54 protein-coding genes and 4 tRNA genes are annotated in these 46,529 nt (G+C 60.2%); 54 read left to right on the top strand and 4 right to left on the bottom strand.

The genetic code is table 11. From position 1 onward, the window contains the following. Nucleotides 1-239: 239 nt before the first annotated feature. The 50 genes from birA to bfr all read left to right on the top strand — a co-directional run bounded on the left by birA (nt 240) and on the right by bfr (nt 37,307). Nucleotides 240-1,196 (top strand): bifunctional biotin--[acetyl-CoA-carboxylase] ligase/biotin operon repressor BirA, encoded by a 957-nt coding sequence (gene birA, locus DNK34_RS04185; protein WP_131175067.1) that lies wholly within the window; start codon nt 240-242, stop codon nt 1,194-1,196. Continuing rightward, nucleotides 1,186-1,953 carry a pantothenate kinase gene (locus tag DNK34_RS04180; RefSeq protein ID WP_131175059.1) on the top strand — a complete coding sequence of 256 codons (768 nt, stop codon included), beginning with the start codon at nt 1,186-1,188 and terminating at the stop codon, nt 1,951-1,953. The genes birA and DNK34_RS04180 overlap by 11 nt, the downstream gene beginning before the upstream one ends. Nucleotides 1,954-1,979: 26 nt before the next feature. Further along, nucleotides 1,980-2,654 (top strand): SPOR domain-containing protein, encoded by a 675-nt coding sequence (locus DNK34_RS04175; RefSeq protein WP_131175058.1) that lies wholly within the window; start codon nt 1,980-1,982, stop codon nt 2,652-2,654. 144 nt (nt 2,655-2,798) lie between these two features. Beyond that, a tRNA-Tyr gene (locus tag DNK34_RS04170) sits at nt 2,799-2,883 on the top strand. 24 nt (nt 2,884-2,907) lie between these two features. Then, nucleotides 2,908-2,981 (top strand) — tRNA-Gly (locus DNK34_RS04165). A 26-nt stretch (nt 2,982-3,007) separates the two neighbouring features. Next, a tRNA-Thr gene (locus DNK34_RS04160) sits at nt 3,008-3,083 on the top strand. A gap of 84 nt (nt 3,084-3,167) precedes the next feature. Beyond that, entirely contained in the window at nt 3,168-4,361 is a 1,194-nt protein-coding gene (tuf, locus tag DNK34_RS04155; protein WP_131175048.1) for an elongation factor Tu, read from the top strand. A 53-nt stretch (nt 4,362-4,414) separates the two neighbouring features. Beyond that, nucleotides 4,415-4,490, top strand: a tRNA-Trp gene (locus DNK34_RS04150). A 42-nt stretch (nt 4,491-4,532) separates the two neighbouring features. Continuing rightward, on the top strand, nt 4,533-4,901 hold the full coding sequence (secE, locus tag DNK34_RS04145; protein ID WP_131175057.1) for a preprotein translocase subunit SecE: 369 nt from the start codon (nt 4,533-4,535) through the stop codon (nt 4,899-4,901). Nucleotides 4,902-4,913: 12 nt separating this feature from the next. Beyond that, entirely contained in the window at nt 4,914-5,447 is a 534-nt protein-coding gene (gene nusG / locus DNK34_RS04140) for a transcription termination/antitermination protein NusG (protein WP_131175056.1), read from the top strand. A gap of 116 nt (nt 5,448-5,563) precedes the next feature. After that, a complete protein-coding gene (gene rplK, locus DNK34_RS04135) occupies nt 5,564-5,995 on the top strand; it encodes a 50S ribosomal protein L11 (protein ID WP_025167734.1) in 432 nt (143 codons plus the stop codon). After that, nucleotides 5,995-6,690, top strand: coding sequence for a 50S ribosomal protein L1 (gene rplA, locus DNK34_RS04130; RefSeq protein WP_131175055.1), 696 nt, complete (start codon nt 5,995-5,997; stop codon nt 6,688-6,690). The genes rplK and rplA overlap by 1 nt, the downstream gene beginning before the upstream one ends. A gap of 210 nt (nt 6,691-6,900) precedes the next feature. Then, nucleotides 6,901-7,401: a 50S ribosomal protein L10 gene (rplJ, locus tag DNK34_RS04125; RefSeq protein ID WP_131175054.1), complete on the top strand. Its 501-nt coding sequence runs from the start codon at nt 6,901-6,903 to the stop codon at nt 7,399-7,401. Nucleotides 7,402-7,479: 78 nt separating this feature from the next. Then, nucleotides 7,480-7,848: a 50S ribosomal protein L7/L12 gene (rplL, locus tag DNK34_RS04120; RefSeq protein ID WP_131175053.1), complete on the top strand. Its 369-nt coding sequence runs from the start codon at nt 7,480-7,482 to the stop codon at nt 7,846-7,848. Between the two features lie 216 nt (nt 7,849-8,064). Continuing rightward, complete coding sequence (gene rpoB / locus DNK34_RS04115; protein WP_131175052.1) at nt 8,065-12,138, top strand: DNA-directed RNA polymerase subunit beta; 4,074 nt, start codon at nt 8,065-8,067, stop codon at nt 12,136-12,138. 63 nt (nt 12,139-12,201) lie between these two features. Continuing rightward, nucleotides 12,202-16,401, top strand: coding sequence for a DNA-directed RNA polymerase subunit beta' (rpoC, locus tag DNK34_RS04110; protein WP_131175051.1), 4,200 nt, complete (start codon nt 12,202-12,204; stop codon nt 16,399-16,401). 158 nt (nt 16,402-16,559) lie between these two features. Further along, nucleotides 16,560-16,931, top strand: a complete 372-nt coding sequence (rpsL, locus tag DNK34_RS04105; protein WP_003186084.1) for a 30S ribosomal protein S12 — start codon at nt 16,560-16,562, stop codon at nt 16,929-16,931. A gap of 118 nt (nt 16,932-17,049) precedes the next feature. Further along, nucleotides 17,050-17,520, top strand: a complete 471-nt coding sequence (gene rpsG / locus DNK34_RS04100) for a 30S ribosomal protein S7 (protein ID WP_131175050.1) — start codon at nt 17,050-17,052, stop codon at nt 17,518-17,520. A 30-nt stretch (nt 17,521-17,550) separates the two neighbouring features. After that, nucleotides 17,551-19,680, top strand: a complete 2,130-nt coding sequence (gene fusA, locus DNK34_RS04095) for an elongation factor G (protein WP_131175049.1) — start codon at nt 17,551-17,553, stop codon at nt 19,678-19,680. 30 nt (nt 19,681-19,710) lie between these two features. Further along, entirely contained in the window at nt 19,711-20,904 is a 1,194-nt protein-coding gene (gene tuf, locus DNK34_RS04090; protein WP_131175048.1) for an elongation factor Tu, read from the top strand. 209 nt (nt 20,905-21,113) lie between these two features. Continuing rightward, a complete protein-coding gene (gene rpsJ / locus DNK34_RS04085) occupies nt 21,114-21,425 on the top strand; it encodes a 30S ribosomal protein S10 (protein WP_013789756.1) in 312 nt (103 codons plus the stop codon). 83 nt (nt 21,426-21,508) lie between these two features. Continuing rightward, nucleotides 21,509-22,144 (top strand): 50S ribosomal protein L3, encoded by a 636-nt coding sequence (gene rplC, locus DNK34_RS04080; RefSeq protein WP_013789757.1) that lies wholly within the window; start codon nt 21,509-21,511, stop codon nt 22,142-22,144. Between the two features lie 12 nt (nt 22,145-22,156). After that, a complete protein-coding gene (gene rplD, locus DNK34_RS04075; RefSeq protein WP_131175047.1) occupies nt 22,157-22,759 on the top strand; it encodes a 50S ribosomal protein L4 in 603 nt (200 codons plus the stop codon). Next, complete coding sequence (gene rplW, locus DNK34_RS04070; protein ID WP_131175046.1) at nt 22,756-23,055, top strand: 50S ribosomal protein L23; 300 nt, start codon at nt 22,756-22,758, stop codon at nt 23,053-23,055. Before rplD ends, rplW begins: the two co-directional genes overlap by 4 nt. A 14-nt stretch (nt 23,056-23,069) precedes the next feature. Further along, nucleotides 23,070-23,894, top strand: coding sequence for a 50S ribosomal protein L2 (gene rplB, locus DNK34_RS04065; protein ID WP_131175045.1), 825 nt, complete (start codon nt 23,070-23,072; stop codon nt 23,892-23,894). A 16-nt stretch (nt 23,895-23,910) separates the two neighbouring features. Continuing rightward, the gene (gene rpsS / locus DNK34_RS04060) at nt 23,911-24,186 is read left to right on the top strand and encodes a 30S ribosomal protein S19 (protein ID WP_010486981.1); all 276 of its coding nucleotides are present in this window, start codon (nt 23,911-23,913) and stop codon (nt 24,184-24,186) included. Between the two features lie 11 nt (nt 24,187-24,197). Continuing rightward, nucleotides 24,198-24,530, top strand: coding sequence for a 50S ribosomal protein L22 (gene rplV, locus DNK34_RS04055; RefSeq protein ID WP_003103908.1), 333 nt, complete (start codon nt 24,198-24,200; stop codon nt 24,528-24,530). Between the two features lie 13 nt (nt 24,531-24,543). Beyond that, the gene (gene rpsC / locus DNK34_RS04050; protein ID WP_131175044.1) at nt 24,544-25,230 is read left to right on the top strand and encodes a 30S ribosomal protein S3; all 687 of its coding nucleotides are present in this window, start codon (nt 24,544-24,546) and stop codon (nt 25,228-25,230) included. A 12-nt stretch (nt 25,231-25,242) separates the two neighbouring features. Next, complete coding sequence (gene rplP, locus DNK34_RS04045; protein WP_003243901.1) at nt 25,243-25,656, top strand: 50S ribosomal protein L16; 414 nt, start codon at nt 25,243-25,245, stop codon at nt 25,654-25,656. Beyond that, the gene (gene rpmC, locus DNK34_RS04040; RefSeq protein WP_002555481.1) at nt 25,656-25,847 is read left to right on the top strand and encodes a 50S ribosomal protein L29; all 192 of its coding nucleotides are present in this window, start codon (nt 25,656-25,658) and stop codon (nt 25,845-25,847) included. The genes rplP and rpmC overlap by 1 nt, the downstream gene beginning before the upstream one ends. Nucleotides 25,848-25,849: 2 nt before the next feature. Further along, nucleotides 25,850-26,116, top strand: coding sequence for a 30S ribosomal protein S17 (rpsQ, locus tag DNK34_RS04035; protein WP_131175043.1), 267 nt, complete (start codon nt 25,850-25,852; stop codon nt 26,114-26,116). 23 nt (nt 26,117-26,139) lie between these two features. After that, nucleotides 26,140-26,508: a 50S ribosomal protein L14 gene (rplN, locus tag DNK34_RS04030; protein WP_003243907.1), complete on the top strand. Its 369-nt coding sequence runs from the start codon at nt 26,140-26,142 to the stop codon at nt 26,506-26,508. 11 nt (nt 26,509-26,519) lie between these two features. Beyond that, the gene (gene rplX, locus DNK34_RS04025; protein ID WP_131175042.1) at nt 26,520-26,834 is read left to right on the top strand and encodes a 50S ribosomal protein L24; all 315 of its coding nucleotides are present in this window, start codon (nt 26,520-26,522) and stop codon (nt 26,832-26,834) included. 20 nt (nt 26,835-26,854) lie between these two features. Then, nucleotides 26,855-27,394 carry a 50S ribosomal protein L5 gene (rplE, locus tag DNK34_RS04020; RefSeq protein ID WP_131175041.1) on the top strand — a complete coding sequence of 180 codons (540 nt, stop codon included), beginning with the start codon at nt 26,855-26,857 and terminating at the stop codon, nt 27,392-27,394. A gap of 12 nt (nt 27,395-27,406) precedes the next feature. Beyond that, a complete protein-coding gene (rpsN, locus tag DNK34_RS04015) occupies nt 27,407-27,712 on the top strand; it encodes a 30S ribosomal protein S14 (protein WP_131175040.1) in 306 nt (101 codons plus the stop codon). A gap of 200 nt (nt 27,713-27,912) precedes the next feature. Beyond that, on the top strand, nt 27,913-28,305 hold the full coding sequence (gene rpsH, locus DNK34_RS04010; protein ID WP_013789766.1) for a 30S ribosomal protein S8: 393 nt from the start codon (nt 27,913-27,915) through the stop codon (nt 28,303-28,305). Nucleotides 28,306-28,318: 13 nt separating this feature from the next. Then, entirely contained in the window at nt 28,319-28,852 is a 534-nt protein-coding gene (rplF, locus tag DNK34_RS04005; RefSeq protein ID WP_013789767.1) for a 50S ribosomal protein L6, read from the top strand. Between the two features lie 11 nt (nt 28,853-28,863). After that, on the top strand, nt 28,864-29,214 hold the full coding sequence (gene rplR, locus DNK34_RS04000) for a 50S ribosomal protein L18 (protein ID WP_131175039.1): 351 nt from the start codon (nt 28,864-28,866) through the stop codon (nt 29,212-29,214). A 3-nt stretch (nt 29,215-29,217) separates the two neighbouring features. Further along, on the top strand, nt 29,218-29,718 hold the full coding sequence (gene rpsE / locus DNK34_RS03995) for a 30S ribosomal protein S5 (RefSeq protein WP_131175038.1): 501 nt from the start codon (nt 29,218-29,220) through the stop codon (nt 29,716-29,718). A 2-nt stretch (nt 29,719-29,720) separates the two neighbouring features. Next, nucleotides 29,721-29,900 carry a 50S ribosomal protein L30 gene (gene rpmD, locus DNK34_RS03990; protein ID WP_013789769.1) on the top strand — a complete coding sequence of 60 codons (180 nt, stop codon included), beginning with the start codon at nt 29,721-29,723 and terminating at the stop codon, nt 29,898-29,900. A gap of 3 nt (nt 29,901-29,903) precedes the next feature. Further along, entirely contained in the window at nt 29,904-30,338 is a 435-nt protein-coding gene (rplO, locus tag DNK34_RS03985; protein WP_013789770.1) for a 50S ribosomal protein L15, read from the top strand. Further along, nucleotides 30,339-31,667, top strand: coding sequence for a preprotein translocase subunit SecY (gene secY, locus DNK34_RS03980; protein ID WP_131175037.1), 1,329 nt, complete (start codon nt 30,339-30,341; stop codon nt 31,665-31,667). It begins immediately after the preceding gene. A 28-nt stretch (nt 31,668-31,695) separates the two neighbouring features. Then, complete coding sequence (gene rpmJ / locus DNK34_RS03975; RefSeq protein ID WP_002555468.1) at nt 31,696-31,812, top strand: 50S ribosomal protein L36; 117 nt, start codon at nt 31,696-31,698, stop codon at nt 31,810-31,812. A gap of 131 nt (nt 31,813-31,943) precedes the next feature. Further along, nucleotides 31,944-32,300 carry a 30S ribosomal protein S13 gene (gene rpsM, locus DNK34_RS03970; RefSeq protein ID WP_010487012.1) on the top strand — a complete coding sequence of 119 codons (357 nt, stop codon included), beginning with the start codon at nt 31,944-31,946 and terminating at the stop codon, nt 32,298-32,300. A 30-nt stretch (nt 32,301-32,330) separates the two neighbouring features. Beyond that, nucleotides 32,331-32,720: a 30S ribosomal protein S11 gene (rpsK, locus tag DNK34_RS03965; protein WP_013789773.1), complete on the top strand. Its 390-nt coding sequence runs from the start codon at nt 32,331-32,333 to the stop codon at nt 32,718-32,720. A 17-nt stretch (nt 32,721-32,737) separates the two neighbouring features. Further along, a complete protein-coding gene (rpsD, locus tag DNK34_RS03960; RefSeq protein ID WP_131175036.1) occupies nt 32,738-33,358 on the top strand; it encodes a 30S ribosomal protein S4 in 621 nt (206 codons plus the stop codon). A 22-nt stretch (nt 33,359-33,380) separates the two neighbouring features. Further along, nucleotides 33,381-34,382, top strand: a complete 1,002-nt coding sequence (locus DNK34_RS03955; RefSeq protein WP_131175035.1) for a DNA-directed RNA polymerase subunit alpha — start codon at nt 33,381-33,383, stop codon at nt 34,380-34,382. A 42-nt stretch (nt 34,383-34,424) separates the two neighbouring features. Next, the gene (rplQ, locus tag DNK34_RS03950) at nt 34,425-34,811 is read left to right on the top strand and encodes a 50S ribosomal protein L17 (RefSeq protein WP_042552930.1); all 387 of its coding nucleotides are present in this window, start codon (nt 34,425-34,427) and stop codon (nt 34,809-34,811) included. A 466-nt stretch (nt 34,812-35,277) separates the two neighbouring features. Beyond that, nucleotides 35,278-36,720, top strand: a complete 1,443-nt coding sequence (locus tag DNK34_RS03945) for a catalase (protein WP_131175034.1) — start codon at nt 35,278-35,280, stop codon at nt 36,718-36,720. 122 nt (nt 36,721-36,842) lie between these two features. Beyond that, a complete protein-coding gene (bfr, locus tag DNK34_RS03940) occupies nt 36,843-37,307 on the top strand; it encodes a bacterioferritin (protein WP_131175033.1) in 465 nt (154 codons plus the stop codon). Nucleotides 37,308-37,402: 95 nt separating this feature from the next. Here the strand turns inward: bfr and uvrA are convergent, their stop codons facing one another. Further along, a complete protein-coding gene (gene uvrA, locus DNK34_RS03935; protein WP_131175032.1) occupies nt 37,403-40,237 on the bottom strand; it encodes an excinuclease ABC subunit UvrA in 2,835 nt (944 codons plus the stop codon). 134 nt (nt 40,238-40,371) lie between these two features. Between uvrA and DNK34_RS03930 the strand changes: the two genes are divergently transcribed. Both DNK34_RS03930 and DNK34_RS03925 read left to right on the top strand, forming a co-directional pair. Next, entirely contained in the window at nt 40,372-41,760 is a 1,389-nt protein-coding gene (locus DNK34_RS03930; protein ID WP_131175031.1) for an MFS transporter, read from the top strand. 17 nt (nt 41,761-41,777) lie between these two features. Beyond that, entirely contained in the window at nt 41,778-42,266 is a 489-nt protein-coding gene (locus DNK34_RS03925) for a single-stranded DNA-binding protein (RefSeq protein ID WP_131175030.1), read from the top strand. Between the two features lie 66 nt (nt 42,267-42,332). On the opposite strand, the gene DNK34_RS03920 is transcribed toward DNK34_RS03925, so the two are convergent. Beyond that, nucleotides 42,333-42,680, bottom strand: a complete 348-nt coding sequence (locus tag DNK34_RS03920; RefSeq protein ID WP_131175029.1) for a VanZ family protein — start codon at nt 42,678-42,680, stop codon at nt 42,333-42,335. 322 nt (nt 42,681-43,002) lie between these two features. On the opposite strand from DNK34_RS03920, the gene DNK34_RS03915 reads away from it, so the two are divergent. Together DNK34_RS03915 and DNK34_RS03910 are read left to right on the top strand one after the other, a co-directional pair. Next, nucleotides 43,003-43,887, top strand: a complete 885-nt coding sequence (locus DNK34_RS03915; protein WP_131175028.1) for a sugar nucleotide-binding protein — start codon at nt 43,003-43,005, stop codon at nt 43,885-43,887. Continuing rightward, a complete protein-coding gene (locus tag DNK34_RS03910; protein WP_131175027.1) occupies nt 43,880-44,809 on the top strand; it encodes an NAD-dependent epimerase/dehydratase family protein in 930 nt (309 codons plus the stop codon). Before DNK34_RS03915 ends, DNK34_RS03910 begins: the two co-directional genes overlap by 8 nt. Before the next feature lie 57 nt (nt 44,810-44,866). On the opposite strand, the gene DNK34_RS03905 is transcribed toward DNK34_RS03910, so the two are convergent. Both DNK34_RS03905 and DNK34_RS03900 read right to left on the bottom strand, forming a co-directional pair. Next, on the bottom strand, nt 44,867-45,559 hold the full coding sequence (locus DNK34_RS03905; RefSeq protein ID WP_131175026.1) for an OmpW/AlkL family protein: 693 nt from the start codon (nt 45,557-45,559) through the stop codon (nt 44,867-44,869). Nucleotides 45,560-45,854: 295 nt separating this feature from the next. Next, nucleotides 45,855-46,376, bottom strand: a complete 522-nt coding sequence (locus tag DNK34_RS03900) for a DUF3299 domain-containing protein (RefSeq protein ID WP_131175025.1) — start codon at nt 46,374-46,376, stop codon at nt 45,855-45,857. Nucleotides 46,377-46,529 lie beyond the last annotated feature (153 nt).

The raw sequence follows: 46,529 nt of genomic DNA, 5'->3' as shown, positions 1-46,529 counted from the left end.
TGAAACGACGCATCGCCGATGGTAGTGTGGGGTTTCCCCATGTGAGAGTAGGTCATCGTCAAGCTTCTACCAGAAACCCCAGATCTCGACAGAGGTCTGGGGTTTCGTCTTTTGGGGGCGGGGAAATTCAAGCGATGGAGAGTGTCTCGCAGTGGTTACTGGTCGCGCGGAGCCGCGCTTGGTAGGCAGGGGCTGGAGGCATCGTTATCATGCGCTCCTTATTGAGCGGTAGGTTCGGCATGCAGCCTTTATTACGGCTTCTACAGGATGGGCAGTTTCACTCGGGTGAAGCGCTGGGCTCTGCCCTGGGCGTCAGCCGCGCGGCGATCTGGAAGCAGCTGCAGGGGCTCGAGGCGGAATTCGGCCTGAGTATTCACAAGGTGCGCGGCCGGGGCTATCGCCTGGAAACGCCGCTGTCCCTGTTGGATCATGCCGCTTTGGCCGCCGAGTGTGTCTGGCCGATCGTGCTGCTGGAGCGCGTGGACTCCACCAATGCCGAGGCCATGCGCCTTGTCGCCGCCAATCAGCCGCCACCCTTTATCGTTCTTGCCGAGCAACAGGTGGCTGGGCGTGGTCGTCGTGGCCGTAGCTGGGTCAGTCCTTTTGGCGAGAATCTCTATTACAGCCTGGTGCTGCGTATAGAAGGTGGAATGCGTCAGCTCGAGGGCTTGAGTCTGGTGATCGGCCTGGCCTTGTTGCGGGCGCTCCATGAGGCGGGCGTCTCCGAGGCGGGGCTCAAATGGCCGAATGATCTGTTGGTCGATGGTCGCAAGATCGCTGGAATCCTGCTCGAGCTCTCCGGTGATCCCGCCGATGTCTGCCATGTGGTGATCGGTATTGGCGTCAATATCAACATGCAGGCTGCTTCAGGCGCAGGTATCGATCAGCCCTGGACGTCGATCAGGCAGGTGCTGGGCCGGCAGATCGATCGTAATCGCTTCGTCTGCGATCTCAGCGCATGGATCGAGCACTACCTGGGCTTGCACCAGTTGCAGGGTTTCGCCGGACTTCGTGCGCAGTGGGAGGACAATCATTTGTGGCAGGGCCGCAGGGTGTCACTCGCCGCAGGTACGCAGTCGGTGGACGGCAGGGTTTTGGGTGTGGATGACGGTGGGGCCTTGCGTCTCGATGTGGCGGGCTGTGAGCGTGCTTTCAGTGGTGGTGAGCTCAGTTTGAGGTTGCGTGATGATTCTTGAGCTTGATTGCGGGAACAGCTTTATAAAGTGGCGGGTAGTGCATGACCGTGATGTCTCGCAGATCCTGGCGGGCGGCATCGCCGGCGATGACCGGGAATTGCTCCAGGCATTGCGTGAGCGGTTCGCTCAGGGCTTGTCGTTCTGCCGGCTGGTCAGTGTGCGCACTGATGAAGAGACCGCACTTCTGGTGGCTGCATTGCGTGATGGGTTCGCCATCGACTGCCTGATCGCCGCGCCTTCGCCGCAGTTGGCGGGGGTGAGCAATGGTTATGATGAGTACCAGCGTCTGGGGCTCGATCGCTGGCTGGCAGTGGTGGGGGCTTATAGTCTGGTTGGCAGGGCCTGTCTGATCCTGGATCTGGGCACGGCGATCACCTCCGATTTCGTCGAGCGCGCGGGGCGCCACCTGGGCGGTTTCATTTGTCCGGGCATGCCGTTGATGCGCAATCAGCTGCGCACCCATACGCGGCGTATCCGCTATGACGATGTCATGGCCGAGCGCGCCCAGCACAGCCTGGCGCCGGGACGCTCCACGGCCGAGGCGGTGGAGCGGGGCTGTCTGCTGATGTTGCGCGGCTTCGTGTCGACGCAGCTCGAGCTTGCCCGTGAGCAATGCGGCGAGGAGGTCGAGGTCTTTCTGACCGGGGGGGATGCGGCGTTGGTGGCCGAGTGGGTGCCCGCTGCCCGGGTGATGCCCGACCTGGTCTTCGTCGGTCTGGCCATCGCTTGTCCGTTGCCTTCGGCGCGGTCGTGCTGAAGGCAACAGGCCTTAGGGAGTGAGCTATGCGCTGGATTTTCATGTTGCTGGTGGTGTTGAACGTCTTCTATTACGTCTGGCATCAGCAGCAGGCCCCGATGCATGCCAAGGAGGTGGCGCCATTGTCCCTCTATCAGGACAGCCGGCGTGACATTCAACTGCTCAGCGAATCGGAGCCCCAGCAGCGGCGCAGCCCGGTAACGGATGAGCCGTCGGTCGAGGCGGTCTGCCTGTTCCTCGGGAGTTTCGAGAACGAGTCGGAGGCCGGCATCATCGAGCAGCGTCTGCTCAGTCTGGACATTCGTTCCCGTGTCCAGGTGGTCGAGGCGGCGGGCTCCGTCGATTACTGGGTGTATCTGCCGCCACTGGCTTCGCGCCAGGCCTCGCTGCGTCAGCTCAGGGAGCTGCAGGCACGCAAGATCGACAGCTACATCATCACCCAGGGGGATCTGGCCAATGGCATTTCCCTGGGGATTTTCCCGCGGCACGACTCGGCTGACAGTGTCATGTCGCGCTTGCGCAACGCGGGCTACGAGCCGTTGCTGAGAGAATTACCCAGGGCGAACCGCAGTTACTGGGTGCGTATAGCCCCCGAGAGCCGGCGCTTGGCCGACGATTCGCTGCTGCAGCGTTTAGCTTTGGACTTCAATGGCTTACAACATCAATTAATGCCGTGCGAAAGCATTGCAAGCCCGCGATAGATTGCATAGAATGGCGCCCGCTTCGCAGGGTGGGCGCCTCAGGGTGAATCTGCGAAGTTGCTGTCAGCGTAGCTAAGCTCAGGTTTTTTAATGAGAAAATGCTTGACAGTAGGGTGGCAGATATTGAGAATGCCGCCTCCTTATGGAGGGATTCCCGAGCGGCCAAAGGGATCAGACTGTAAATCTGACGTCATCGACTTCGAAGGTTCGAATCCTTCTCCCTCCACCAGATTTAGCGTGAGCTCCAGGCTCCGCGGGTATAGTTCAGTGGTAGAACCTCAGCCTTCCAAGCTGATGATGCGGGTTCGATTCCCGCTACCCGCTCCAGCTTTGTGGGACATGCAATGTGTTGCGCTCATGTAGCTCAGTTGGTAGAGCACACCCTTGGTAAGGGTGAGGTCAGCGGTTCAAATCCGCTCATGAGCTCCATTTAATAAAGGCAGATATGTGAGTATCTGCCTTTGTTTTAATGGCGATATCGCTAGCTGAATTCTTCGCTCGGAGACGGTCAAAATGGCTAAAGAAAAGTTTGAACGTAATAAGCCGCACGTCAACGTCGGCACCATCGGTCACGTTGACCACGGTAAAACCACTCTGACCGCAGCGCTGACCCGCGTTTGCTCCGAGGTTTTCGGTTCCGCCAAGGTTGATTTCGACAAGATCGACAGCGCCCCGGAAGAGAAGGCTCGTGGTATCACCATCAACACCGCCCACGTGGAGTACGATTCGTCCGTACGTCACTACGCGCACGTTGACTGCCCGGGTCACGCCGACTACGTGAAGAACATGATCACCGGTGCAGCCCAGATGGACGGCGCGATCCTGGTCTGCTCGGCCGCCGACGGCCCGATGCCGCAGACTCGCGAGCACATCCTGCTGTCGCGTCAGGTAGGTGTTCCGTACATCGTCGTGTTCCTGAACAAGGCTGACATGGTCGATGACGCCGAGCTGCTGGAGCTGGTGGAAATGGAAGTGCGCGATCTGCTGAGCACTTACGACTTCCCGGGCGACGACACGCCGATCATCATCGGTTCCGCGCTGATGGCACTGAACGGCCAGGACGACAACGAGATGGGCACCACTGCCGTCAAGAAGCTCGTCGAGACCCTGGATAGCTACATCCCTGAGCCGGTTCGTGCCATCGACCGTCCGTTCCTGATGCCGATCGAAGACGTGTTCTCGATCTCCGGCCGCGGTACTGTCGTGACTGGTCGTGTCGAGCGCGGTATCGTCAAGATCCAGGAAGAGATCGAGATCGTGGGTCTGCGTGAAACCACCAAGACCACCTGCACCGGTGTCGAGATGTTCCGCAAGCTGCTCGACGAAGGTCGTGCCGGCGAGAACTGTGGCGTGCTGCTGCGCGGCACCAAGCGTGACGACGTCGAGCGTGGTCAGGTCCTGGCCAAGCCGGGCACCATCAAGCCGCACACCAAGTTCGAAGCAGAAGTGTACGTGCTGTCGAAGGAAGAGGGTGGTCGTCACACTCCGTTCTTCAAGGGCTACCGTCCGCAGTTCTACTTCCGTACCACTGACGTGACCGGTTCGTGCGAACTGCCGGAAGGCGTTGAGATGGTCATGCCGGGCGACAACGTGAAAATGGTTGTTACCCTGATCAAGCCGATCGCCATGGAAGATGGCCTGCGTTTCGCGATTCGCGAAGGCGGCCGTACCGTAGGCGCCGGTGTTGTAGCCAAGATCGCCGAGTAATCGGTTGATCTGTCCCCGTCAGGCCGGCATAATGGTCGGCCTGATTTTGTTCTAGGTCAGTAGCTCAATTGGCAGAGCGGCGGTCTCCAAAACCGCAGGTTGGGGGTTCGATTCCCTCCTGACCTGCCATTTTCTAACGAATTTGGCGTGTCTTCTCACAGGATTCTCGTAATGAATGCTAAGGCTGAAGCCAAAGAAACTCGCTTCGATCTGCTCAAGTGGCTGGTTGTGGCCCTGCTTGTAGTGGCCGGCGTGGTTGGTAATCAGTACTTCTCTAACGAGCCGATTCTGTACCGTGTCGTTGCATTGCTGGTGCTTGCGGTCGTGGCCGCGGGCATTGCCCTGCAGACGACGAAGGGGCAGGCCTTCTTTGGTCTGGCGAAGGAAGCGCGCGTCGAGATTCGTAAAGTTGTCTGGCCGACCCGTCAGGAAACCACGCAGACCACGCTGATTGTCGTGGCTGTTGTTCTGGTGATGGCGTTGTTGTTGTGGGGTCTTGATTCGCTCCTCGGCTGGCTCGTGTCGTTTATTGTAAGTTGAGAAAGGTGTCCCGTGGCTAAGCGTTGGTACGTCGTGCATGCTTACTCGGGTTACGAGAAGCATGTGATGCGCTCGTTGATCGAGCGTGTCAAGCTCGCCGGCATGGAAGACGGCTTTGGCGAGATTCTGGTTCCCACTGAAGAAGTGGTCGAGATGCGTAATGGCCAGAAGCGCAAGAGCGAACGTAAATTCTTCCCTGGCTACGTTCTGGTGCAGATGGAGATGAACGAGGGGACTTGGCACTTGGTCAAGGACACCCCGCGCGTCATGGGTTTCATCGGCGGTACCGCCGACAAGCCGGCGCCCATCACCGATAAAGAAGCCGATGCCATCCTGCGTCGCGTTGCCGATAGCGGCGACAAACCCAAGCCGAAGACGCTGTTCGAGCCGGGCGAGATGGTCCGTGTCATCGATGGCCCGTTCGCCGATTTCAGTGGCGTGGTCGAAGAAGTGAATTACGAGAAGAGCCGCATCCAGGTTGCTGTGACCATCTTTGGTCGCTCCACCCCGGTCGAGCTGGAGTTCAGTCAGGTCGAGAAGGCATAACTGACATAAGCATCCCTTACCCCGCAGCCATAGGCTGCGGGGTTTTGTCGTCACTGGGATAAACAGGTAATAACCGGGGAGCCGCAAGGCGCTGGAACCCGATACTGGAGTAGCTAATGGCTAAGAAAATCACGGCTTATATCAAGCTGCAAGTAAAGGCTGCGCAGGCCAACCCGTCGCCACCCGTCGGCCCGGCTCTGGGTCAGCACGGCGTGAACATCATGGAATTCTGCAAGGCGTTCAACGCCAAGACTCAGGGCATGGAACCTGGTCTGCCGACGCCTGTGATCATCACCGTATACAGCGACCGCAGCTTCACCTTTGAAACCAAGAGCACCCCGGCTTCCGTGCTGCTGAAAAAAGCAGCTGGCCTGACCAGTGGTTCCGCGCGTCCGAACACCGTCAAGGTCGGCACCGTGACCCGTGCCCAGCTCGAAGAGATCGCCAAGACCAAGCAGGCCGATCTGACTGCAGCTGATATGGATGCGGCCGTGCGTACCATCGCCGGTTCCGCGCGTAGCATGGGCCTCAACGTGGAGGGCGTGTAATGGCTAAGCTGACCAAGCGTCAAAAGGCAATCGCGGCCAAGATCGAGCCGGGCAAAGCCTACAGTTTCAACGATGCCGCCACCCTGCTGGCTGAAATCTCTGCGGTCAAGTTCGCCGAGTCGGTAGACATTTCCGTGAACCTGGGCGTCGACCCGCGTAAATCGGATCAGGTCGTGCGTGGCGCTACCGTGCTGCCGAACGGCACCGGCAAGACCGTGCGCGTCGCCGTGTTCACCCAGGGCCCAGGCGCTGAAGCCGCTCTGGCTGCCGGCGCCGACCGCGTAGGCATGGATGACCTGGCTGCCGAAATGAAAGGCGGCGACCTGAACTATGACGTCGTCATCGCCTCCCCGGATGCCATGCGCGTTGTCGGTCAACTGGGTCAGGTACTCGGCCCGCGCGGCCTGATGCCGAACCCCAAGGTCGGTACCGTGACGCCGGACGTGGCCACCGCGGTCAAGAATGCCAAGGCTGGTCAGGTGCGTTTCCGTACCGACAAGAACGGCATCATCCACACCTCCGTTGGCAAGGTCGGTTTCGAAGCCGACAAGCTGAAGCAGAACGTGGAGGCGCTGATCGCCGATCTGAAGCGCCTGAAGCCTTCGACTTCCAAAGGTATCTACGTCAAGCGTGTGACCCTGAGCACCACCATGGGCCCAGGCCTGTTGATCGACCAGGGTTCGCTCGACGCGTAATGACAGGGCGAGCGCAAGTGATTGCGCTCGTCGAAAAAATTGGGGTCCCTGCCTGGCGGGGGCTATCCAAGACCGTAGGGGGCGCAGGCCTTAAACCCGAAGAGCGATCTTCGATCCTACGCAGATGGTGCTCCCGATTCTTACCGAATCAGACACCAAAACGCCGTCCGATTTCGGTCGGGCGAAACGGTAACATCCAGGAGTAAACCCGTGGCAATTAAACTCGAAGACAAGAAGGCCATCGTCGCTGAAGTCAACGAGGCTGCCAAAGCTGCCCTGTCCGCTGTCGTGGCCGATGCCCGTGGCGTGACCGTAGGTGCTATGACCGGACTCCGTAAAGAGGCCCGCGAAGCTGGTGTGTACGTGAAAGTCGTGCGTAACACCCTGCTCAAGCGCGCCGTTGAAGGCACTCAGTACGATGTGCTCAGCGACGTGTTCAAAGGCCCGACCCTGATCGCTTTCTCCAACGAACATCCGGGTGCTGCTGCCCGTATCTTCAAGGATTTCGCCAAGGGTCAGGACAAGTTCGAGATCAAGGCAGCTGCGTTCGAGGGTCAGTTCCTCGCAGCCAATCAGATCGACGTACTGGCAACTCTGCCGACCTATGACGAAGCCATTTCCCAGCTGATGAGCGTGATCCAAGGCGCCACCAGCAAGCTGGCTCGTACTCTGGCGGCCGTTCGCGACCAGAAGGAAGCTGCTGCAGCCTGATGCTGCGCAGTGTCTTTCAAAGCATTTGTTTAATTTGATGGCCGCGAAGGCTGTCCACTAAATACAGGAATTAGAGTCATGGCTCTGTCTAACGAAGACATCATCGAAGCAATCGGCCAGAAAACCGTTCTGGAAGTCGTTGAGCTGATCAAGGCGATGGAAGAGAAGTTCGGCGTCACCGCCGCTGCTGCTACCGTTGCGGCTGCTGGCCCGGCTGCTGCCGCTGCCGAAGAGCAAACCGAGTTCAACGTCATCCTGGCCGAAGCCGGTGACAAGAAGGTAAACGTGATCAAGGCCGTTCGCGAACTGACCGGTCTGGGTCTGAAAGAAGCCAAGGCAGTGGTTGACGGCGCCCCGGGCGTGGTCAAGGAAGGCGTGTCGAAAGACGAAGCCGAAGCCGCCAAGAAGGCACTGGAAGAAGCTGGCGCCAAAGTCGAGCTCAAGTAAGCGACGACCTTGCGTCTACAGCCCGAGCGACTCGCACAAGGCTGATGGCTGGTGGCTTTTGCCACCGGCCTTTTTCCGTTCCAGCTCGGCTATTCACCGCCGCCGCGAACGTGAAATACCCACCACCATGGTGGCGCAAACCTAGGGTTTGCAAGAGTTTCTGGCTGCTCCCGTCGGAGACGCCAAATAAGCAGGTGACCAAGCTGGGGAACGCTGATGGCTTACTCATACACTGAGAAAAAACGTATCCGCAAGGACTTTAGCAAGTTGCCGGATGTCATGGATGTGCCATACCTGTTGGCCATTCAGCTGGATTCGTATCGCGAATTCCTGCAGGCGGGAGCGACCAAGGATCAGTTTCGCGACATCGGTCTGCATGCGGCCTTCAAGTCCGTTTTCCCGATTATCAGCTATTCCGGCAATGCTGCTCTGGAGTATGTCGGTTATCGCCTGGGCGAACCGGCGTTCGACGTCAAGGAATGCGTGCTGCGCGGCGTGACATTCGCCGTACCGCTGCGGGTGAAAGTGCGCCTGATCATTTTCGACAAAGAATCGTCGAACAAAGCGATCAAGGACATCAAGGAGCAGGAAGTCTACATGGGGGAAATCCCCCTGATGACCGAGAACGGTACCTTCGTTATCAACGGTACCGAGCGTGTCATCGTGTCCCAGCTGCACCGCTCTCCTGGCGTGTTCTTCGACCACGACCGTGGCAAGACCCACAGCTCCGGCAAGCTGCTGTATTCCGCGCGGATCATTCCGTACCGCGGTTCCTGGCTGGACTTCGAGTTCGATCCGAAGGACGCCGTGTTCGTGCGTATCGACCGTCGCCGCAAACTGCCGGCCTCGGTGCTGCTGCGCGCCCTGGGCTACAGCACTGAAGAAGTGCTGGACGCGTTCTATGCGACCAACGTCTTCCATGTGAAGGGCGAGTCCCTGAGCCTGGAGCTGGTGCCGCAGCGTCTGCGTGGCGAGATTGCCGTCCTCGACATCAAGGATGCCAATGGCAAGGTCATCGTCGAGCAGGGCCGTCGTATCACCGCGCGTCACATCAACCAGCTGGACAAGGCTGGTATCAAAGAGCTGGAAGTGCCGCTCGATTACCTGATTGGCCGTACCACCGCCAAGGTCATCGTGCACCCGGCTACCGGCGAGATCATCGCCGAGTGCAACACCGAGCTGAACACCGAGATCCTGGCGAAGATCGCCAAGGCTCAGGTCGTGCGCATCGAGACGCTGTACACCAACGACATCGACTGCGGTCCGTTCATCTCAGACACCCTGAAGATCGACAGCACCACCAATCAGTTGGAAGCGCTGGTCGAGATCTATCGCATGATGCGTCCCGGCGAGCCACCCACCAAGGATGCCGCCGAGACCCTGTTCAACAACCTGTTCTTCAGCGCCGAGCGTTACGACCTGTCCGCCGTGGGCCGCATGAAGTTCAACCGTCGTATCGGTCGTACCGAGATCGAAGGTTCGGGCGTGCTGAGCCGTGAAGACATCGTCGAAGTGCTCAAGACCCTGGTCGACATCCGTAACGGCAAGGGCATCGTCGATGACATCGACCACCTGGGTAACCGTCGCGTGCGTTGCGTCGGCGAGATGGCCGAGAACCAGTTCCGCGTTGGCCTGGTGCGTGTAGAGCGCGCGGTCAAGGAACGTCTGTCGATGGCCGAAAGCGAAGGCCTGATGCCGCAGGACCTGATCAACGCCAAGCCGGTCGCGGCGGCGGTGAAGGAGTTCTTCGGTTCCAGCCAGCTCTCGCAGTTCATGGACCAGAACAACCCGCTCTCCGAGATCACCCACAAGCGCCGTGTCTCCGCACTCGGCCCGGGCGGTCTGACCCGTGAGCGTGCCGGCTTCGAAGTCCGTGACGTGCACCCGACCCACTACGGCCGCGTGTGCCCGATCGAGACCCCTGAAGGTCCGAACATCGGTCTGATCAACTCCCTGGCGGCCTATGCCCGCACCAACCAGTACGGCTTCCTGGAAAGCCCGTACCGCGTGGTGAAGGACACCCTGGTCACCGACGAGATCGTGTTCCTGTCCGCCATCGAAGAGGCCGATCACGTGATCGCCCAGGCTTCGGCGACCATGAACGACAAAGGTCAGCTGGTCGACGAGCTGGTGGCTGTGCGTCACCTCAACGAGTTCACCGTCAAGGCGCCGGAAGACGTCACCCTGATGGACGTCTCGCCGAAGCAGGTGGTTTCCGTCGCCGCCTCGCTGATCCCGTTCCTCGAGCACGATGACGCCAACCGCGCGCTCATGGGTTCGAACATGCAGCGTCAGGCCGTACCGACCCTGCGTTCGGACAAGCCGCTGGTCGGTACCGGCATGGAGCGCAACGTCGCCCGTGACTCCGGCGTCTGCGTCGTGGCCCGTCGTGGCGGGGTGATCGACTCGGTCGATGCCAGCCGTATCGTGGTGCGCGTCAACGATGACGAAGTCGAAACCGGTGAGGCCGGTGTCGACATCTACAACCTGACCAAGTACACCCGTTCCAACCAGAACACCTGCATCAACCAGCGTCCGCTGGTGAGCAAGGGTGACCAGGTCGAGCGCAGCGACATCCTCGCCGACGGCCCGTCCACCGACATGGGTGAGCTGGCGCTGGGGCAGAACATGCGCGTCGCGTTCATGCCGTGGAACGGCTACAACTTCGAAGACTCCATCCTGCTCTCCGAGCGTGTGGTTCAGGAAGACCGTTTCACCACGATCCACATTCAGGAACTGACCTGTGTGGCGCGTGACACCAAGCTCGGCCCAGAGGAAATCTCTGCGGACATCCCGAACGTCGGTGAGGCGGCACTGAACAAGCTGGACGAAGCCGGTATCGTCTACGTCGGCGCCGAAGTCGGCCCGGGCGACATCCTGGTCGGCAAGGTCACGCCGAAGGGCGAAACCCAGCTGACCCCGGAAGAGAAACTGCTGCGCGCGATCTTCGGTGAGAAGGCCAGCGACGTGAAGGACACCTCCCTGCGCGTGCCGACCGGCACCAAGGGGACCGTCATCGACGTCCAGGTCTTCACCCGTGACGGTGTCGAGCGCGATGCCCGTGCCCTGTCCATCGAGAAGAGCCAGCTCGACGAGATCCGCAAGGACCTCAACGAAGAGTTCCGCATCGTCGAAGGCGCGACCTTCGAGCGTCTGCGTGCGGCGCTGGTCGGCAAGAAGGCCGAAGGCGGCGCAGGCCTGAAGAAGGGCAGCGAGATCACTGACGAGTTCCTCGACGGCCTCGAGCGCGGCCAGTGGTTCAAGCTGCGCATGGCTGACGATGCCCTGAACGAGCAGTTGGAAAAGGCCCAGGCCTACATCTCCGACCGCCGTCAGCTGCTCGACGACAAGTTCGAAGACAAGAAGCGCAAGCTGCAGCAGGGCGACGACCTGGCGCCGGGCGTACTGAAGATCGTCAAGGTCTACCTGGCCATCCGCCGTCGCATCCAGCCGGGTGACAAGATGGCCGGTCGTCATGGTAACAAGGGTGTGGTCTCGGTGATCATGCCGGTCGAAGACATGCCGCACGACGTCCACGGGACGCCGGTCGACATCGTCCTCAACCCGCTGGGCGTACCGTCGCGGATGAACGTCGGGCAGATCCTCGAAACCCACCTGGGCCTCGCGGCCAAGGGCCTGGGCGAGAAGATCAACCGCATGCTCGAAGAGCAGCGCAAGGTCGCCGAGCTGCGCACCTTCATGCAGCAGATCTACAACGAGATCGGCGGCCGTCAGGAAAGCCTGGATGAACTGAGCGATCAGGAAATCCTCAACCTGGCGAAAAACCTGCGCGGCGGTGTGCCGATGGCCACGCCGGTGTTCGACGGTGCCAAGGAAAGCGAAATCAAGGCCATGCTGAAACTGGCGGATCTGCCGGAAAGCGGCCAGATGCGTCTGATCGACGGCCGTACCGGCAACCAGTTCGAGCGTCCGACCACCGTTGGCTACATGTACATGCTGAAACTGAACCACCTGGTGGACGACAAGATGCACGCGCGTTCCACGGGTTCCTACAGCCTGGTTACCCAGCAGCCGCTGGGTGGTAAGGCGCAGTTCGGTGGTCAGCGCTTCGGGGAGATGGAGGTCTGGGCTCTGGAAGCCTATGGTGCCGCCTATACCCTGCAGGAAATGTTGACCGTCAAGTCGGATGACGTGAACGGCCGTACCAAGATGTACAAGAACATCGTGGACGGTGATCACCGCATGGAGCCGGGCATGCCCGAGTCCTTCAACGTGTTGATCAAAGAGATCCGTTCGCTCGGTATCGACATCGATCTGGAAACCGAATAACACGACGTGAATCGGCAGCGGGGCTAACCCAGCCCGCTGCCTGCTCCGCCAGGAGGAAAGGCCTTGAAAGACCTACTGAATTTGCTGAAAAACCAGGGTCAAGTCGAAGAGTTCGATGCCATTCGCATCGGCCTCGCTTCGCCCGAGATGATCCGTTCGTGGTCGTTCGGTGAAGTTAAAAAGCCGGAAACCATCAACTACCGTACGTTCAAACCCGAGCGTGACGGCCTGTTCTGCGCCAAGATCTTTGGCCCGGTCAAGGATTACGAGTGCCTGTGCGGCAAGTACAAGCGCCTCAAGCACCGTGGTGTGATTTGCGAGAAGTGCGGCGTCGAAGTCGCCCTGGCCAAGGTGCGTCGTGAGCGCATGGCGCACATCGAGCTGGCTTCGCCGGTTGCCCACATCTGGTTCCTCAAGTCGCTGCCGAGCCGTATCGGCCTGCTGATGGACATGACCCTGCGCGATATCGAGCGCGTGCTCTATTTCGAGAGCTATGTCGTTATCGACCCGGGCATGACCACCCTGGAAAAAGGCCAACTGCTCAACGATGAGCAGTACTTCGAAGCGCTGGAAGAGTTCGGTGACGACTTCGACGCCCGCATGGGCGCCGAGGCCGTGCGCGAGCTGCTGCACGCCATCGACCTGGAGCACGAGATCGGTCGCCTGCGCGAAGAGATTCCGCAGACCAACTCGGAAACCAAGATCAAGAAGCTGTCCAAGCGCCTGAAGTTGATGGAAGCCTTCCAGGGTTCCGGCAACCTGCCGGAGTGGATGGTGCTGACCGTGCTGCCGGTTCTGCCGCCAGACCTGCGTCCGCTGGTGCCGCTGGACGGTGGCCGTTTCGCAACGAGCGACCTCAACGATCTGTATCGCCGCGTCATCAACCGTAACAATCGTCTCAAGCGCCTGCTCGACCTGTCCGCTCCCGACATCATCGTGCGCAACGAAAAGCGCATGCTGCAGGAAGCGGTCGACGCACTGCTCGACAACGGTCGTCGCGGTCGCGCCATCACCGGTTCGAACAAGCGTCCTCTGAAATCCCTGGCTGACATGATCAAGGGTAAGCAGGGTCGTTTCCGTCAGAACCTGCTCGGCAAGCGCGTTGACTACTCCGGCCGTTCGGTCATTACCGTTGGTCCGGCACTGCGTCTGCACCAATGCGGTCTGCCGAAGAAGATGGCGCTGGAGCTGTTCAAGCCGTTCATTTTCGGCAAGCTGGAAATGCGTGGTCTGGCGACCACCATCAAGGCTGCCAAGAAGATGGTCGAGCGCGAGCTGCCGGAAGTGTGGGACGTTCTCGCCGAAGTGATTCGCGAACACCCCGTATTGCTCAACCGTGCACCGACCCTTCACCGCCTGGGTATCCAGGCCTTCGAGCCGGTACTGATCGAAGGTAAAGCCATCCAGCTGCACCCGCTGGTCTGCGCCGCGTACAACGCCGACTTCGACGGTGACCAGATGGCCGTTCACGTGCCGCTGACGCTGGAAGCCCAGCTCGAAGCGCGCGCGCTGATGATGTCGACCAACAACATCCTGTCGCCCGCCAACGGCGAGCCGATCATCGTGCCGTCGCAGGACGTGGTACTGGGTCTGTACTACATGACCCGCGAAGCCATCAACGCCAAGGGTGAAGGTCGCGTATTCGCCGACCTGCAGGAAGTCGACCGGGTATTCCGTGGCGGCGAAGCCTCGCTGCACGCCCGGGTGAAAGTGCGCATCAACGAGACCATCAAGGAGAAGGACGGCTCGATCACCAAGAACACCCGTATCGTCGACACCACCGTCGGCCGTGCGCTGCTGTTCCAGGTGGTGCCTGCCGGCCTGTCCTACGACGTGGTCAACCAGCCGATGAAGAAGAAGGCGATCTCCAAGCTGATCAACCAGTGCTACCGCACCGTTGGTCTGAAGGACACCGTGATCTTCGCTGACCAACTGATGTATACCGGTTTCGCTTATTCGACCATTTCTGGTGTGTCGATCGGCGTGAACGACTTCGTCATCCCCGATGAGAAGGCGCGCATCATCGACGCCGCTACCGAGGAAGTGAAGGAAATCGAATCGCAGTACGCCTCCGGCCTGGTCACCCAGGGCGAGAAGTACAACAAGGTGATCGACCTCTGGTCGAAGGCCAACGATGAAGTGTCCAAGGCGATGATGGCCAACCTCTCGAAAGAGAAGGTCATCGACCGCGAGGGCAAGGAAGTCGACCAGGAGTCCTTCAACTCCATGTACATGATGGCCGACTCCGGCGCCCGGGGTTCCGCTGCGCAGATCCGTCAGCTGGCCGGTATGCGCGGTCTGATGGCCAAGCCGGACGGCTCGATCATCGAGACGCCGATCACCGCGAACTTCCGCGAGGGTCTGTCGGTACTGCAGTACTTCATCTCCACGCACGGTGCGCGTAAAGGTCTGGCGGATACCGCACTGAAGACCGCGAACTCCGGTTACCTGACCCGTCGTCTCGTCGACGTGGCGCAGGATCTGGTGGTGACCGAGATCGATTGCGGCACCGAGCAGGGTCTGCACATGACCCCGCACATCGAGGGCGGCGACGTGGTCGAGCCGCTCGGTGAGCGCGTACTGGGTCGAGTGATCGCCCGTGACGTGTTCAAGCCGGGTACCGATGAAGTCATCGTGCCGGCCGGCACCCTGGTCGACGAGCGCTGGGTCGAGTTCATCGAGCTGAACAGCATCGACGAAGTGATCGTGCGTTCGCCGATCAGCTGCGAAACCCGCTACGGCATCTGCGCCAAGTGCTACGGTCGTGACCTGGCCCGTGGTCACCAGATCAACATCGGTGAAGCGGTCGGTGTCATCGCCGCTCAGTCGATCGGTGAGCCGGGTACCCAGCTGACCATGCGGACCTTCCACATCGGTGGTGCGGCGAGCCGGACTTCGGCTGCCGACAGCGTCCAGGTGAAGAACGGCGGTGCCATCCGCCTGCACAACCTGAAGCACGTCGAGCGTCTGGACGGCAACCTGATCGCGGTATCGCGTTCCGGGGAGCTGGCCGTGGCCGACGAGTTCGGTCGTGAGCGCGAGCGCTACAAGCTGCCGTACGGTGCGGTGATTTCGGTGAAGGAAGGCGACAAGGTCGACGCCGGCACCATCGTCGCCAAGTGGGACCCGCACACCCACCCGATCGTCACCGAGATGAAAGGTATCGTGACCTTCGTCGGCATGGAGGAAGGCATCACCATCAAGCGTCAGACCGACGAACTGACCGGTCTGACCAACATCGAAGTCCTGGATCCGAAGGATCGTCCGGCCGCCGGCAAGGAAATCCGTCCAGCGATCAAGATGGTCGACGCCAACGGCAAGGAACTGCTGCTGCCGGGTACCGATGTTCCGGCTCAGTACTTCCTGCCGGCCAACGCCCTGGTCGGTGTGGCCGACGGTGCGCAGATCGGTGTCGGCGACGTCATCGCGCGTATCCCCCAGGAAACCTCGAAGACCCGTGACATCACCGGTGGTCTGCCGCGCGTTGCCGACCTGTTCGAAGCGCGTCGTCCGAAAGAAGCTTCGATTCTGGCGGAAATCAGCGGCACCATCTCGTTCGGCAAGGAGACCAAGGGCAAGCGCCGCCTGGTCATCACGCCGACCGATGGCAGTGATCCGTACGAAGAGCTGATCCCGAAATGGCGTCACCTGAACGTGTTCGAAGGTGAACAGGTCAACAAGGGCGAAGTCATCTCCGACGGCCCGAGCGATCCGCACGACATCCTGCGTCTGCTCGGCGTCAGCGCCCTGGCCAAGTACATCGTCAACGAGATCCAGGACGTCTACCGCCTGCAGGGCGTGAAGATCAACGACAAGCACATCGAGACCATCCTGCGGCAGATGCTGCGCAAGGTCGAGATCGCCGAGTCGGGTGACTCCACCTTCATCAAGGGCGACCAGATGGAGCTGACCAGCGTGCTGGGCGAAAACGAGCGCCTGTCTGCCGAAGACAAGTTCGTCGCCAAGTACACCCGGGTCCTGCTGGGTATCACCAAGGCCTCGTTGTCCACCGAGTCGTTCATCTCGGCGGCATCGTTCCAGGAAACCACCCGCGTCCTCACCGAGGCGGCGGTTACCGGCAAGCGCGACTTCCTGCGCGGCCTGAAAGAGAACGTGGTCGTGGGTCGTCTGATCCCGGCCGGTACCGGTCTGGCCTATCACAGCGAGCGCAAGCGTCGCCGCGATGCCGACAAGCCGGTTCGCGTCAGCGCCAGTGAAGTGGAAGCTGCACTGACCGAAGCGTTGAACTCCAGCGAAAATTGAGCGCGTGCCTCGGCCGCCTGGCGGTCGGGGCCCGTGTCTTGACTGGGGGGGCGAGTCTCTTTAGACTCATGCACCCCTAAATATGGCAGGGCATAAGCCCTGCCATTTTATTTATGTTGTAAATAAATAACGTCGAAAGACGACAGTGGAGCTAGTAGATGGCAACGATCAACCAGCTGGTACGTCAGCCGCGCAAGCGTATCGTCGAGAAATCCGACGTGCCTGCGCTGCAGAACTGCCCGCAGCGTCGTGGCGTGTGCACTCGCGTGTACACCACTACGCCGAAAAAACCTAACTCGGCACTGCGTAAAGTATGCCGCGTACGCCTGACCAACGGTTTCGAGGTTTCCTCGTACATCGGCGGTGAAGGCCACAACCTGCAGGAACACAGCGTCGTGCTGATCCGTGGCGGTCGTGTAAAAGACCTGCCGGGTGTGCGTTACCACACCGTGCGCGGCTCTCTGGATACTTCCGGCGTCAAAGGCCGTAACCAGGGTCGTTCGAAGTACGGTACCAAGCGTCCGAAGTAATCGGTGCTTGAGTTGAAACTGCAGTTTTCCATTTTTCTGAGTCGATAAGAGTAAGGTCGGGCGGAGCCGCAAGGTTCGAGTCCCGAGCTAACCTGAAGACCGTTTGAGGGCTTATCAAATGCCAAGACGTCGTGTAGCAGCCAAGCGCGAAGTGCTTGACGATCCAAAATACGGAAGCCAAATCCTGGCCAAGTTCATGAACCACGTGATGGAAAGCGGCAAGAAAGCCGTTGCCGAGCGTATCGTTTATGGCGCCCTGGACAAGGTCAAGGAACGTAAGAACAGCGATCCCCTGGAAATCTTCGAGAAAGCTCTCGACGCCATCGCTCCGCTGGTCGAAGTAAAGTCGCGCCGTGTAGGCGGCGCCACTTACCAGGTTCCGGTCGAAGTTCGTCCGTCCCGTCGTAACGCCCTGGCCATGCGCTGGCTGGTGGATTTCGCCCGTAAGCGTGGCGAAAAATCCATGGCTCTGCGCCTGGCTGGTGAGTTGCTGGATGCCTCTGAAGGCAAAGGTGCTGCGGTTAAGAAGCGTGAAGACGTGCACCGTATGGCTGAGGCCAACAAAGCGTTCTCGCACTACCGTTTCTAATCCAGGCACCATTCAACTTGCGAGGGCTTTATGGCTCGTACTACAGCAATTAACCGCTACCGTAACATCGGTATCTGTGCCCACGTCGATGCGGGCAAGACCACCACGACCGAGCGGATCCTGTTCTACACAGGTCTCAGCCACAAGATGGGTGAGGTGCACGACGGTGCGGCAACCACCGACTGGATGGTGCAGGAGCAGGAGCGTGGTATCACCATCACCTCCGCTGCCGTTACCACCTTCTGGAAAGGTTCCGTTGGACAGTATGACAACTACCGCGTAAACGTCATCGATACCCCCGGCCACGTTGACTTCACCATTGAAGTCGAGCGCTCGCTGCGCGTACTCGACGGCGCGGTCGTGGTGTTCTGTGGTACTTCGGGTGTCGAGCCGCAGTCGGAAACCGTATGGCGTCAGGCCAACAAGTACGGTGTGCCGCGTATCGTCTACGTGAACAAGATGGACCGTGCCGGCGCCAACTTCCTGCGCGTCGTCGGTCAGATCAAGAGCCGTCTGGGCCACACTCCGGTGCCGATCCAGCTGGCAATCGGTTCCGAAGAGAACTTCGAAGGTCAGGTCGACCTGATCAAGATGAAGGCGATCTACTGGAACGAAGACGACAAGGGCACCACCTATCGCGAGGAAGAGATTCCTGCGGAGCTGGTCGACCTGGCCAACGAGTGGCGCTCGAACATGGTTGAGGCTGCTGCCGAAGCCAACGAAGAGCTGATGAACAAGTACCTTGAAGGCGGTGAGCTGACTGTCGAAGAGATCAAGGCAGGTCTGCGTCTGCGTACGCTGGCCAGCGAGATCGTTCCGGCTGTCTGCGGTTCCTCGTTCAAGAACAAGGGCGTTCCCCTGGTTCTCGACGCCGTCATCGATTTCCTGCCTGCTCCGACCGAAATTCCGGCGATCAAGGGTATCCATCCTGATCTGATCGAGAAGCCGAAAGACGAGCTGGTAGACGCTGATTACGACGAGCGTCACGCTGACGACAACGAGCCGTTCTCGGCCCTGGCGTTCAAGATTGCTACCGACCCGTTCGTCGGTACCCTGACCTTCGTTCGCGTCTACTCGGGCTTCCTGACCTCTGGCGACTCCGTGATCAACTCGGTCAAGGGCAAGAAAGAGCGCGTGGGCCGTATGGTGCAGATGCACGCCAACCAGCGTGAAGAGATCAAGGAAGTGCGCGCTGGCGACATCGCTGCACTGATCGGCATGAAGGACGTCACCACCGGTGACACCCTGTGCAACGCCGACAAGCCGATCATCCTCGAGCGCATGGACTTCCCGGAGCCGGTCATCTCGGTGGCTGTAGAGCCGAAGACCAAGGCTGACCAGGAAAAGATGGGCATCGCGCTGGGCAAGCTGGCTCAGGAAGACCCGTCGTTCCGCGTCAAGACCGACGAAGAAACCGGCCAGACCATCATCTCCGGTATGGGTGAGCTGCACCTGGACATCCTCGTTGACCGCATGAAGCGCGAATTCAACGTCGAGGCCAACATCGGCAAGCCGCAGGTTTCCTACCGCGAGAAGATCACCAAGAACTGCGAGATCGAAGGCAAGTTCGTGCGTCAGTCCGGTGGTCGTGGTCAGTTCGGCCATTGCTGGATCCGCTTCGCTCCGGCCGACGAGGGCCAGGAAGGTCTGGAATTCGTCAACGAAGTCGTGGGCGGTGTGGTTCCGAAGGAATACATCCCGGCCATCCAGAAGGGTATCGAAGAGCAGATGAAGAACGGCGTCGTTGCCGGCTATCCGCTCATCGGCCTGAAGGCTACCGTGTTCGACGGTTCCTACCATGACGTCGACTCCAACGAGATGGCGTTCAAGGTGGCGGCTTCCATGGCGACCAAGCAGCTGGCCCAGAAGGGCGGCGGTGTTGTGCTTGAGCCGATCATGAAAGTGGAAGTGGTAACCCCTGAGGACTACATGGGTGACGTGATGGGTGACCTGAACCGTCGTCGTGGTCTGATCCAGGGTATGGAAGACTCGGTTTCCGGTAAGGTTATCCGTGCCGAGGTTCCGCTGGGTGAGATGTTCGGTTATGCGACCGACGTTCGCTCCATGTCCCAGGGTCGCGCAAGCTACTCCATGGAATTCTCCAAGTACTCCGAGGCTCCGGCGAACATCGTCGAAGCACTGGTTAAAAAACAAGGCTGATAAGGCCCTTTAGGCAAGAGGTTCACTGTCGTGGCTAAAGAAAAATTTGAACGTAACAAACCGCACGTCAACGTCGGCACCATCGGTCACGTTGACCACGGTAAAACCACTCTGACCGCAGCGCTGACCCGCGTTTGCTCCGAGGTTTTCGGTTCCGCCAAGGTTGATTTCGACAAGATCGACAGCGCCCCGGAAGAGAAGGCTCGTGGTATCACCATCAACACCGCCCACGTGGAGTACGATTCGTCTGTACGTCACTACGCGCACGTTGACTGCCCGGGTCACGCCGACTACGTGAAGAACATGATCACCGGTGCAGCCCAGATGGATGGCGCGATCCTGGTCTGCTCGGCCGCCGACGGCCCGATGCCGCAGACTCGCGAGCACATCCTGCTGTCGCGTCAGGTAGGTGTTCCGTACATCGTCGTGTTCCTGAACAAGGCTGACATGGTCGATGACGCCGAGCTGCTGGAGCTGGTGGAAATGGAAGTGCGCGATCTGCTGAGCACTTACGACTTCCCGGGCGACGACACGCCGATCATCATCGGTTCCGCGCTGATGGCACTGAACGGCCAGGACGACAACGAGATGGGCACCACTGCCGTCAAGAAGCTCGTCGAGACCCTGGATAGCTACATCCCTGAGCCGGTTCGTGCCATCGACCGTCCGTTCCTGATGCCGATCGAGGACGTGTTCTCGATCTCCGGCCGCGGTACCGTGGTAACCGGTCGTGTCGAGCGCGGTATCGTCAAGATCCAGGAAGAGATCGAGATCGTGGGTCTGCGTGAAACCACCAAGACCACCTGCACCGGTGTCGAGATGTTCCGCAAGCTGCTCGACGAAGGTCGTGCCGGCGAGAACTGTGGCGTGCTGCTGCGCGGCACCAAGCGTGACGACGTCGAGCGTGGTCAGGTCCTGGCCAAGCCGGGCACCATCAAGCCGCACACCAAGTTCGAAGCAGAAGTGTACGTGCTGTCGAAGGAAGAGGGTGGTCGTCACACTCCGTTCTTCAAGGGCTACCGTCCGCAGTTCTACTTCCGTACCACTGACGTGACCGGTTCGTGCGAACTGCCGGAAGGCGTTGAGATGGTCATGCCGGGCGACAACGTGAAAATGGTTGTTACCCTGATCAAGCCGATCGCCATGGAAGATGGCCTGCGTTTCGCGATTCGCGAAGGCGGCCGTACCGTAGGCGCCGGTGTTGTAGCCAAGATTGCCGAGTAATCGGTAGGTCCTGAAAAAAGCCTCCGCTTGCGGGGGCTTTTTTATGTCCGTCTTCCCTGGCTGGTCAGCCTGCGGGTCGTCGTTGCGCGCAGGCCTCCGGGCATTTGCTTATTGGGTTGACACTGGTGGGGGGCATCTATAGAATCACGCCTCCTTTTAACGGGCGTATTGCGCCTGTTGGGAATAGCAGCTTGGAATCTGAGGTCAAAATGCAAAACCAACAAATCCGTATTCGGTTGAAGGCTTTTGACCATCGCCTGATCGATCAATCAACCCAGGAAATCGTGGAAACCGCGAAACGTACTGGTGCTCAGGTGCGTGGTCCGATTCCTCTGCCTACTCGCAAAGAGCGGTTCACCGTATTGACTTCCCCGCACGTCAACAAAGACGCGCGTGATCAATACGAGATCCGTACTCATAAGCGCGTTCTGGACATCGTCCAGCCAACGGATAAAACCGTTGATGCGCTGATGAAGCTCGATCTTGCGGCTGGCGTGGAAGTACAGATCAGCCTCGGCTAAAACCTTGGGGTTTTAGTCGTGTAACGCTCTGAAATGGGCGGCCATAGCGGGTGAAAGCCCCGTACACTCATGAGGTTTACAACATGACTATTGGTGTAGTCGGTCGTAAGTGCGGCATGACCCGCATTTTCACCGAAGAAGGTGTCTCCATTCCGGTCACGGTCATCGAGATCGAGCCGAATCGCGTCACCCAGTTCAAAACTGAGGAGTCCGATGGCTATCGTGCAGTGCAAGTCACTGTCGGCGAGCGTCGCGTTTCTCGTGTCAGCAAGGCTCAGGCCGGTCACTTCGCCAAGGCGAACGTCGCGGCAGGTCGTACCGTTCTGGAATTCCGTCTTGAAGAAGGCGACTACCAGGCTGGCGATCTGATCAACGCTGAAATCTTCCAAGCTGGTCAACTGGTCGACGTGACCGGTCAGTCCAAAGGTAAAGGCTTTGCCGGTACCATCAAGCGTTGGAACTTCCGCGGCCAAGACAACACTCACGGTAACTCCGTGTCCCACCGCGTTCCGGGTTCGATTGGCCAGTGCCAGACTCCGGGTCGTGTCTTCAAGGGCAAGAAAATGTCCGGTCACATGGGTGCTGAGCGCGTGACTGTGCAGTCCCTGGAAGTTGTGCGCGTCGACGCTGAACGCAATCTGCTGCTGGTCAAGGGTGCTGTTCCTGGCGCTACTGGCGGCAACCTGGTTGTGCGTCCGGCGGCCAAGGCTCGCGGTTAAGGGGAAGCTGACATGCAATTAAATGTAAATGGCGCTCAAGCGATCGAAGTGTCCGAAGCGACTTTCGGTGGCGATTACAACGAGACCCTGGTTCACCAAGCAGTCGTGGCCTACATGGCCGGCGGCCGTCAGGGCAGCAAGCAGCAGAAGACCCGTTCCGACGTGTCCGGCGGCGGCAAACGCCCATGGCGTCAGAAGGGTACTGGCCGTGCGCGTGCCGGTACCACTCGTGGTCCGATCTGGCGTGGCGGTGGTGTGACCTTCGCGGCCCGTCCGCAGAATCACGACCAGAAGCTGAACAAGAAGATGTATCGCGCGGCGATCCGTTCGATTCTTGCTGAGCTGGTTCGTAGCGACCGTCTGGTCGTGGTCGAGGACTTCGCTGTCGAAGCTCCGAAAACCAAAGAACTGCTGGGCAAGCTGAATGGTCTGGGTCTGAACGACGTTCTGATCGTTTCCGACGCTGTGGATCAAAATCTGTACCTGGCTGCTCGCAACCTGCCGCATGTCGATGTTCGTGACGTGCAGGGTTCCGATCCGGTCAGTCTGATCGCGTATGAAAAGGTGCTGATCACCGTTTCTGCCGTGAAGAAATTCGAGGAGCTGCTGGGATGAACCAGGAACGCGTATTCAAAGTGCTGCTTGGCCCGCACATCTCCGAGAAGGCCACGACTCTGGCTGATAAGAAAAGCCAATTCGTTTTCAAGGTTGCAACCGATGCAACCAAGCTGGAAATCAAGAAGGCCGTCGAAAGCCTGTTCAGCGTGAAGGTTCAGCATGTCACTACTCAGAACGTTCTGGGTAAGAGCAAGCGCACCGCTCGCGGTCTGGGCAAGCGTAACGACTGGAAGAAGGCGATCATCTCCCTTCAACCGGGCCAAGATCTCGATTTCGCCAGCAGTGCTGAGTAAGGAAGGGGTGCATCATGGCAATCGTTAAATGCAAACCGACTTCCGCTGGCCGCCGTTTTGTGGTCAAGGTGGTCAACCAGGAGCTGCACAAAGGCGCTCCTCACGCTCCGCTGCTCGAGAAGAAGTCGAAGACTGGCGGTCGTAACAACAACGGCCGTATCACTACCCGTCATATCGGTGGTGGTCACAAGCAGCATTACCGTCTGGTCGATTTTCGTCGCAACGACAAAGATGGCATCCCTGCCACTGTCGAGCGCATCGAATATGACCCGAACCGTACCGCGCACATCGCTCTGCTGAAATACGCCGACGGTGAGCGTCGTTACATCATCGCCCCCAAAGGTGTATCTGCCGGTGACCAGCTGGTCGCGGGTTCGATGGCGCCGATCAAGGCCGGTAACAGCCTGCAGCTGCGCAACATTCCGGTGGGTTCGACCGTTCACGGTATCGAGCTGAAGCCGGGCAAAGGCGCGCAGATCGCTCGTTCCGCTGGTGCTTCGGCGCAGCTGATCGCTCGTGAAGGCGTGTATGTCACCCTGCGTCTGCGCAGCGGTGAAATGCGTAAAGTGCTGGCCGAGTGCCGCGCGACCCTGGGTGAAGTCTCGAACTCCGAGCACAGCCTGCGTTCGCTGGGTAAAGCCGGTGCCAAACGCTGGCGTGGCGTTCGCCCGACCGTTCGTGGTGTTGCCATGAACCCGGTCGACCACCCACACGGTGGTGGTGAAGGTCGTACCTCTGGTGGTCGTCATCCGGTGTCTCCATGGGGCTTCCCGACCAAGGGCGCGAAGACTCGTGGTAACAAACGCACCGACAACATGATCGTCCGTCGTCGCAAGTAAATAGAGGGATACGACAGTGCCACGTTCTCTGAAAAAAGGTCCTTTTATTGATCTTCACCTACTGAAGAAGATCGAAGTGGCGGTGGAAAAGAACGATCGCAAGCCGGTGAAAACCTGGTCGCGTCGTTCGATGATCCTGCCGCAGATGGTCGGTCTGACCATCGCCGTGCATAACGGTCGTCAACATGTCCCCGTTCTGGTGAACGAAGACATGGTCGGCCACAAACTGGGCGAGTTCGCCGGTACCCGCACTTATCGTGGGCACGTGGCTGACAAGAAAGCCAAGCGTTAAGGGGTAAGGAAATGGAAGTAGCCGCTAAGTTGTCGGGCGCTCGAATCTCCGCCCAGAAAGCCCGCTTGGTCGCCGACCAGATCCGCGGGAAGAAGGTGGGCGAAGCGCTCAACCTGCTGGCTTTCAGCAGTAAGAAAGCCGCGGAAATCATGAAGAAAGTGCTGGAGTCGGCTGTAGCCAACGCCGAGCACAACGAAGGCGCAGACGTTGATGACCTGAAGGTCAGCACCGTTTTCGTCAACGAAGGGCGTTCGCTGAAGCGCATCATGCCGCGTGCCAAAGGCCGCGCTGATCGCATCGTCAAGCGGTCTTGCCATATCACTGTCAAGGTTGCGGACAAGTAACGGAGTCGATCAGATGGGTCAGAAAGTACATCCCATTGGCATTCGCCTGGGAATCGTCAAGGATCACACCTCCGTCTGGTACGCAGACGGTCGGACTTATGCGGACTACTTGTTCGCTGATCTGAAGGTGCGTGAGTATCTCCTCGACAAACTAAAAAGCGCGTCCGTAAGCCGTGTCGACATCGCTCGCCCGGCCCAAACCGCACGCATCACCATCCACACCGCCCGTCCCGGTATCGTGATCGGCAAGAAAGGTGAAGATGTTGAGAAGCTGCGTCAGGACCTGACCAAGCAAATGGGTGTGCCTGTGCACATCAATATCGAAGAGATCCGCAAGCCGGAGCTCGACGGTATGCTGGTTGCGCAGAGCGTAGCTCAGCAGCTGGAGCGTCGTGTGATGTTCCGTCGCGCCATGAAGCGCGCTGTACAGAACGCCATGCGTATCGGTGCCAAGGGCATCAAAATCCAAGTGAGCGGTCGTCTCGGTGGTGCTGAAATCGCACGGACCGAATGGTATCGCGAAGGTCGTGTGCCGCTGCACACCCTGCGTGCCGATATCGACTATGCCACGTACGAAGCGCACACCACCTACGGTGTGATCGGTGTCAAGGTTTGGATCTTCAAGGGCGAAGTAATTGGTGGTCGCCATGAAGAACTGAAGCCGCAAGCACCCGCGCCTCGTAAAAAAGCTGCTAAGTAAGGGGTACGCCAAATGTTGCAACCAAAGCGTACGAAGTTCCGCAAGCAGATGACCGGCCACAACCGTGGTCTGGCTCAGCGCGGTAGCAAAGTCAGCTTCGGCGAGTTCGCGCTGAAGTCTGTTGCCCGCGGTCGTCTCACCGCCCGCCAGATCGAGTCCGCTCGTCGTGCTCTGACTCGTCACGTCAAACGTGGCGGGAAAATCTGGATTCGCGTGTTCCCTGACAAACCGGTTACCAAGAAGCCTCTCGAAGTGCGGATGGGTAAAGGGAAGGGTGGCGTTGAATATTGGGTAGCCCAGATCCAGCCAGGCAAGGTCCTGTACGAGATCGAAGGCGTTTCCGAAGAGTTGGCGCGTGAGGCTTTCGCCCTGGCTGCTGCAAAGCTGCCGCTCGCCACCACTTTTGTTAAGCGGACGGTGATGTGATGAAAGCGAATGAACTTCGTGAAAAATCAGCACAGCAGCTGAACGAGCAACTGCTCGGCCTGCTGCGCGACCAGTTCAATCTGCGCATGCAGAAAGCAACTGGCCAGTTGGGGCAGTCTCACCTGCTCTCGCAAGTTAAGCGCGACATCGCTCGTGTGAAAACTGTGCTCAACCAGCAGGCAGGTAAGTGATCATGGCTGAAGCCGAAAAAACAGTCCGTACGCTGACCGGCCGTGTTGTCAGCGACAAGATGGACAAGACCATCACCGTATTGATCGAGCGTCGCGTCAAGCACCCGATCTACGGCAAATATGTCAAGCGTTCGACCAAGCTGCACGCGCACGACGAAAGCAACCAGTGCCACATCGGCGACAAGGTTTCCATCCGTGAAACCCGTCCGCTGGCCAAGACCAAGTCTTGGGCGCTGGTTGAAGTTCTCGAACGCGCAGTGGAAGTCTAAGGGCTAAGGGTCGGAGAAATTATATGATTCAGACTCAATCCATGCTCGATGTGGCCGACAACAGTGGTGCACGCCGCGTCATGTGCATCAAGGTGCTGGGTGGCTCGCATCGCCGCTACGCTGGCATTGGCGACATCATCAAGGTCACCGTCAAGGAAGCGATTCCGCGCGGTAAAGTGAAGAAGGGCCAGGTGATGACCGCTGTCGTCGTCCGTACCCGTCACGGCGTTCGCCGTGCCGATGGCTCGATCATTCGCTTTGACGGCAACGCTGCTGTTCTGCTGAACAACAAGCAGGAGCCGATCGGCACCCGTATCTTTGGGCCCGTGACCCGTGAGCTTCGTTCCGAGAAGTTCATGAAGATCGTCTCGCTCGCCCCTGAAGTGCTGTAAGGAGATCCGACATGCAAAAGATTCGTCGTGACGACGAGATCATCGTGATCGCCGGCAAAGACAAAGGTAAGCGTGGCAAGGTGCTCAAGGTTCTCGCTGACGACCGTCTGGTCGTTGGTGGGATCAACCTGGTCAAGCGCCATACCAAGCCGAACCCGATGTCGGGCGTTCAAGGCGGTATCGTCGAGAAAGAAGCGCCGCTGCACGCTTCCAACGTGGCCATCTTCAATGGCGAAACCAACAAGGCTGACCGCGTTGGTTTCAAAATCGAAGACGGTAAGAAAATTCGTGTCTTCAAGTCGACCCAAAAAGCGGTTGATGCTTGAACACTGCTAGGTAGAAGACCATGGCACGACTAAAAGAGATTTACCGGAAGGAAATCGCACCGAAGCTTAAGGACGAACTTAAGCTGTCGAACGTGATGGAAGTTCCGCGCATCACCAAAATCACCCTGAACATGGGCCTGGGCGAAGCGATCGGCGACAAGAAAGTCATCGAGCACGCGGTTGCCGACCTGGAAAAGATCACCGGTCAGAAAGTCGTCGTGACTCATGCCCGTAAGTCGATTGCAGGCTTCAAGGTCCGTGAGGGCTGGCCGATCGGCGTCAAGGTAACCCTGCGTCGCGAGCGTATGTACGAGTTCCTGGATCGTCTGCTGTCCATCTCCCTGCCGCGCGTGCGTGACTTCCGCGGCCTGAATGCCAAGTCCTTCGACGGTCGTGGCAACTACAGCATGGGCGTGAAAGAGCAGATCATCTTCCCGGAAATCGATTACGACAAGATCGATGCGCTGCGCGGTCTGGACATCACCCTGACCACCACTGCCCGTACGGATGACGAAGGTCGCGCTCTGCTGCGCGCCTTCAAATTCCCGTTCCGCAACTGATTGGAGTAGGAAATGGCCAAGACGAGCATGAAAAACCGCGAGCTGAAGCGTCAGCGCACGGTTGCCAAGTACGCTAAGAAGCGTGCCGAGCTGAAAGCCACCATCGTCAATCCGGAAACCTCTCCGGAAGCGCGTTGGGAAGCCCAGGTCGCTCTGCAGAAGCAGCCGCGTGACGCCAGTGCTTCGCGCCTGCGTAACCGCTGCCGCATTACCGGTCGTCCGCACGGCGTTTATCGCAAGTTCGGTCTGTCGCGTATCAAGCTGCGTGAAGCTGCAATGCGCGGTGACGTACCAGGTCTGGTCAAGGCCAGCTGGTAAGTCATTGCGGCAATCGCTGGCGCGACACCTTCGGGTTGCGCTCCGGCGATCAGGCTAAATGAATCAAGCCCCTTTTGGGGCTTGATTCATTTTTGATCAGTCTCTAGAATGCTCGGCTCGCCTGAGCCTGGGTTTTGCCCGGCAGTCTGGTGACTCTTAGCCGAAAGGCTAATTCTTTTTGTATCAGGAGCGTCTAGCCCATGAGTATGCAGGACCCGTTAGCGGACATGCTAACTCGTATCCGTAATGCCCAGATGGCTGAAAAGTCCGTCGTAAGCATGCCTTCTTCTACCCTGAAGGTGGCTGTAGCCAAAGTTCTGAAAGACGAAGGTTATATTGCGGGTTATCAGATCAGCGGCGAAGCAAAGCCGCAGCTGTCCATCGAGCTGAAATACTTCGAAGGCCGTCCGGTCATCGAGGAAGTCAAGCGCGTGAGCCGTCCCGGCCTTCGCCAGTACAAGTCCGTCGATGATCTGCCGAAAGTTCGCGGCGGTCTCGGTGTTTCCATCGTCTCCACCAACAAAGGTGTGATGACGGACCGCGCTGCGCGCGCTGCCGGTGTCGGCGGCGAAGTGCTTTGCACTGTGTTCTAAGGGGGGGATAAGCATGTCTCGCGTTGCTAAGAACCCCGTCAAGCTGCCTGCTGGTGTAGAGATCAAACTCGCCGGCCAGCAGCTTTCGGTGAAGGGTGCCAAGGGCACTCTGGAACTGAACGTTCACTCGTCCGTTGAAGTGCTGCAGGAATCCGGTGAGCTGCGTTTCGCTGCTCGCAATGGCGACCAGCAGACTCGCGCCATGGCCGGTACTACCCGTGCTCTGGTCAACAACATGGTCATCGGCGTCAGTCAGGGCTTCGAGCGTAAGCTGCAGCTGATCGGTGTTGGTTACAAGGCGCAAGCCAAGGGCCAAGTACTGAACCTGGCGCTGGGCTTCTCTCACCCTATCGACTATCAACTGCCGGAAGGCGTTGTGGCCGAAACCCCGAACCAGACCGAGATCCTGATCAAGGGTGTCGACAAACAACTGGTTGGTCAGGTTGCCGCGGAGATTCGTGACTTCCGCCGTCCTGAACCTTACAAGGGCAAAGGTGTTCGTTACGCTGACGAAGTCGTCCGCCGTAAAGAAGCCAAGAAGAAGTAAGGGGCTAGGAAATGACCGACAAAAAAGTTACTCGTCTGCGTCGCGCTCGCAAAGCACGCCTGAAAATGCACGAGCTCGAAACCGTGCGTCTGTGCGTGTACCGCTCTTCGCAGCACATCTATGCCCAGGTCATCTCGGCCGACGGCAGCAAGGTTCTGGCCAGCGCCTCTACCTTGGACAAAGCACTGCGTGACGGCGCCACCGGCAACGTCGACGCGGCCAAGAAAGTTGGCGAACTGGTCGCCGAGCGTGCGAAAGCCGCTGGTGTGACCCAGGTTGCATTCGACCGTTCTGGCTTCAAGTACCACGGCCGCGTCAAGGCGCTGGCTGATGCTGCTCGTGAAGGCGGGCTGGAGTTCTAAGTTATGGCAAATAACGACCAAAAGCGCGACGAAGGCTATATCGAGAAGCTGGTTCAGGTTAACCGCGTTGCCAAGACCGTCAAGGGCGGCCGTATCTTCACCTTCACCGCGTTGACCGTGGTGGGTGATGGCAAGGGCCGCGTTGGTTTCGGCCGTGGCAAGTCCCGCGAAGTGCCGGCTGCCATCCAGAAAGCGATGGAAGCTGCGCGTCGCAACATGATCCAGGTGGATCTGAACGGCACCACGCTGCAGTACGCAATGAAATCCGCCCATGGCGCCTCCAAGGTGTTCATGCAGCCTGCTTCCGAAGGTACCGGCATCATCGCCGGTGGCGCCATGCGTGCCGTCCTGGAAGTCGCCGGTGTTCAGAACGTTCTGGCCAAGTGCTACGGCTCGACCAACCCTGTGAACGTGGTACATGCCACTTTCAAAGGTCTGAAGGCTATGCAGTCTCCGGATTCGGTTGCAGCCAAGCGTGGCAAGAGTGTCGAGGAGATTCTCTAACCATGGCTAACACAGTCAAAGTGACTCTGATCAAGAGCACCAATGGCCGCCTGGCCAATCACAAAGCCTGCGTCAAGGGTCTCGGCCTGCGTCGTATCAATCACACCGTCGAGGTTCTGGATACTCCGGAAAATCGCGGCATGATCAACAAGGCTTATTACCTTCTCCGTGTGGAGGGTTGATCCATGTACCTGAACGATTTGAGTCCAGCGCCGGGTTCCCGTCGCGAGAAGCACCGTCCGGGCCGTGGTATCGGTAGCGGTTTGGGCAAGACCGGTGGCCGTGGCCACAAAGGTCAGACCTCGCGCTCCGGTGGCACCATTGCTCCGGGTTTCGAAGGCGGCCAGCAGCCTCTGCACCGCCGTCTGCCCAAGTTCGGTTTCGTATCCCTGAAGGCTATGGATCGCGCAGAAGTGCGTACGTCCGAGCTGAACAAGATCGAAGGCGACGTAGTTACTCTGCAGGCGCTGAAGGATGCCAACCTGATTAATCAAAACGTACAGCGTGTGAAAGTCATGCTGTCCGGTGAGATTACTCGCGCGGTCACCCTTAAAGGTATCGCCGCCACCAAAGGTGCGCGCGCGGCTATCGAAGCAGCTGGCGGTAAGTTCGAGGAATAAATGGCTAAGCAAGGTGCTCTCTCAGCGCTCAGCAATGGCGGGTTGTCCGAGCTCTGGGCTCGTCTGCGCTTTCTGTTCATGGCGATCATCGTCTATCGAATCGGCGCGCATATCCCAGTTCCAGGTATAAACCCGGATCGTCTAGCTGATCTGTTTCGACAGAATGAGGGGACCATTCTTAGCTTGTTCAACATGTTTTCCGGCGGTGCGCTGGAGCGGATGAGCATCTTTGCACTGGGGATCATGCCGTACATCTCGGCATCGATCATCATGCAGCTGATGACCGCCGTCAGCCCGCAGCTGGAGCAGTTGAAGAAGGAAGGTGAGGCTGGTCGTCGCAAGATCAGCCAATACACCCGCTACGGCACCTTGGTTCTGGCCTTCGTCCAGGCTATCGGCATGTCCGTTGGTCTGGCGAGTCAGGGCGTGGCGTTTTCGGTCGATTTCGGCTTCCACTTCGTTGCAGTCACCACCTTCGTGGCGGGTGCGATGTTCATGATGTGGTTGGGCGAGCAGATCACCGAGCGCGGTGTTGGCAACGGTATTTCGATGCTGATTTTTGCGGGCATCGTAGCCGGTCTGCCGTCGGCGATCGGGCAGTCTTTCGAGTCTGCTCGGCAGGGCGATATCAACATCTTCGCCCTCATCGCCATCGGTTTGCTGGCAGTAGCGATCATCGGTTTTGTGGTGTTCATTGAGCGTGGCCAGCGTCGCATTGCGGTGCACTACGCCAAGCGTCAGCAGGGCCGTAAGGTCTTCGCGGCGCAGACCAGCCACCTGCCGTTGAAGGTGAACATGGCGGGCGTAATCCCGGCCATTTTCGCCAGCAGCCTTCTGTTGTTCCCGGCCTCGCTGGGTGCCTGGTTTGGTCAGTCCGAAGGTATGGGCTGGCTGCAGGATATTTCACAGGCTATCGCTCCTGGTCAGCCGTTGAACATTTTGCTGTTTAGTGCAGGGATCATTTTCTTCTGCTTCTTCTATACAGCACTGATGTTCAACCCGAAAGACGTAGCGGAAAACCTGAAGAAGTCCGGTGCCTTTATTCCGGGTATCCGTCCCGGTGAGCAGTCGGCGCGCTATATCGATGGCGTTCTGACCCGCTTGACCATGTTCGGTGCTCTGTACATGACGGCCGTATGCTTGTTGCCCCAGTTCCTGGTGGTGGCGGCCAACGTACCGTTCTACCTTGGCGGGACCTCGTTGCTGATCGTGGTAGTGGTTGTGATGGACTTCATGTCGCAAGTACAATCGCACCTCGTTTCGCACCAGTACGAATCCCTGATGAAGAAAGCCAACCTGAAGGGCTACGGCAGCGGCATGCTCCGCTGAAGTGTCCATAAGGTTCGAGGAGTTGGTGATGAAAGTTCGTGCATCGGTGAAAAAGCTGTGCCGCAACTGCAAAATTATTCGCCGTGAAGGTGTTGTTCGAGTGATTTGCAGCGCGGAACCGCGTCACAAGCAGCGCCAAGGCTGAGTGTGATCGACGCTATAAGCCCGGCAGCTAGTGCGCTGCCGGGTTGATTATTTGTTTCTACAGCGCTAATATCTCGCGCCCTATTTCTTGGCTTCCGGGGCGTAGGTAGCTGTCAATTGGAGTTCCACTGAATGGCCCGTATTGCAGGCGTTAACATTCCGGATAACAAGCACACTGTTATCTCGCTGACCTACATCTTTGGTGTCGGTCGCACCACCGCACAGAAAATCTGTGCAGCTACCGGTGTCAATCCGGCGGCAAAGATCAAGGATCTCTCTGACGAGCAGATCGAGCAGCTGCGTGGTGAAGTCGCCAAGGTGAACACCGAAGGTGATCTGCGCCGTGAAGTGAACATGAAAATCAAGCGCTTGATGGATCTGGGTTGCTACCGCGGCCTGCGTCATCGCCGCGGCCTTCCGGTTCGTGGACAGCGTACCAAGACCAACGCGCGCACCCGCAAGGGCCCGCGTAAGCCGATCCGCAAGTAATCGCATTCGCGAATCGACAGGAATCTAGTCATGGCAAAACCTGCTGCTCGTACTCGTAAGAAAGTCAAGAAGACGGTGGTTGATGGCATCGCCCACATCCACGCTTCTTTCAATAACACCATCGTGACCATTACCGACCGTCAAGGTAACGCCCTGTCCTGGGCTACCTCCGGTGGTTCGGGTTTCCGCGGTTCTCGCAAGTCCACCCCGTTCGCTGCCCAGGTGGCTGCCGAGCGTGCTGGTCAAGCTGCGCTGGAATACGGCCTGAAGAACCTCGACGTCAACGTCAAGGGCCCAGGTCCGGGTCGTGAGTCCGCAGTCCGTGCGCTTAACGGTTGCGGTTACAAGATCGCCAGCATCACCGATGTGACGCCTATCCCGCATAACGGGTGCCGTCCTTCGAAGAAGCGTCGCGTGTAATCAGGAGACAGTGAGAAATGGCTCGTTACATTGGTCCCAAATGCAAACTGTCTCGTCGTGAAGGCACTGATCTGTTCCTGAAAAGCGGCGTTCGCGCTCTGGAGTCGAAGTGCAACATCGAAGCAGCCCCGGGTATCCACGGCCAGCGCCGTGGCCGTCAGTCCGACTACGGTACCCAGCTGCGCGAGAAGCAAAAAGTTCGTCGTATCTACGGCGTACTCGAGCGTCAATTCAGCGGTTACTACAAGCAGGCAGCCAGCCAGAAAGGCGCTACCGGCGAGAACCTGCTGCAACTGCTCGAGTGCCGTCTGGATAACGTGGTTTACCGCATGGGTTACGGTGCTACCCGCGCTGAATCCCGTCAGCTGGTTTCGCACAAGGCGATCAGCGTGAACGGTAAGACTGTCAACGTACCGTCGTTCCAGGTCAAAGCTGGCGACGTGGTTGCAGTTCGCGAGAAATCGAAGAATCAGCTGCGCATTGTTCAAGCTCTTGAGCTGTGTGCCCAGCGTGGCCGCGTTGAATGGGTAGATGTAGACACCGAGAAGAAGTCCGGCGTGTTCAAAAGCGTCCCGACTCGTGGTGATCTCTCCGCTGACATCAACGAAAGCCTGATTGTCGAGCTCTACTCCAAGTAAGGGCTAGAAAATAGGTGCATCCATGCAGATTTCGGTAAATGAGTTCCTGACCCCCCGCCATATCGATGTGCAGGTGGTCAGTTCGACCCGCGCCAAGATCACGCTCGAGCCTCTCGAGCGTGGCTTTGGCCATACCCTGGGCAACGCGCTGCGTCGCATCCTGTTGTCCTCCATGCCTGGCTGTGCAGTAGTCGAGGCCGAGATTGACGGTGTACTCCATGAGTACAGCGCCATCGAAGGTGTTCAGGAAGATGTCATTGAAATCCTGCTCAACCTGAAAGGTCTGGCTATCAAACTGCACGGCCGTGACGAAGTGACACTGACTCTGGCGAAGAAGGGCTCGGGCGTAGTGACCGCTGCCGATATTCAGCTGGATCACGATGTCGAGATCGTCAACGGCGACCATGTAATCGCCAACCTGGCTGCCAATGGCGCGCTGAACATGAAGCTCACCGTAGCTCGTGGTCGCGGCTATGAGCCAGCTGATTCGCGTCAGAGCGATGAAGATGAAAGCCGCAGCATCGGTCGCTTGCAGCTCGATTCCTCGTTCAGCCCGGTGCGTCGCGTGTCCTACGTGGTGGAAAACGCTCGCGTCGAGCAGCGTACCAACCTGGACAAGCTGGTTATCGATCTGGAAACCAACGGTACCCTGGATCCTGAAGAGGCCATTCGTCGTGCGGCAACCATCCTGCAACAGCAGTTGGCTGCGTTCGTCGACCTCAAAGGCGACAGTGAGCCAGTGGTGATCGAGCAGGAAGACGAAATCGATCCGATCCTGTTGCGTCCGGTCGATGACCTGGAACTGACCGTGCGTTCGGCCAACTGCCTCAAGGCAGAGAACATCTACTACATCGGCGACCTGATTCAGCGTACCGAAGTGGAGTTGTTGAAAACGCCGAACCTGGGCAAGAAGTCCCTGACCGAAATCAAGGACGTTCTGGCTTCCCGTGGTCTGTCCCTCGGTATGCGCCTCGACAACTGGCCGCCGGCAAGTCTGAAGAAAGACGATAAGGCGACTGCCTGATCGTCATCATCACCGAACGTGAGTTTGGTAAGGAATTGAACCATGCGTCATCGTAAAAGTGGCCGTCACCTCAGCCGCACCAGCGCCCACCGCAAGGCCATGTTCCAGAACATGGCGGTATCGCTGTTCGAGCATGAGCTGATCAAAACTACTCTGCCGAAAGCCAAAGAACTGCGTCGTGTTGCTGAGCCGCTGATCACTCTGGCTAAAGAAGACAGCGTTGCCAACCGTCGTCTGGCTTTCGACCGTACGCGTTCGAAAGCCATCGTCGGCAAGCTGTTCAACGACCTGGGCAAGCGTTACGCCACCCGTCAGGGCGGTTACCTGCGTATCCTCAAGTGCGGTTTCCGTGCTGGTGACAACGCACCGATGGCTTATGTTGAGCTGGTCGACCGTCCGGTCGGCGGCGCAGTAGAAGCTGCCGAGTAAGACGCTTCGTCTACGAAGAACCGGGCCTAGTGCCCGGTTTTTTGTGCCTGCCTTTCCTGGCGGCCACCCTTCGGACCGTCGCAAGCGACGTCAAAAATCGCACCGGCGATTTTTTGTGGCCCACCATCCCTGGCGGCCACCCTTCGGGCCGCTGCAAGCGACGTCAAAAATGGCTCCGGCGATTTTTTGTGGCCCACCATCCCTGGCGGCCACCCTTCGGGCCGTCGCAAGCGACGTCAAAAATGGCTCCGGCTATTTTTTGTGGCCTGCCATCCCTGGCAGCCACCCTTCGGGCCGTCGCAAGCGACGTCAAAAATCGCTCCCGGCGATTTTTTGTGGCCGGCTAGTTAGTTAAAATCTATCGCTTGTTGAGTTGTTATTCATTTGTTTGCTCATGCAGTCTCGTCGATACTTGACCTCAAGCCCGCCCAGCCGGGATGTCGTTACCTGATGATGGAGATTGCGGATGAGCCAACACAAAACCCTGACCACTGCCAGCGGCGCGCCGGTTGCGGATAACCAGAATTCCCGTTCGGCAGGACCACGCGGCCCGTTGCTGCTCGACGATTTCCACCTGATCGAAAAGCTCGCTCACTTCAACCGCGAAAACATTCCCGAGCGCCGGGTACACGCCAAGGGCTCGGCAGCCTATGGCACCTTCACGGTGAGCCGTGACATCACCCAGTACACCTGCGCCAAGCTGTTCAGCGCGGTTGGCAAGCAGACCGAGACCTTCCTGCGTTTCTCCACCGTGGGTGGCGAGCGTGGCTCGGCGGATACCGAGCGCGATCCGCGCGGCTTCGCCCTTAAGTTCTATACCGAAGAAGGCAACTGGGACATCGTCGGCAACAACACCCCGGTGTTTTTCATTCGCGACCCGCTGAAGTTCCCGGACTTCATCCATACCCAGAAGCGTCTGCCGCAGAGCAACCTGAAGAGCCCGCAGATGATGTGGGACTTCTGGTCGCATTCGCCCGAATCCCTGCACCAGGTGACCATCCTGTTCTCCGACCGCGGGATCCCGGATGGCTACCGGCACATGCACGGTTTTGGCAGCCACACCTACAGCCTGATCAATGCCAAGGGTGAGCGCACCTGGGTCAAATGGCACTTCAAGACCAAGCAGGGCATCAAGAACCTGGCCCCGGCAGAGGCTGCGCGTCTTGCCGGCACCGATCCGGATTACGCCCAGCGTGACCTGTTCGAGGCCATCGAGCGCGGCGATTACCCGAAGTGGAGCGTGTGCATCCAGGTGATGAGCGAAGCCGAAGCGGCTGCCCGCGCCGAGAACCCGTTCGACGTGACCAAGACCTGGTCGCAGAAGGACTACCCGCTGATCGAGGTGGGTGAGCTGGAGCTCAACCGCAACCCGCAGAACTACTTCGCCGAGGTCGAGCAGTCCGCTTTCGGACCGAGCAACATGATCCCCGGAGTCGGTCTGTCGCCGGATCGCATGTTGCAGGGGCGCGTATTCGCCTACGCCGATGCGCACCGCTACCGCGTGGGCACCAACCACCAGCAACTGCCGGTGAATGCGCCGCGCAGCCCGGTGAATAGCTACCAGCGCGATGGCGCCATGGCCTTCGGCAGCAATGGTGGGGCGGCGCCCAACTACGAGCCGAACAGCTACGCCGATGCGCCCAAGCAGGCGCCGGCCTATCGCGAACCGGCGCTGGCCTTGAGTGGCGCGGCGGATCGCTACGATCACCGTGAGGACGAGGACTACTACAGCCATGCCGGTGCGCTGTTCCGCCTGATGAATGCCGAGCAGAAGGCGCTGCTGATCGACAATATCGTCGGTGCCATGCAGTCGGTCAGCGAGGACGTGCAGCGTCGCCAGTTGCAGCACTTCTTCAGGGCCGATGAGGCCTATGGGGCGGGTATCGCCAAGGGCCTCGGCCTGAGCTGATCCCTTCCTGATTCAGCGCAATGTGCAATGCCGGTGTCGCCTTTAGTCTGGGCGGCGCCGGCATTGTCGCTTTAGGCAGGCAAGCTGGGCGACAATAGGGCGCACGGACAGGAGAGAGCGCAATGAAAGGCCATGTTGAAGTTATCGATTATCTGAAGGTGCTGCTCAAGGGCGAGCTGGCGGCGCGCGATCAGTATTTCGTCCATTCACGCCTCTACGAAGACTGGGGCTTCGGCAAGCTGTACGAGCGCATCAACCACGAGATGGAGGAGGAGACGCAGCACGCCGATGCCTTGCTCAAGCGCATCCTGTTTCTCGAGGGTACGCCGGATATGGCGCCCAACCCGTTCACCTTCGGCCAGACCGTGCCGGATATGCTCAGGCTCGACCTTGCGCTGGAGTACGAGGTGCGCGCGGCGCTGAGCAAGGGGATCGAGTTGTGCGAGCGTCACCAGGATTACCAGACCCGGGACATCCTCCTGGTCCAGCTCAAGGATACCGAAGAGGATCACGCCTACTGGCTTGAAATCCAGCTGCAGTTGATCGCCAAGCTCGGCCTGGACAACTACCTGCAAAGTCAGATGTAGGAGGGCGGTACAAGCCGATAAAGGCGCTGGAAGGCTGGAGGCTGAACGACAAGCCTTTCGTCCAGCCTCCAGCCTCCAGCCTCCAGCCTCCAGCCTTAAGCCCTATCCCTTTCCAGTAGCGGCTTGAGGAAATGCCCGGTATGCGACTGCGGCATCTCCGCGACTTCTTCCGGCGTGCCGCAGGCGATGATCTGGCCGCCCTTGGAGCCGCCTTCGGGGCCGAGGTCGACCAGCCAGTCGGCGGTCTTGATCACGTCCAGGTTGTGCTCGATCACCACCACGGTGTTGCCGTGATCGCGCAGGCGGTGCAGCACGTCGAGCAGTTGCTGGATATCGGCGAAGTGCAGGCCGGTGGTCGGCTCGTCGAGGATGTACAGGGTCTTGCCGGTGTCGCGCTTGGACAGCTCGCGTGACAGCTTGACCCGTTGCGCCTCGCCCCCGGAAAGGGTGGTCGCCGACTGCCCCAGTTTGATGTACGAAAGGCCCACGTCCATCAACGTCTGCAGCTTGCGCGCCAGGGCCGGGACGGCATCGAAGAACGCGCGGGCGTCCTCGATGGTCATCTCCAGCACCTCGTGGATGCTCTTGCCCTTGTATTTGATCTCCAGGGTTTCGCGGTTGTAGCGCTTGCTCTTGCACACGTCGCAGGGCACGTAGATGTCCGGCAGGAAGTGCATTTCCACCTTGATCAGGCCGTCGCCCTGGCAGGCTTCGCAGCGCCCGCCCTTGACGTTGAAGGAGAAGCGGCCCGGGCCATAGCCCCGCGAGCGGGCTTCCGGAACGCCGGCGAACAGTTCGCGGATCGGCGTGAACAGGCCGGTGTAGGTCGCCGGGTTGGAACGCGGCGTACGGCCGATCGGGCTCTGGTCGATGTCCACCACCTTGTCCAGGTGCTGCAGGCCGTCGATGCTGTCGTGGGCCGCGGCTTCCAGGGTGGTGGCGCCGTTGAGAGCGGTGGCGCTGAGCGGGAACAGGGTGTTGTTGATCAGCGTCGACTTGCCCGAGCCGGACACGCCGGTCACGCAGGTCAGCAGGCCGATGGGGATGTCCAGGTTGACGTTCTGCAGGTTGTTGCCACGGGCGCCCTTGATCTTCAGCGACAGCTTCTTGTTGCGCGGCGTGCGCTTGGCCGGGACTTCGATCTTGACACGGCCGGACAGGTACTTGCCGGTCAGCGAGTCGGGGTGGGCCATGACCTCGGCCGCCGTGCCCTGGGCGACGATCTGGCCGCCGTGCACGCCGGCGCCGGGACCGATGTCGACCACGTAGTCGGCCATGCGGATGGCGTCTTCGTCGTGCTCGACCACGATCACCGTGTTGCCGATGTCGCGCAGGTGGCGCAGGGTGCCGAGCAGACGCTCGTTGTCGCGCTGGTGCAGGCCGATGGAGGGTTCGTCGAGGATGTACATCACGCCGACCAGGCCGGCGCCGATCTGGCTGGCCAGGCGGATGCGCTGGGCCTCGCCGCCGGACAGGGTGTCGGCGCTGCGATCCAGGGTCAGGTAGTCGAGGCCGACGTTGACCAGGAACTGCAAGCGCTCGCAGATCTCCTTGAGGATCTTGTCGGCGATCTCGCCACGGCGCCCGCTCAGCTTGAGGCCGCCGAAGTAGTTGCTGGCGTCGCCGATCGGCAGGCCGGTGACCGCCGGCAGGGTCTTTTCGCCGACCCATACGTGGCGCGCCTCGCGGCGCAGGCGGGTGCCGCGGCAGTCGGGACAGGGCTGGGTGCTGAGGAACTTGGCCAGTTCCTCGCGCACGCTGGTCGACTCGGTCTCGCGATAGCGGCGCTCGAGGTTGGGCACTATGCCCTCGAAGGGGTGCGAGCGCTTGACGATGTCGCCACGGTCGTTGAGGTACTTGAAGTCGACGTTGCGCGTACCGCTGCCGCCGAGAATGACTTTCTGGTGTTCGCTGTCCAGTTCGGCGAAGGGCACCTCCAGGCTGAAGCCATAGTGCGAGGCCAGGGAGCCGAGCATCTGGAAGTAGTAGACGTTGCGCCTGTCCCAGCCGCGGATCGCCCCCTCGGCCAGGGTCAGCTCGCCGTTGACCAGGCGCTTGCTGTCGAAGAACTGCTTCACCCCCAGGCCGTCGCAGGTCGGGCAGGCGCCGGCGGGGTTGTTGAAGGAGAACAGCTTGGGTTCCAGCTCGCTGATCGAGTGGCCGCAGACCGGGCAGGCGAAACGCGCCGAGAAAATGATCTCCTCGCCTTCCTCACCCTCCATGGGCGCCACCAGGGCCAGCCCGTCGGCCAGCTTGAGCGCGGTCTCGAAGGATTCGGCCAGGCGTTGCTGCAGGTCGCCACGGGCCTTGAAGCGGTCGACCACGGCGTCGATGCTGTGCTTCTTCTGCTTGTCGAGCTTGGGCAGCTCGTCGAGTTCGTAGAGCTTGCCGTTGACCCGCACCCGCACGAAGCCCTGGGCGCGCAGTTCGTCGAACACCGCCAGGTGCTCGCCCTTGCGCTCACGGATCACCGGCGCCAGCAGCATCAGCTTGCTACCCTCGGGCAGGGCCAGCACCTGATCGACCATCTGGCTGACGGTCTGCGCCTCCAGCGGCAGGTCGTGATCCGGGCAGCGCGGGATACCGGCGCGGGCGTACAGCAGGCGCAGGTAGTCATAGATCTCGGTGATGGTGCCGACCGTCGAGCGCGGGTTGTGCGACGTGGACTTCTGTTCGATGGAGATCGCCGGCGACAGGCCCTCGATGGTGTCGACGTCGGGTTTTTCCATCATCGACAGGAACTGCCGGGCATAGGCCGAGAGGGATTCGACGTAGCGGCGCTGGCCTTCCGCATACAGGGTGTCGAAGGCCAGCGACGACTTGCCCGAGCCGGATAGGCCGGTGATCACGATCAGCTTGTCGCGGGGCAGGGTCAGGTCGATGTTTTTCAGGTTATGGGTACGAGCCCCACGGATCAGAATCTTGTCCAAAACAGCCTCGCGTGGCGGGCGGAGTAAACCGCCGATTATACGGGCGCAAGCGGCGGTGCGGCAAAGCGACGCTGCTGTGCCATTGGGAGTTCGACTGCTAGAATCGCCGGCTGGTTTCAACAGGTTATTTGACGATGCGCGATCCGCACAGCGAACGCATGAGTAGCGGGGAAACCCGGGCCGCCGCAGGGTTGGCGCTGGTGTTCGCGTTCCGCATGCTGGGCATGTTCATGGTGCTGCCGGTACTGGCTACTTATGGGCAGGAGCTCGCCGGTTCAACCCCGGCACTGATCGGCCTGGCCATTGGCGCCTATGGCCTGACCCAGGCGCTGTTGCAGATTCCCTTCGGCGTGCTGTCCGATCGGATCGGCAGGCGGCCGGTGATTTACTTCGGTCTCGTGGTGTTCGCGGCGGGCAGTCTGCTGGCGGCCAACGCCGACTCGATCTGGGGCGTGATCGCCGGCCGCGTGCTGCAGGGCGCGGGGGCGATTTCCGCGGCGGTGATGGCGCTGCTTTCCGACCTGACCCGCGAGCAGCACCGCACCAAGGCCATGGCCATGATCGGCATGAGCATCGGGCTGTCCTTTGCCGTGGCCATGGTGGTCGGCCCGCTGCTGACCCGCGCTTTCGGCCTGTCCGGACTGTTTCTGGCCACGGCGGCGATGGCGCTGCTGGGGATCGTCATCGTCGCCGGCCTGGTGCCGGCCAGTGGCGGACCGCTGCAGCACCGCGAATCCGGGGTCGCCAGGCAGGCGCTGTGGCCGACGCTGCGGCATCCGGATCTGCTACGCCTGGACTTCGCCATCTTCGCCCTGCACGCCATCCTCATGGCCAGTTTCATCGCCTTGCCGCTGGCGCTGGTGGAGCAGGGCGGTCTGCCCAAGGAGCAGCACTGGTGGGTATACCTGACGGCGTTGCTGGCCGGCTTCTTCGCCATGGTGCCGTTCATCATCTATGGCGAGAAGAAGCGCCAGATGCGCCGCGTGCTGATCGGCGCGGTGCTGGCGCTGCTGGGTTGCGAGTTGTATTTCTGGGTGTTCGGTCATGGCCTGAGCAACCTGGTGTTCGGCATCATCGTGTTCTTCACCGCCTTCAATCTGCTGGAGGCCTCGTTACCTTCGCTGATCAGCAAGGTGGCGCCGGCCGGTGGCAAGGGCACGGCCATGGGCGTGTATTCGACCAGCCAGTTCCTCGGCTCGGCCCTGGGCGGCATTCTCGGTGGCTGGCTGTACCAGCAGCATGGCCTGGCCGGCGTGTTCGGCGGCTGTGCATCGCTGACCCTTTTCTGGCTGGCCTTTGCTGTTACTATGCGCGAACCGCCGTATGTCACCAGCCTGCGTTTGTCGCTATCGAGTGCGGCATTGCAGGAAGCAGGATTGGCCGAGCGTATTCAGGCAGTGCCCGGAGTGGCGGATGCCGTGGTGGTGGCCGAAGAGGCCGCCATCTATGTCAAAGTGGATACCCAACAATTGGATCGCACGTCGCTGCAGCGCCTGATCGAAGCGGCGCCGGTGACGTGCTGAAAGTCTAGGAGAGCGTTATGGCCCGTGGGGTTAACAAAGTCATTCTGGTCGGAACCTGCGGACAGGATCCGGAAACGCGCTACCTGCCCAGCGGCAACGCCGTGACCAACCTGAGCCTGGCCACCAGCGAGCAGTGGACGGACAAGCAGACCGGGCAGAAGGTCGAGAAAACCGAATGGCACCGCGTGTCGCTGTTCGGCAAGGTCGCGGAAATCGCCGGCGAATACCTGCGCAAGGGGTCGCAGGTGTACATCGAAGGCAAGCTGCAGACCCGCGAGTGGGAAAAGGATGGCATCAAGCGCTACACCACGGAAATCATCGTCGACATGCAGGGCACCATGCAGTTGCTCGGCGGCCGTCCGGACAATGCCGGTGGTGGCGAGCGCCAGCAGCGTCCGGCCCCGCAGCGCGAGCCGCAGCAGGCCGCCCCACGCCAGGCTCCGCCGCAGCAGAAGCCCCAGCCTGCGCAGGACTACGACAGCTTCGACGACGACATTCCGTTCTGACCATCGCGCTCTGTCGCACGACCAGGGCCCCGCAATGCGGGGCCTTGGTCTTTCTGCGCTGCCCGTTCAGGCCGGCCTGAAGAAGCGCCGGCGCAGCAGGCCGTGGAGGAGCCACAGCAGCAGGGCGAGGCCGATGCCGCAGAGATTGGCGAGGATGTCCTGGTGACTGAACTCGCGGGTTTCCTGCAAGCGATGCTGCAGCCACTCGAGCAATGGGGCCTGGACGAACAGCAGGCTCCACAGCAGCCAGCCCGAGACGCGCGGGAAGGCGATCCGGCTGACCAGGGCGAGACCGGCAAAGGCGAGCACATGCAGAAACTTGTCCGACTGCTCGAACAGATCGGGTGGCGGTTCGGGGCGGAACAGGCCGTAGGCGAGTACCGCGCAACAGGCCAGGAACAGTATTTTTCTCAAAGGGTCAGTCCTTTCGTGGTCGATCCGTTCGGCCGCTCATGACGCCCCTGATCGACATCGGTTGCCCGTTGCCATGCGGCGGCCATGTTCGCGCCCGCCTGTCCGGGGTGTGATTCCATTGCCACTGCTGCGGGGGATGTGCCCGAGCGGGAGCGAGCGGCGTCAACTGCTGCGTGACAGATGACGTCACCGGGTAAAAACAGCAGAATACAGGCCATTGGACTGGTTCGCCCGGGCAAAACCTGCGACTTTGTGGGGCATCCTGTAACACCGCGAGCGTGCGGTGCGCCTCGAACCTGATTGTGGAGTCACTCATTCCGTTATGCGCATGCGCCTGTTATTACTGGGTGGCGGTAGTACCCTGGGCCGGGCGCTGATCCGCCTGGGAGCCGAAGAGGATATCGGCTTTCTCGCGCCACGCCCCCCGGCACAAGGCTGGGACGCCGCCAGCCTGACCGAGCTGCTCGATGACACCCGCCCCGACGCGGTGGTCAATCTTGCCTACTATTTCGACTGGTTCCAGGCCGAACAGGTCAGCGAGGAGCGTTTCGCCGCTCAGGAGCGGGCTGTCGAGCGCCTGGCCGAGCTCTGCCAGCACCATGATATCCGCCTGCTGCAGCCTTCCAGTTACCGGGTGTTCGACGGTTCCCGCGCCACCGCCTACAGCGAGAAGGATGAGTCCATGCCGCTGAGCCTGCGGGGGCAGGTGCTCTGGCGCATGGAGCAGAGCGTGCGGGCGATGTGTCCGCGCCACGTGTTGCTGCGTTTCGGCTGGTTGCTCGATGACAGCCCCGATGGTGTGCTGGCGCGTTTTCTCATGCGTGCCGAGCGCGACGAGGCCCTGTTTCTCGCCGATGACCGGCGCGGCAATCCGACGCCGGTGGACGATGCGGCACGGGTCATCCTGGCGGTGCTCAAACAGCTCGATTGCCAGGCACCGCTGTGGGGCACCTACCATTACGGCGGGCACGAGGCGACGACGTCGCTGGCCCTGGGCCAGGCCATTCTCAGCGAGGCCCGGCATCTGCGCCAGAATCTGCTCGAGGACGTCAGCGGCCAGGCCCATGCCGCTCGCCCGGATGCCGCCGACGAGCCGCAGCACGCGGTGCTGGCGTGCAAGAAAATCCTTCACACCTTCGGTGTCAAACCCCGTGCCTGGCGCGCCGGGCTACCGAGCCTGCTGGATCACTATTATCGCCATGTCTGACTTACCCGTTCTGGTTACCGGCGGCGCCGGTTTCATCGGTTCCAATCTGGTCGACGCCCTGCTGGCCCGGGGCCGCCCCGTGCGCGTGCTGGACAACCTGTCCATGGGCAAGCTCGACAACCTGCCGCTGGGCAACCCGCGGCTGAGCTTCATCCGCGGCGACGTGGCCGACTGTGCTGTGCTGGAGCAGGCGGTCGCCGGTTGCCAGGCCGTCGTGCACCTGGCCGCGGTGGCCTCGGTGCAGGCGTCGGTGGATGACCCGGTGCGTACTCACCAGAGCAATTTCATCGGCACCCTGAACCTGTGCGAGGCCATGCGGGTGCAGGGTGTCAAGCGGGTGCTGTTCGCCTCCAGCGCGGCGGTGTATGGCAACAACGGCGAGGGCCAGGCGATCGACGAAGCCACGCCCAAGGCTCCGCTGACGCCCTATGCGGCGGACAAGCTGGCCAGCGAGCATTACCTGGAGTTCTACCGGCACCAGCATGGCCTGGAACCGGCGATCTTCCGCTTCTTCAATGTCTTCGGCCCGCGCCAGGACCCGTCCTCGCCGTACTCCGGGGTGATCAGCATCTTCACCCAGCGGGCGCAGCAGGGGCTGCCGATCAGCGTGTTCGGCGACGGCGAGCAGACCCGCGATTTCTTCTATATCACCGACCTGGTCGATTTGCTGTTGCAGGCGCTGGATGCCGAGCGGGTGGTCGAGGGCGCGGTGAACGTGGGCTGGAACCAGGCCGTGAGCCTCAATCGCTTGCTGGCCGAGATCGGCAGGCTGCTCGGCGGTTTGCCGAGGGTCACCCACCAGGCCGAGCGGCCCGGCGACATCCGCCATTCGCGAGCCGATAACCAGCGCCTGGCTCGCCACTACCGCTTGCCGGCGGCGACCGCGTTGCGTGACGGGCTGGCGCGGCTGTTGGGTGTCTGAGCAGACCCTGATACGCAAAAAAGCCGGCAATGCCGGCTTTTTCGTGTGTCCTGGGGCTCAGAATTTGTAGCCCAGGCCGACCATATACACGAACGGATCGACGTCGACGTCGACCTTGGCGCGCACGCCGAGGCCGGGATGGTCGACATAGGCGGTGGTGTCGATGTCGATGTAGCGCGCCTGGGCGTTGATCAGGAGGTTGTCGGTGAGCATGTAGTCGGCACCGATCTGCCAAGCCAGGCCCCAGGAGTTCTTCGCCCGGAAATTGTCGAAGCCGGCCGTGGTGGCGCGGCTACCCACGTGCTCGTCGTAGATCCAGGTGTAGTTGATGCCGGCGCCGACATAGGGCTGGAACGCCGATTTCGAGTCGAGCGGGTAGTAGACCACGCTCAGGGTCGGTGGCAGGTGTTTCAAGGTACCGAGTTTGCCGTTGGCGGCATCCAGCGCGGTTCCTTTGATCTTCACGTCATGTTCGAACGGCGTGGCGGCGAGCAGCTCGATGCCGATGTTGTCGGTGAGCATGTAGGCGAAGTTGAGACCCAACTGGGTGTCACTGCTCATGGTTGCCTTGCCGCCCAGGTCGGCGCCGGCAAGACCGCCTCGGTCGACTTTGACCGTGGAACTGTCAGCCTCGGGGTTGACCGTGATGGCGCCGGCGCGAACGAGGATATCGCCGGCCTGGTGGGCCTGGGCCAGAGGGGCGGCCAGGGCCAGGGCGATCAGCGAGGCGGTGAACAGCGACTTGTGCATAGCGAGCTCCTAACGAGTCATCGAGTTATCTCGGATGGGCATAGATTAGAGCGAACAGCCTGGGGCTCCTTGACTCAGCTCAATGGATGCAGCCACGGCGGGTGCGACGTTTTGCCACTGGCTCGTATCCGGGCGAACCGGCTGGGTGGTTGCTCGGAGGCGAAAGCGGCCTTCGGCCTTTGATCAAAAACGCTTGAGGCTGGAAAGCTGGACGAAAGAGCCTTATGGGGGTTGCTTGTCGTTCAGCCTTCAGCGCTCCTATCGGCCGGCCGCCACATGACCGTTGTCGCGACACCTAGCTGTCCGGCAACTCGTAGGCGTAGATCTTGTCGGCGGCCATCTGGTAGCCGACTTCGGCCAGCTCGCTGCTGCTGTGTTCGACCTTCAGCGGGCCTTCGACCCAGAACGGCTGATACAGGGCATCGAGCATCACCCCCAGCTCGGCGGTGACATGGATGATCTGGTTGGACGGTGGTGGCGGCACGTGGATACAGGCGCCGAAGTAGGGCACCAGCAGGAACTCGGTGACGCGGCCTTCTTCGGTCACGTCCAGCGGCACGATATAGCCCGGAATCCTGACCTGCTGGCCGTCCATTTCCCTGACCACCGGCGCAGACGGAAACTGCTGCAGAGAGGCGACGCCGCCTTCGGACAGCGCGTCGCCCAACTGCGACATGTCATGCATCGGCGTCAGCTGGCTGACCTGGGGTGGCGCGTCCTCGGGAATCAGCTCCTGCCAGTGCAGCGTGCGCAGTTCGGCGGCCCACAGCGGTGCAGCCAGGGTCATGAGAAGGGCGATGAGCAGAGCGCGGAACATGACACTACCTCTTGATTGAAAACGGAGCCGCGGCTAGCTGTCCTGTAGCCCGGGTCGAGCGCAGCGACACCCGGGGGCCGTGCCTGCCTGACGCCTGCGGTCCCGGGTTATGCCTGCGGCTAACCCAGGCTACGGGACCCGGGGGCACATCTT

This window comes from Phytopseudomonas dryadis (genome assembly GCF_004327355.1).
Classification (GTDB): domain Bacteria; phylum Pseudomonadota; class Gammaproteobacteria; order Pseudomonadales; family Pseudomonadaceae; genus Aquipseudomonas; species Aquipseudomonas dryadis.
Note: the sequence above shows the minus strand (reverse complement) of the source record. Positions and strands in the feature narration are given on the sequence as shown.

What these genes read in the sequence shown, in the direction of transcription:
- rplN (WP_003243907.1), top strand. Translation starts at nt 26,140, where the DNA reads ATGATTCAGACTCAATCCATGCTCGATGTGGCCGACAACAGTGGTGCA.
- rpsH (WP_013789766.1), top strand. Translation starts at nt 27,913, where the DNA reads ATGAGTATGCAGGACCCGTTAGCGGACATGCTAACTCGTATCCGTAAT.
- secE (WP_131175057.1), top strand. Translation starts at nt 4,533, where the DNA reads ATGAATGCTAAGGCTGAAGCCAAAGAAACTCGCTTCGATCTGCTCAAG.
- rplF (WP_013789767.1), top strand. Translation starts at nt 28,319, where the DNA reads ATGTCTCGCGTTGCTAAGAACCCCGTCAAGCTGCCTGCTGGTGTAGAG.
- rpmD (WP_013789769.1), top strand. Translation starts at nt 29,721, where the DNA reads ATGGCTAACACAGTCAAAGTGACTCTGATCAAGAGCACCAATGGCCGC.
- rpsJ (WP_013789756.1), top strand. Translation starts at nt 21,114, where the DNA reads ATGCAAAACCAACAAATCCGTATTCGGTTGAAGGCTTTTGACCATCGC.
- rpsN (WP_131175040.1), top strand. Translation starts at nt 27,407, where the DNA reads ATGGCCAAGACGAGCATGAAAAACCGCGAGCTGAAGCGTCAGCGCACG.
- tuf (WP_131175048.1), top strand. Translation starts at nt 3,168, where the DNA reads ATGGCTAAAGAAAAGTTTGAACGTAATAAGCCGCACGTCAACGTCGGC.
- rplX (WP_131175042.1), top strand. Translation starts at nt 26,520, where the DNA reads ATGCAAAAGATTCGTCGTGACGACGAGATCATCGTGATCGCCGGCAAA.
- rpsG (WP_131175050.1), top strand. Translation starts at nt 17,050, where the DNA reads ATGCCAAGACGTCGTGTAGCAGCCAAGCGCGAAGTGCTTGACGATCCA.
- rplV (WP_003103908.1), top strand. Translation starts at nt 24,198, where the DNA reads ATGGAAGTAGCCGCTAAGTTGTCGGGCGCTCGAATCTCCGCCCAGAAA.
- rpsC (WP_131175044.1), top strand. Translation starts at nt 24,544, where the DNA reads ATGGGTCAGAAAGTACATCCCATTGGCATTCGCCTGGGAATCGTCAAG.
- DNK34_RS03900 (WP_131175025.1), bottom strand. Translation starts at nt 46,376, where the DNA reads ATGTTCCGCGCTCTGCTCATCGCCCTTCTCATGACCCTGGCTGCACCG.
- DNK34_RS03915 (WP_131175028.1), top strand. Translation starts at nt 43,003, where the DNA reads ATGCGCATGCGCCTGTTATTACTGGGTGGCGGTAGTACCCTGGGCCGG.
- fusA (WP_131175049.1), top strand. Translation starts at nt 17,551, where the DNA reads ATGGCTCGTACTACAGCAATTAACCGCTACCGTAACATCGGTATCTGT.
- rpmC (WP_002555481.1), top strand. Translation starts at nt 25,656, where the DNA reads ATGAAAGCGAATGAACTTCGTGAAAAATCAGCACAGCAGCTGAACGAG.
- rpsD (WP_131175036.1), top strand. Translation starts at nt 32,738, where the DNA reads ATGGCTCGTTACATTGGTCCCAAATGCAAACTGTCTCGTCGTGAAGGC.
- rplD (WP_131175047.1), top strand. Translation starts at nt 22,157, where the DNA reads ATGCAATTAAATGTAAATGGCGCTCAAGCGATCGAAGTGTCCGAAGCG.
- DNK34_RS04180 (WP_131175059.1), top strand. Translation starts at nt 1,186, where the DNA reads ATGATTCTTGAGCTTGATTGCGGGAACAGCTTTATAAAGTGGCGGGTA.
- rpoB (WP_131175052.1), top strand. Translation starts at nt 8,065, where the DNA reads ATGGCTTACTCATACACTGAGAAAAAACGTATCCGCAAGGACTTTAGC.
- rpsM (WP_010487012.1), top strand. Translation starts at nt 31,944, where the DNA reads ATGGCCCGTATTGCAGGCGTTAACATTCCGGATAACAAGCACACTGTT.
- DNK34_RS03910 (WP_131175027.1), top strand. Translation starts at nt 43,880, where the DNA reads ATGTCTGACTTACCCGTTCTGGTTACCGGCGGCGCCGGTTTCATCGGT.
- rplA (WP_131175055.1), top strand. Translation starts at nt 5,995, where the DNA reads ATGGCTAAGCTGACCAAGCGTCAAAAGGCAATCGCGGCCAAGATCGAG.
- secY (WP_131175037.1), top strand. Translation starts at nt 30,339, where the DNA reads ATGGCTAAGCAAGGTGCTCTCTCAGCGCTCAGCAATGGCGGGTTGTCC.
- rplR (WP_131175039.1), top strand. Translation starts at nt 28,864, where the DNA reads ATGACCGACAAAAAAGTTACTCGTCTGCGTCGCGCTCGCAAAGCACGC.
- rpsK (WP_013789773.1), top strand. Translation starts at nt 32,331, where the DNA reads ATGGCAAAACCTGCTGCTCGTACTCGTAAGAAAGTCAAGAAGACGGTG.
- rplL (WP_131175053.1), top strand. Translation starts at nt 7,480, where the DNA reads ATGGCTCTGTCTAACGAAGACATCATCGAAGCAATCGGCCAGAAAACC.
- bfr (WP_131175033.1), top strand. Translation starts at nt 36,843, where the DNA reads ATGAAAGGCCATGTTGAAGTTATCGATTATCTGAAGGTGCTGCTCAAG.
- rpsL (WP_003186084.1), top strand. Translation starts at nt 16,560, where the DNA reads ATGGCAACGATCAACCAGCTGGTACGTCAGCCGCGCAAGCGTATCGTC.
- DNK34_RS03930 (WP_131175031.1), top strand. Translation starts at nt 40,372, where the DNA reads ATGCGCGATCCGCACAGCGAACGCATGAGTAGCGGGGAAACCCGGGCC.
- rplB (WP_131175045.1), top strand. Translation starts at nt 23,070, where the DNA reads ATGGCAATCGTTAAATGCAAACCGACTTCCGCTGGCCGCCGTTTTGTG.
- rplC (WP_013789757.1), top strand. Translation starts at nt 21,509, where the DNA reads ATGACTATTGGTGTAGTCGGTCGTAAGTGCGGCATGACCCGCATTTTC.
- rpmJ (WP_002555468.1), top strand. Translation starts at nt 31,696, where the DNA reads ATGAAAGTTCGTGCATCGGTGAAAAAGCTGTGCCGCAACTGCAAAATT.
- birA (WP_131175067.1), top strand. Translation starts at nt 240, where the DNA reads ATGCAGCCTTTATTACGGCTTCTACAGGATGGGCAGTTTCACTCGGGT.
- DNK34_RS03945 (WP_131175034.1), top strand. Translation starts at nt 35,278, where the DNA reads ATGAGCCAACACAAAACCCTGACCACTGCCAGCGGCGCGCCGGTTGCG.
- rplQ (WP_042552930.1), top strand. Translation starts at nt 34,425, where the DNA reads ATGCGTCATCGTAAAAGTGGCCGTCACCTCAGCCGCACCAGCGCCCAC.
- rplK (WP_025167734.1), top strand. Translation starts at nt 5,564, where the DNA reads ATGGCTAAGAAAATCACGGCTTATATCAAGCTGCAAGTAAAGGCTGCG.
- rplE (WP_131175041.1), top strand. Translation starts at nt 26,855, where the DNA reads ATGGCACGACTAAAAGAGATTTACCGGAAGGAAATCGCACCGAAGCTT.
- rpsE (WP_131175038.1), top strand. Translation starts at nt 29,218, where the DNA reads ATGGCAAATAACGACCAAAAGCGCGACGAAGGCTATATCGAGAAGCTG.
- DNK34_RS03955 (WP_131175035.1), top strand. Translation starts at nt 33,381, where the DNA reads ATGCAGATTTCGGTAAATGAGTTCCTGACCCCCCGCCATATCGATGTG.
- rplW (WP_131175046.1), top strand. Translation starts at nt 22,756, where the DNA reads ATGAACCAGGAACGCGTATTCAAAGTGCTGCTTGGCCCGCACATCTCC.
- rpsQ (WP_131175043.1), top strand. Translation starts at nt 25,850, where the DNA reads ATGGCTGAAGCCGAAAAAACAGTCCGTACGCTGACCGGCCGTGTTGTC.
- DNK34_RS03905 (WP_131175026.1), bottom strand. Translation starts at nt 45,559, where the DNA reads ATGCACAAGTCGCTGTTCACCGCCTCGCTGATCGCCCTGGCCCTGGCC.
- DNK34_RS04175 (WP_131175058.1), top strand. Translation starts at nt 1,980, where the DNA reads ATGCGCTGGATTTTCATGTTGCTGGTGGTGTTGAACGTCTTCTATTAC.
- DNK34_RS03925 (WP_131175030.1), top strand. Translation starts at nt 41,778, where the DNA reads ATGGCCCGTGGGGTTAACAAAGTCATTCTGGTCGGAACCTGCGGACAG.
- rplO (WP_013789770.1), top strand. Translation starts at nt 29,904, where the DNA reads ATGTACCTGAACGATTTGAGTCCAGCGCCGGGTTCCCGTCGCGAGAAG.
- rplP (WP_003243901.1), top strand. Translation starts at nt 25,243, where the DNA reads ATGTTGCAACCAAAGCGTACGAAGTTCCGCAAGCAGATGACCGGCCAC.